The 57,671-nt window shown below is 73.3% G+C and carries 46 protein-coding genes and 3 tRNA genes (1 of these 49 running past the window's edge); 20 read left to right on the top strand and 29 right to left on the bottom strand.

Features of this window, described 5'->3' with window-relative positions:
• From BIV28_RS15930 to BIV28_RS15880, 11 genes are all read right to left on the bottom strand, one after another.
• Positions 1–218 carry the 5' end (the start) of a carbohydrate ABC transporter permease gene (locus tag BIV28_RS15930; protein ID WP_076263459.1) on the bottom strand. Its footprint begins 682 nt before the window's first position, so only the first 218 of its 900 coding nucleotides appear in the window; the start codon lies at positions 216–218; the stop codon falls past the left edge of the window.
• 139 nt (positions 219–357) lie between these two features.
• Entirely contained in the window at positions 358–1,677 is a 1,320-nt protein-coding gene (locus BIV28_RS15925) for an extracellular solute-binding protein (protein ID WP_076263457.1), read from the bottom strand.
• A 103-nt stretch (positions 1,678–1,780) separates the two neighbouring features.
• The gene (locus BIV28_RS15920; RefSeq protein WP_076263456.1) at positions 1,781–2,713 is read right to left on the bottom strand and encodes an N-acetylmuramic acid 6-phosphate etherase; all 933 of its coding nucleotides are present in this window, start codon (positions 2,711–2,713) and stop codon (positions 1,781–1,783) included.
• 109 nt (positions 2,714–2,822) lie between these two features.
• The gene (locus tag BIV28_RS15915) at positions 2,823–3,737 is read right to left on the bottom strand and encodes a MurR/RpiR family transcriptional regulator (protein WP_076263454.1); all 915 of its coding nucleotides are present in this window, start codon (positions 3,735–3,737) and stop codon (positions 2,823–2,825) included.
• A 4-nt stretch (positions 3,738–3,741) separates the two neighbouring features.
• Positions 3,742–5,484: a serine hydrolase domain-containing protein gene (locus tag BIV28_RS15910; protein WP_076263452.1), complete on the bottom strand. Its 1,743-nt coding sequence runs from the start codon at positions 5,482–5,484 to the stop codon at positions 3,742–3,744.
• 64 nt (positions 5,485–5,548) lie between these two features.
• On the bottom strand, positions 5,549–6,859 hold the full coding sequence (locus tag BIV28_RS15905; RefSeq protein WP_076263451.1) for an exo-beta-N-acetylmuramidase NamZ family protein: 1,311 nt from the start codon (positions 6,857–6,859) through the stop codon (positions 5,549–5,551).
• Positions 6,856–7,872 carry an endonuclease/exonuclease/phosphatase family protein gene (locus BIV28_RS15900; RefSeq protein WP_242653082.1) on the bottom strand — a complete coding sequence of 339 codons (1,017 nt, stop codon included), beginning with the start codon at positions 7,870–7,872 and terminating at the stop codon, positions 6,856–6,858. Before BIV28_RS15900 ends, BIV28_RS15905 begins: the two co-directional genes overlap by 4 nt.
• A 1-nt stretch (position 7,873) precedes the next feature.
• A complete protein-coding gene (locus BIV28_RS15895; RefSeq protein WP_083707416.1) occupies positions 7,874–9,697 on the bottom strand; it encodes a glycoside hydrolase family 3 protein in 1,824 nt (607 codons plus the stop codon).
• Between the two features lie 145 nt (positions 9,698–9,842).
• Positions 9,843–13,202 carry a glycoside hydrolase domain-containing protein gene (locus tag BIV28_RS15890; protein WP_083707415.1) on the bottom strand — a complete coding sequence of 1,120 codons (3,360 nt, stop codon included), beginning with the start codon at positions 13,200–13,202 and terminating at the stop codon, positions 9,843–9,845.
• A 160-nt stretch (positions 13,203–13,362) separates the two neighbouring features.
• Entirely contained in the window at positions 13,363–14,919 is a 1,557-nt protein-coding gene (locus BIV28_RS15885) for an ATP-dependent DNA ligase (RefSeq protein ID WP_076263448.1), read from the bottom strand.
• 77 nt (positions 14,920–14,996) lie between these two features.
• Positions 14,997–16,052, bottom strand: coding sequence for an alpha/beta hydrolase (locus BIV28_RS15880; protein ID WP_083707414.1), 1,056 nt, complete (start codon positions 16,050–16,052; stop codon positions 14,997–14,999).
• Positions 16,053–16,154: 102 nt separating this feature from the next.
• Here BIV28_RS15880 and BIV28_RS15875 point away from each other — a divergent pair, with 102 nt between their 5' ends.
• The 8 genes from BIV28_RS15875 (at position 16,155) to BIV28_RS15840 (ending at position 25,930) form a co-directional block, all read left to right on the top strand.
• Positions 16,155–16,970 carry an SDR family oxidoreductase gene (locus tag BIV28_RS15875; RefSeq protein WP_076263446.1) on the top strand — a complete coding sequence of 272 codons (816 nt, stop codon included), beginning with the start codon at positions 16,155–16,157 and terminating at the stop codon, positions 16,968–16,970.
• On the top strand, positions 16,967–17,734 hold the full coding sequence (fabG, locus tag BIV28_RS15870; RefSeq protein WP_076263445.1) for a 3-oxoacyl-ACP reductase FabG: 768 nt from the start codon (positions 16,967–16,969) through the stop codon (positions 17,732–17,734). The genes BIV28_RS15875 and fabG overlap by 4 nt, the downstream gene beginning before the upstream one ends.
• A gap of 3 nt (positions 17,735–17,737) precedes the next feature.
• Positions 17,738–18,820 (top strand): phosphotransferase family protein, encoded by a 1,083-nt coding sequence (locus BIV28_RS15865; RefSeq protein ID WP_083707413.1) that lies wholly within the window; start codon positions 17,738–17,740, stop codon positions 18,818–18,820.
• A 50-nt stretch (positions 18,821–18,870) separates the two neighbouring features.
• Entirely contained in the window at positions 18,871–20,088 is a 1,218-nt protein-coding gene (locus BIV28_RS15860; RefSeq protein WP_076263443.1) for an acyl-CoA dehydrogenase family protein, read from the top strand.
• Between the two features lie 48 nt (positions 20,089–20,136).
• Positions 20,137–21,306, top strand: a complete 1,170-nt coding sequence (locus tag BIV28_RS15855) for an acyl-CoA dehydrogenase family protein (RefSeq protein WP_076263441.1) — start codon at positions 20,137–20,139, stop codon at positions 21,304–21,306.
• 62 nt (positions 21,307–21,368) lie between these two features.
• Positions 21,369–21,752, top strand: coding sequence for a PNPOx family protein (locus tag BIV28_RS15850; protein WP_076263440.1), 384 nt, complete (start codon positions 21,369–21,371; stop codon positions 21,750–21,752).
• 177 nt (positions 21,753–21,929) lie between these two features.
• Positions 21,930–24,005, top strand: coding sequence for an ATP-binding protein (locus BIV28_RS15845; RefSeq protein WP_207556031.1), 2,076 nt, complete (start codon positions 21,930–21,932; stop codon positions 24,003–24,005).
• Positions 24,006–24,133: 128 nt separating this feature from the next.
• Positions 24,134–25,930 carry a sensor histidine kinase gene (locus BIV28_RS15840; protein WP_076263436.1) on the top strand — a complete coding sequence of 599 codons (1,797 nt, stop codon included), beginning with the start codon at positions 24,134–24,136 and terminating at the stop codon, positions 25,928–25,930.
• On the opposite strand, the gene BIV28_RS15835 is transcribed toward BIV28_RS15840, so the two are convergent.
• Positions 25,905–28,550 carry a non-ribosomal peptide synthetase gene (locus BIV28_RS15835; protein WP_076263434.1) on the bottom strand — a complete coding sequence of 882 codons (2,646 nt, stop codon included), beginning with the start codon at positions 28,548–28,550 and terminating at the stop codon, positions 25,905–25,907. The genes BIV28_RS15840 and BIV28_RS15835 overlap by 26 nt on opposite strands.
• A gap of 177 nt (positions 28,551–28,727) precedes the next feature.
• Between BIV28_RS15835 and BIV28_RS15830 the strand changes: the two genes are divergently transcribed.
• The 3 genes from BIV28_RS15830 to BIV28_RS15820 are packed head-to-tail and all read left to right on the top strand — an operon-like array spanning position 28,728 to position 32,464.
• On the top strand, positions 28,728–29,759 hold the full coding sequence (locus tag BIV28_RS15830) for an iron ABC transporter substrate-binding protein (protein ID WP_076263432.1): 1,032 nt from the start codon (positions 28,728–28,730) through the stop codon (positions 29,757–29,759).
• Positions 29,760–31,394, top strand: a complete 1,635-nt coding sequence (locus tag BIV28_RS15825) for an ABC transporter permease (RefSeq protein ID WP_076263430.1) — start codon at positions 29,760–29,762, stop codon at positions 31,392–31,394. It begins immediately after the preceding gene.
• A complete protein-coding gene (locus BIV28_RS15820; protein ID WP_076263428.1) occupies positions 31,391–32,464 on the top strand; it encodes an ABC transporter ATP-binding protein in 1,074 nt (357 codons plus the stop codon). The genes BIV28_RS15825 and BIV28_RS15820 overlap by 4 nt, the downstream gene beginning before the upstream one ends.
• Before the next feature lie 26 nt (positions 32,465–32,490).
• Here the strand turns inward: BIV28_RS15820 and BIV28_RS15815 are convergent, their stop codons facing one another.
• Positions 32,491–33,399 (bottom strand): SDR family oxidoreductase, encoded by a 909-nt coding sequence (locus BIV28_RS15815; RefSeq protein WP_076263426.1) that lies wholly within the window; start codon positions 33,397–33,399, stop codon positions 32,491–32,493.
• 97 nt (positions 33,400–33,496) lie between these two features.
• Between BIV28_RS15815 and BIV28_RS15810 the strand changes: the two genes are divergently transcribed.
• Entirely contained in the window at positions 33,497–34,057 is a 561-nt protein-coding gene (locus BIV28_RS15810) for a TetR/AcrR family transcriptional regulator (protein WP_076263424.1), read from the top strand.
• A 224-nt stretch (positions 34,058–34,281) separates the two neighbouring features.
• Positions 34,282–34,800, top strand: a complete 519-nt coding sequence (locus BIV28_RS15805; protein ID WP_076263422.1) for a hypothetical protein — start codon at positions 34,282–34,284, stop codon at positions 34,798–34,800.
• A 108-nt stretch (positions 34,801–34,908) separates the two neighbouring features.
• Here the strand turns inward: BIV28_RS15805 and BIV28_RS15800 are convergent, their stop codons facing one another.
• Complete coding sequence (locus BIV28_RS15800) at positions 34,909–36,435, bottom strand: MFS transporter (protein ID WP_083707432.1); 1,527 nt, start codon at positions 36,433–36,435, stop codon at positions 34,909–34,911.
• Between the two features lie 310 nt (positions 36,436–36,745).
• Between BIV28_RS15800 and BIV28_RS15795 the strand changes: the two genes are divergently transcribed.
• Positions 36,746–37,090, top strand: a complete 345-nt coding sequence (locus BIV28_RS15795) for a carboxymuconolactone decarboxylase (protein WP_076263419.1) — start codon at positions 36,746–36,748, stop codon at positions 37,088–37,090.
• 95 nt (positions 37,091–37,185) lie between these two features.
• On the opposite strand, the gene BIV28_RS15790 is transcribed toward BIV28_RS15795, so the two are convergent.
• A complete protein-coding gene (locus BIV28_RS15790; protein ID WP_076263417.1) occupies positions 37,186–37,560 on the bottom strand; it encodes a hypothetical protein in 375 nt (124 codons plus the stop codon).
• A gap of 137 nt (positions 37,561–37,697) precedes the next feature.
• Positions 37,698–37,774 (bottom strand) — tRNA-Phe (locus tag BIV28_RS15785).
• Positions 37,775–38,086: 312 nt separating this feature from the next.
• Between BIV28_RS15785 and BIV28_RS15780 the strand changes: the two genes are divergently transcribed.
• Positions 38,087–38,674, top strand: a complete 588-nt coding sequence (locus BIV28_RS15780) for a YceI family protein (RefSeq protein WP_076263415.1) — start codon at positions 38,087–38,089, stop codon at positions 38,672–38,674.
• A gap of 74 nt (positions 38,675–38,748) precedes the next feature.
• On the opposite strand, the gene BIV28_RS15775 is transcribed toward BIV28_RS15780, so the two are convergent.
• Positions 38,749–39,270, bottom strand: coding sequence for a hypothetical protein (locus BIV28_RS15775; protein ID WP_076263413.1), 522 nt, complete (start codon positions 39,268–39,270; stop codon positions 38,749–38,751).
• 31 nt (positions 39,271–39,301) lie between these two features.
• The gene (locus BIV28_RS15770; RefSeq protein ID WP_076263411.1) at positions 39,302–41,488 is read right to left on the bottom strand and encodes an MMPL family transporter; all 2,187 of its coding nucleotides are present in this window, start codon (positions 41,486–41,488) and stop codon (positions 39,302–39,304) included.
• A 190-nt stretch (positions 41,489–41,678) separates the two neighbouring features.
• Here BIV28_RS15770 and BIV28_RS15765 point away from each other — a divergent pair, with 190 nt between their 5' ends.
• The 4 genes from BIV28_RS15765 (at position 41,679) to BIV28_RS15750 (ending at position 47,987) form a co-directional block, all read left to right on the top strand.
• A complete protein-coding gene (locus BIV28_RS15765; protein ID WP_076263408.1) occupies positions 41,679–43,115 on the top strand; it encodes a GuaB1 family IMP dehydrogenase-related protein in 1,437 nt (478 codons plus the stop codon).
• 64 nt (positions 43,116–43,179) lie between these two features.
• Positions 43,180–44,085: a hypothetical protein gene (locus tag BIV28_RS15760; protein WP_207556030.1), complete on the top strand. Its 906-nt coding sequence runs from the start codon at positions 43,180–43,182 to the stop codon at positions 44,083–44,085.
• 123 nt (positions 44,086–44,208) lie between these two features.
• Positions 44,209–46,011 (top strand): hypothetical protein, encoded by a 1,803-nt coding sequence (locus tag BIV28_RS15755; RefSeq protein ID WP_076263404.1) that lies wholly within the window; start codon positions 44,209–44,211, stop codon positions 46,009–46,011.
• A gap of 116 nt (positions 46,012–46,127) precedes the next feature.
• Positions 46,128–47,987 (top strand): hypothetical protein, encoded by a 1,860-nt coding sequence (locus BIV28_RS15750; RefSeq protein WP_076263601.1) that lies wholly within the window; start codon positions 46,128–46,130, stop codon positions 47,985–47,987.
• Between the two features lie 21 nt (positions 47,988–48,008).
• Here BIV28_RS15750 and BIV28_RS15745 read toward each other — a convergent pair whose 3' ends face one another.
• The 3 genes from BIV28_RS15745 to BIV28_RS15735 are packed head-to-tail and all read right to left on the bottom strand — an operon-like array spanning position 48,009 to position 51,104.
• Positions 48,009–48,731 carry an HAD family hydrolase gene (locus tag BIV28_RS15745; protein ID WP_076263402.1) on the bottom strand — a complete coding sequence of 241 codons (723 nt, stop codon included), beginning with the start codon at positions 48,729–48,731 and terminating at the stop codon, positions 48,009–48,011.
• A complete protein-coding gene (locus tag BIV28_RS15740) occupies positions 48,721–49,989 on the bottom strand; it encodes a fatty acid desaturase family protein (RefSeq protein ID WP_076263400.1) in 1,269 nt (422 codons plus the stop codon). The genes BIV28_RS15745 and BIV28_RS15740 overlap by 11 nt, the downstream gene beginning before the upstream one ends.
• 17 nt (positions 49,990–50,006) lie before the next feature.
• On the bottom strand, positions 50,007–51,104 hold the full coding sequence (locus BIV28_RS15735; RefSeq protein ID WP_076263399.1) for a ferredoxin reductase: 1,098 nt from the start codon (positions 51,102–51,104) through the stop codon (positions 50,007–50,009).
• A 99-nt stretch (positions 51,105–51,203) separates the two neighbouring features.
• Here BIV28_RS15735 and BIV28_RS15730 point away from each other — a divergent pair, with 99 nt between their 5' ends.
• Complete coding sequence (locus BIV28_RS15730; protein WP_076263397.1) at positions 51,204–52,394, top strand: PucR family transcriptional regulator; 1,191 nt, start codon at positions 51,204–51,206, stop codon at positions 52,392–52,394.
• A gap of 17 nt (positions 52,395–52,411) precedes the next feature.
• Here BIV28_RS15730 and BIV28_RS15725 read toward each other — a convergent pair whose 3' ends face one another.
• The 8 genes from BIV28_RS15725 to BIV28_RS15690 all read right to left on the bottom strand — a co-directional run bounded on the left by BIV28_RS15725 (position 52,412) and on the right by BIV28_RS15690 (position 57,663).
• A complete protein-coding gene (locus BIV28_RS15725; RefSeq protein WP_076263396.1) occupies positions 52,412–53,386 on the bottom strand; it encodes a D-2-hydroxyacid dehydrogenase family protein in 975 nt (324 codons plus the stop codon).
• 72 nt (positions 53,387–53,458) lie between these two features.
• Positions 53,459–53,532: transfer RNA gene (locus BIV28_RS15720), tRNA-Asp, on the bottom strand.
• Positions 53,533–53,557: 25 nt separating this feature from the next.
• Positions 53,558–53,630, bottom strand: a tRNA-Glu gene (locus BIV28_RS15715).
• Between the two features lie 105 nt (positions 53,631–53,735).
• Positions 53,736–54,782, bottom strand: a complete 1,047-nt coding sequence (locus BIV28_RS15710) for a PHP domain-containing protein (protein ID WP_076263394.1) — start codon at positions 54,780–54,782, stop codon at positions 53,736–53,738.
• A gap of 118 nt (positions 54,783–54,900) precedes the next feature.
• Positions 54,901–55,812 carry a hypothetical protein gene (locus BIV28_RS15705; RefSeq protein WP_076263392.1) on the bottom strand — a complete coding sequence of 304 codons (912 nt, stop codon included), beginning with the start codon at positions 55,810–55,812 and terminating at the stop codon, positions 54,901–54,903.
• On the bottom strand, positions 55,809–56,327 hold the full coding sequence (locus BIV28_RS15700) for a SigE family RNA polymerase sigma factor (RefSeq protein ID WP_076263390.1): 519 nt from the start codon (positions 56,325–56,327) through the stop codon (positions 55,809–55,811). Before BIV28_RS15700 ends, BIV28_RS15705 begins: the two co-directional genes overlap by 4 nt.
• Positions 56,328–56,482: 155 nt before the next feature.
• A complete protein-coding gene (locus BIV28_RS15695; RefSeq protein ID WP_076263388.1) occupies positions 56,483–57,028 on the bottom strand; it encodes an NUDIX domain-containing protein in 546 nt (181 codons plus the stop codon).
• Complete coding sequence (locus tag BIV28_RS15690; RefSeq protein ID WP_076263600.1) at positions 57,025–57,663, bottom strand: methylated-DNA--[protein]-cysteine S-methyltransferase; 639 nt, start codon at positions 57,661–57,663, stop codon at positions 57,025–57,027. The genes BIV28_RS15695 and BIV28_RS15690 overlap by 4 nt, the downstream gene beginning before the upstream one ends.
• Positions 57,664–57,671: the final 8 nt, after the last annotated feature.

Raw genomic sequence — 57,671 nt, 5'->3', positions numbered from 1 at the left:
AAGAGCACGTTGTGCAGCAGGGCCCGGGGCAGGTCGGTCGTGAACGGGGCCCGCGTGAAGAGCGTGACGAAGTTGTCGACGCCGGCGAAGGCGCCGCGCGCCGTGCCCTCCCAGTCGAAGAAGGCGTAGGAGAACGCCGTCAGCATCGGGTAGAGCACGAAGACGGTGAACAGCGCGAGGGCGGGGGTGAGGAACAGCAGTCCGGTGCGACGCCTCATGAGGACCTCCTCGTGGGGGTCGGGACGGGGTGCGGCGGGTGGTGCGGGGCCAGACGGTGGAGGTACCGTCCGGCCGGCGGGTGGGGTGCCGGCCGGACGGTGGTGCGGGGCTGGTTCAGGTGGAGGCCGGGGTGGGCGCTCAGGCGCTCGGCTTGAACCAGGTCTTGACGCCGGAGTCGAGCTCGGAGCTGACGGCCGTGGCGTCCTTGGACCCGAGGAGCAGCTCCTGCAGGGCCTTGCCGAAGACGTCGGTGCCCGACGGCGAGCCGTAGCGGAAGTCGGTGAGCAGCAGGTAGGGCGAGCCGGTGTTCGTGTAGTTGTCGCTCATCTGCTTGAGCAGCGGGTCGGACGGGTTGACGCCCGGCACGGCCGAGATCTGCTTGATGTCGTCGGTGACCATCTGCCCGAAGTCCTTGGAGGTCATCCACTTGACGAGCTCGGTGGCCTCGTTCGGGTGCTTCGACCTGGCCGAGACGGCGAAGTTGCCATCGGCCCATCCTGCCGTCGTGGCCGCGGACCCGCTCGGCGAGCCGGGCGGCGGCGGCACCTGGAAGACGCCGATCTTGACGTTCGGGTTGGCCTTCTCGAGGACGCCGAGGTCGAAGGAGCCGCCCGGGATCATCGCGGCCTTCTCGGCCGAGAAGAGGGTCTGGGCGTCGGTGGCGGCGACGCCGGTGACGTTCTTGGGCATGTACTTGGCGAGGTCGCCGACGACCTTGACCGAAGCCACCCAGTCGGGGTCGGTGAAGGACTTCTTGCCGCTCAGGACCTCCTGCTGGAAGGCCTTGCCGCCGAAGCGGGGCGCCGCGAGCACCTCGTGGACGATCGGCAGCGTCCAGTCGTCCTTGGCGCCGACGGCGATCGGCGTGACACCGGCCGCGAGGAGCTTGTCGTTGGCGGCGACGAACTCCTGCCACGTGGTCGGGGCCTTGAGGCCGTTCTTGTCGAAGAGTCCCTGGTTGTAGAACATCTGCACCGTCTGGCGGGCGAGCGGGACGGAGTAGGTCTTGCCGTCCTCCTTGCCCTTGGCGCTCGCGACGACGTTCGCGTCCCAGCCGGTGAGGTCGACCTTGCCGTCCAGCGGCAGCAGCGACTTGCTGGCGACGGTCGTCTGCAGCTGGCCGTAGGAGCGGACCTGCGGCACGTCCGGGCCGTTCGAGCCGGCGAGCCCGGTGGCGAGGATCTTGTTGTACTCGGTGGCCTTGAACGCCTTGAAGTCGACGGTGACGCCCGGGTGGGCCTTCTCGTACGCCGCGAAGATCTTCTTGTAGGCGGCCTCGTCCTCGACGCGCCAGGACCACACGGTGAGCGTCACCTTGCCGTCGTCGCCACCCGAGCCCGAGCCGCTGGAGGAGGGCGAGCACGCCCCGACGAGGAGGGCGCCGGAGAGGGCGGCGAGCGCCAGGACGGTGCGGCGGCGGTGCCGCGACGGGCCGGTGCGGGGGAGGGCGGGGGTCATGGGTGCTCCTGTCGGGGTGTCCCTGCTGGTCGGGGTGCTGGGCGGGGTGGTGGGCGTCGGGTCTGCGGTCAACTGCGTCGTCACTGCTGGGGTCACGGGGTCGTCACTGCGTGGTCACGGGGTGGGGCGCCGGGCTGGTGAGGGAGACGAGGGCTCGGGCGACCGAGCCCTCGTGGTCCTCGAGGGCGTCGCGGGCCGTGGTGGCGTCGACGTGCGCGAGCATCGACAGCAGGGCCGGCTTGAGCTCGCCACCCGCGGCGTCGAGGGCGAGGCGGGCCGCGTCCGCGTCGGCGCCGGTGGCCTCCTGGAGGATGCGTACGACGCGTCCGCGCAGCTTGGCGTTGGTCGCCACGACGTCGACCATGAGGTTGGACCACGTGCGGCCGAGGCGGATCATCAGCGCCGTCGAGAACGAGTTGAGGACGAGCTTTTGGGCGGTGCCGGCCTTGAGGCGCGTCGAGCCGGTGAGCGCCTCGGGCCCGGTGCGGGCGGCGAGCACGTGGTCGGCGAGGGTCGCGAGCTCGGCGTGCGGGTTGGCGGTGACGAGCGCGGTGGTGGCCCCGAGCTCGCGGGCCCGCTCGAGCGCACCGCGGACGAAGGGCGTGCGGCCCGACGCGGTGAGCCCGATGGCGATGTCGCCGCGGCGCAGGACGTTCGCCTCCGCGCGGCCGAGCTCGGCGTCGTCCTCGACGTTCTCGACGGCCTGCAGCAGTGCGGCCGGGCCGCCGGCGTGGTGGGCCACGACGAGGCCCTCGGGAGCGTTGAAGGTGGGGCGCAGCTCCGCGGCGTCGAGGACGGCGAGGCGGCCGGAGGTGCCGGCGCCGAAGTAGTGGACCGACCCGCCGGCGCGCAGCGAGTCGACGGCGCGGTCGACGAGGAGGGCGAGCTCGGGAAGCACCGCGGCGACGGCACCGGGCACCGTGGCGTCCTCGGCGTTGAGGGCCCGCAGGACGCCGAGCGAGGAATCGGTGTCGATGGACGTCGTCCCCGGATGGCGCTCCTCGGTGGGGGCGTCCACGGTCACCTCGCTGCTCACGGTGGCGAGGTTAGTTTCCTACGCCATGAGCGTCAATGGTGTAAATGAGTAACATTCGGGTCACGGTGGGGCCGAGGCCCCACCTGCCCGACCGCCGCGCGGGCGCGCGTCAGTCGGGCAGGTGGTGGCCCGCGACGGCCTCGCGGGTCTCGGCCACGGCCTTGCGGGCCTTGCGCAGGTTGCGCTGGGCCACCGCGATGTAGAGGCAGTCGACGACCGTCAGGGCCGCGATGCGGCTCGCCGTCGCGCCCGAGCGCAGGCTCGTCTCGCGGGCGGCCGTGGCGAGGATGATGTCGGCGCCCTCCGCGAGCCGCGACACGGGGAAGTTGGTGATCGCGACCGTCGTCGCCCCGTTCGAGCGGGCGGCCGCGAGCGCCTCGATCGTCTCGGCCGTCGTGCCCGAGTGGGAGATGCCGACGGCGACGTCGCCCTTGCGCAGCAGCGTCGCGCTCGTCAGGGCGATGTGCGGGTCGTTCCAGGCGAAGGCGACAACGCCGATGCGGTGCAGCTTCTGCTGCAGGTCGGTGCCGACGATCGCCGACGCGCCGATGCCGTAGACGTCGACGCGGCCGGCCCGGGCGATGGCAGCGGCGGCCGCCGTCAGCGCGTCGCGGTCCAGGCCCTGGGCCGTCTCCTCGACGGCGCTCGCGTCGGTGAAGGCCACCTTGGCGATGATGTCGTCGACGGTGTCGCTCGCGCTGATGTCGGTGTCGCCACGCGAGAGGCTGCGCGGCTGGGCCGACTCCTCGGCGAGGGCCAGCCGCAGCTGCGGGTAGCCCGGCAGCCCGAGCCGCCGGCAGAAGCGCAGGACGGTCGTCTCGGACGTGCTCGCCGCGCTCGCGAGCTCGCTGATCGTCAGCCCCGCCGCCCGACGCGCGTCGGCGAGCACGATCTCGGCGACGCGGTCCTCGGCGGGTGACAGCGACGGGCGGATGCCCCGCAGGCGGATGAGCAGGGGGGCGCCGGCCGGCCGTCCGGGCTGGTGTGCGGCGCCGTCCCCGGCTCGGTCCTCGGTCCTCGGCATGGGCCTACGCTACGGTCTCGCGGCCGCGGAGCGCCCACCCGTCGGGGGTCAACGCGCCGGGCGTCTTCTCCCCGTCGAGCAGGATGCCGCCCGGGCCGGCGACCTCGATGTCGTCGACGGCGACGCCGCGCCCGAGGTAGCCGCCGTCGGTGACGTGCCGCCACCGCACGAGCTGGGTGCCCGACGGCAGGTCGGCCCGGGCCTGGACCCAGCGCCGGGTGCCCGAGCCGGACACGACGCCGTCGGCCGTCACCGTCGTGCCGCGGTCGCGCAGCTCGAAGGCGACCGGCGTCCAGGTGGCGCCGCCGTCGGTCGAGCGTTCGAGGTGGAGCAGGTCGGTCTCCTCGGTGTCGAGGAACAGGTCGAAGCCGAGGCGGGCCCCCGCCGCCGGGACGGGCAGCGGCTGGGTCGTCAGCGTCGAGGTCGTCGCGTTCTGGCCCCCGGTGAACCAGGCGGTGTCGCCGTGCTTCGGCCGGATGCCCATCGACGCCGCGAGCCCGTGCGCCCACTCGCGCCGGGCGCCGTTGACCGAGCCCCAGTTGCGGGACGGGTGGACCCGGTTGGTCAGGAGGATCGCGAACGAGCGGCTCGTGAAGTCGATGACGATCGAGGTGCCGGTGTAGCCGGTGTGGCCGGCGGTGCGCGGACCCGACAGGGCGTCCATGTACCACCGCTGGTTCAGCTCGAAGCCGAGGCCGTGGTCGTCGCCCGGGAAGTCGCCGTTGAAGTTCGTGATGAGCGACTCGACGCTCTTGCGCGACAGGATGCGGTGCCCTTCGTAGGTGCCGCCGTTGAGCAGGGCCTGCGAGAGCCGGGCGAGGTCGTCGACGGTCGAGAAGACCCCGGCGTGGCCCGCGACGCCGCCGAGCGACCACGCGTTCTCGTCGTGCACCGAGCCCCACACGAGGCCACGGGGCGGCGCCGACTGGTACTCGGTGGCGGCGGTGCGCTCCTTGTCGGCCGGGTTGTAGCCGGTGTCCTCCATGCCGAGCGGCGCGGTGATGCGGTCGTGGACGACCTGGTCGAGCGGGGCGCCGCGCAGCTTCTCGACCATGACGCCGAGGGTGATGAGGTTGAGGTCGCTGTAGAGGTAGGTGCTGCCCGGTGGGTTGGTCAGCGGCTGGTCCATGACGGCCTTGATCCGCGAGGCCTTGTCGGGGTACTTGCTCCACAGCGGCAGCCACGAGGTGAAGCCCGAGGTGTGGGTCAGCAGCTGGCGCACCGTGACCGACTGCTTGCCGTTCGCGGCGAACTCGGGCAGGTAGGTGGCCACCGGCTCCTCGAGCGCGACCTTGCCCTCCTCGACGAGCTGGACGACGGCGAGCGAGGTGAACAGCTTGGAGACCGACGCGAGGTCGAAGATCGTGTCGGTGCGCATCGGCACCCACTGCTCGCGCGGCAGCTCGGTGGTCGCGTTCGCGTAGCGCAGGGCCCAGCCCGACGCGTCGCGCTGGACGATCTTCCCCTCGTGGCCCATGATCCCGACCGCGCCGGCGAAGAGCGGGTGCCCCGACGCGTCCGGCTGCTCGTGGGCGTGGATCTGCGCGACGGACTCGGCGATGGGAGTCGGGTCGAGCCCGAGGCTCTGCGGCGTGGCGTCGGCCAGGACGGTGTTGGGCGGGGCGAAGCCGCGGTCGGGCTTGCTGAAGTCGTCGGCCGTGGCCGGGCTCGCGGTCACGAGCGTGCTCGCGAGGGCGACGGCGCCGATGGCGGCGACGGGTGCGGCGACGAGGGTGCGCAGGCGCATGTCACTCCTTGATTGTCCGGTGGTGGTCCGGTGGGCAGCAGGCGGGATGGTCGGGAGGCCTGCGTCAGGCCGCCGGACCGCCGTAGATGAGGTACTGGCGGCGTCGGGCGTCGAAGGCCGCCAGCTCCTCGCGCCACGCACCGACGACCTCGTCCGCCGAGGCGCCGGCGTCGACCTGCGTGCGCAGCCGCGGCGAGCCGGTCAGCTTGTCGACCCAGTACGGCCGCTGCGGGTCGTAGGAGTCGTAGCGCCAGGCGAAGTCGGGGTAGAGGGCCTTGAGCGCGACGAGCATCTCGACGGTCGTGCGGATCGGGTCGAAGTCCGACGCGTCGGTGACGTGCAGCTGGATGCCGCCGCAGACGGCGCCGGTGTGCTTGCTGAACGTCGGGGTGAAGTAGGCCTCGCGGACGCCGACGCCGGGCAGGCCACGGGCGGCGACGCGCTCGGCCCAGCGGTGGTCGACGAAGGGCGCCCCGAGCAGCTCGAACGGCCGCGTCGTGCCGCGCCCCTCCGAGAGGTTGGTGCCCTCGAAGAGGCACGTGCCCGGGTAGACGAGCGCGGTGTCGGGCGTCGGCATGTTCGGGCTCGGCATGACCCACGGCAGTCCCGTGGCGGCGAACGGCACGTCGCGCCGCCAGCCCTTGAGCTCGACGACGGTGAGGTCGCGCAGGCGGCCGCCGGCGTCGGCGGGCAGGAACTCGGCGTCGAAGAAGCGGGCCAGCTCGCCGACCGTCATGCCGTGCGCCTGGACGATCTCCTTGGCCCCGACGCCCGAGGTGTAGGCCGTCGTCATCATCGGGCCGCGGGCGGTGCCGCCGACCGGGTTCGGCCGGTCGAGCACGACGAACCGCGCCCCGACCGCGACGGCCGCGCGCATCGCCGTGTACATGGTCCAGATGTAGGTGTAGAACCTGGCGCCGACGTCCTGGATGTCGAAGACGACGGTCTCGACGCCGGCGGTGCGGAACATCGAGGTCAGCTTGGTGACCGTGGCGCCGTACGCGTCGTAGACGGTGATGCCGGTGCGCGGGTCGGTGTGGGTGCCCTCGGAGCTGCCGGCCTGGGCGGTGCCGCGGAAGCCGTGCTCCGGTCCGAAGACGCCGACGACGTCGACGGCACCGGACTCGTGCATCTCGTCGACGATGGTGCGCAGGTTGGTCAGGATGCCGGTCGGGTTGGTGATGACGCCGACCTTCTGGCCGCTCAGCACCGACCATCCCGACGCGGCGGCGCGGTCGGCGCCCGGGGTGACGGGATTGGCCGGGAAGTTGGTCGAGGACGGCTGTGCTGCAAGGGAGCCCGCGGCGGTCGCCGGCAGGGCGATGGCGCCGAGCGCTCCGGCGGTGAGCAGCTGGCGGCGGTTGAGACGGGTCATCGTGAGTTCTCCGATCCTTCTGGCAGGTGGGACGGCACGGGCAGGCGCACCGTGGCGACGACGGCGCGGTGGTCGCTGGCGGGCACCAGCTCGGGGTCGTGCTGGGTGGAGGCGTCGAGCACCTCGACGCCGGCGGAGACCGACACGACGTCGATGCGCTTGGTCGGGCCGATTGCGGGGTAGCTGAGGCCGGGCTCGCCGTCGCGGACCGGGGCCACGGCCCAGGCGTCGCGCAGGCGCGTCCAGAGCGGCGCGAGCTCAGGGGCTGACGCCTCGGCGTTGAGGTCGCCGAGGAGCACCTGGCTCGCTCCCGCGGGGTCCTCGTCGAGGATGCGCAGCGTGTCGGCCACCTGCAGGCGGCGCACCGACGGGTCGCCCCGGTAGTCGAGGTGGGTGACGTACACGTGCGTGCGCGCCCCGCCGGCCTGCACGACCGCCTCGAGGAAGCCCGGCGCCGGGGCGGGCACCGGGTTCGGGTCCTGCGTGGACAGGCGCGTCAGGTCGTGGTTCTCGACCGACACGAGCGGGAACCGGGACAGCAGGGCGACACCGAACTCGCGCCGCGGCTGCCCGGGAGCGGGCGGGTCGAGGCTGTAGATCGGGGCGAAGGCCGTGCGCATCCCGAGGCGTCGCCCGAGCTCGGCGACGGTGTCCTCCCAGCGCGACCGGTCGCCCCAGTGGACGTCGGCCTCCTCGATACCGACGACATCGGCGTCGAGCGCGCGGATCGCGGCGGCGGTGCGGTCGAGGTCGTAGACGTTGTCGGTACCGGCGCCGGCGTGGATGTTGTACGTGGCGACGCGTGCGGTGACCGGGGGCACCGCGGTGGTGGCGGTGGTGGTGGCGGTGGTGGCGGCCGCGTCGGACGACGGCCCGGCGTGGGCGGGCCCCGCCGCGAGGGCGGTGGCGGCGAGGGCCGCCACCGCCAGCGCGGTGCCGAGGGTCCGGTGGGTCCGGTGGGTCCGGAGGGTTCGACGCGGCCGGTGGGTCCTGACGGTCGGCAGGGTGCGCACGTCAGTAGGTGAGGCCGTGGCCGAACGGGTAGAGCGGCGTCGACGGGTCGCCCTTGACCGGGATGTCGACGGGCAGCTTCGCCGTCGGCGCGACCTCGCCGGTGATGACCCGAGCCGCCGCCTCGATGGCGACCGGGCTGTAGGAGTAGGTCGCGAGGTAGGTCTGGGCCTCGGTGACGTAGGCGATGTCGTAGGGGTCGCGCACCGCCACGACGACGACCGGGACACCCGAGGCGATGAGCTGGCGGACGAGCTTCTGCTGCCCCCCGCGGGTATCGGTGGTCGCGGCGTCCCAGGCCTTCATCGTCGTGACGACGACGAGGTCCTTGCCGGCCGCCGCGGCGACCGCCGAGGCCACCTTGGCGTCGGTCGGGGAGGTGCCGGTCTCGAGGGTCTGCACCGTGGCGCCCTTGTCGGCCAGGCCCGCGGCGAGGGTCGAGGTCGTGGAGACGCCGTAGCCCGTGACGAGCACCTTCTTGCCGGCCGCGGCCACTGGCAGGACCCCGGCGTCGTTCTTCACGAGCGTCGTGGTGCGGTCGGTGACCTCGTCGGCGGCGGCCAGGTGGGCGGGCGTGCCCACGACCCCGGCGACGCCCGCCGGGTCGGCGTAGGGCTGGGTGGCGACACCGCGGCGGTACTTCAGGCGCAGGACGCGGCGCACCTTGGCGTCGAGGTCGGACGGGTGGATGCGGTGGCTGCGCACGGCCGCGACGACGGCGGCGTACGCCTCGTCCATGGCGGGGCTCATGAGCAGCTGGTCGGCGCCCGCGAGCAGCGCCCGCACCGGCACCTCGGCGTCGCCGTACTTGTCGCGCACGCCCTGCATGCCGAGGGAGTCGGTGACGATGACGCCGTCGTAGCCGAGCTCGTCGCGCAGCACGCCGGTGAGGATCGGGTGGCTCAGCGTCGCCGGGTCGCCGGAGTCGTCGAGCGCCGGGAACGCGAGGTGGGCCGTCATGATCATGTCGATCCCCTCGCGGATCGCGGCCTTGAACGGCGGGGCGTCGATGCTCTCCCACTGGGCACGCGTGTGCGTGATGATCGGGAAGGCGACGTGGCTGTCGGTGGCGGTGTCACCGTGGCCGGGGAAGTGCTTCGCCGAGGACGAGATCCCGGCGTCGCGCTGGTAGCCGGCCACCTGCGCGGCGACGAGCTCGGCGGCGAGGTCGGGGTGCGAGGAGAACGACCGGGTGCCGATGACCGGGTTGAGCGCGTTGACGTTGACGTCGCAGACCGGCGCGAAATTCGTGTTGACGCCCATGGCCAGCAGCTCCTGGCCGGTGATCGCCGCGGCGGTGCGGGCGTCGGGGGCGCTGCGACCGGCCCCGAGGGCCATCGAGCCGGGGAACTGGGTGGCGGGCGGGCCGATGCGGGTGACGACGCCCTGCTCCTGGTCGATGGCGATCTGGAGCGGCACCTTCGCCTTGGTCGACTGCTCGAGCGCGGCCTTCTGCAGGCCGTTGGAGAGGCCGACGATCTGGTCGGGGTTCTGCACGCTGTCGGTCCACGCGAAGTAGATGACGCCGCCGAGGTGGTACTTGCGCACGACCTCGGCCGGGCTCGCGACGCCGTAGAGCGGCACGTTGCGCTGGTCGGGGGTCGTGGCGTCCTTGCCGTAGACGTTCTGGATGAACAGCTGGCCGACCTTCTCCTCGAGGGTCATCCGGCTCAGCGTCGAGGTGATCCAGCCCTCCTCGCCCGCCGTGGCGGCGGCAGCCGCCCCGGGGGCGGTGGCGGCGCGGGCCTGGCCGGCGACGGTGCCGGCCGCGGCGACCGCGAGGCCACCGGCGAGGACGGTACGGCGGGACAGCTCTGACATGGACATGGTGCCTCCGAAGGAATGTGAACAATTCACGCGTTCTGCTGTCAGGGCGGAACTTACCTACGGAGTGTGACGTCGGCAACAGATAGGGCGACGCCGTCCGGAAGCCTGTCCGGTCGACGCCGCCCTGTCCGGGTCCGGCCGTGGGTCAGTGCAGGTAGCCCTGCGCGTCGACGACGACGGTCACGGTGCCCGCCGAGTGGTTGACGATCGTCGCCATGCCGTCGGCGGCGAGGCGGGTCAGGACGAGGTTGGCGACGACCTGGCCCGTCGTGAAGTTCGCCGTCGACGTGCCGCCGTTCGCGGACGCGTCGGCGGTGAGGAAGCCCGGCTTCTGCGGCGAGGCGACGGTGAGGTTGAGCACCGCGACCGTGGCGCCGGCCGGAACGGGCGAGCCGGTCACGCCGGCCACCCGGACCTTGAGGGCGGCGTTGGCCGCCAGGGCGGTCTTCACGGGGTTGCTCGGCGTGCCGGTGCGGGTGTCGACGAGTCGCACCGGCGTCGTGGTCACCCACTGGTTCGAGGTGCCGGTCGCCGCGAGGTAGCCCTCGACGTCGGCGACGACCTGGACCGTGCCCGCCGAGTGGTTGACGATCGTCATCGTGCCGCTGCCGGTGAGTCGGGTGATGACGAGGTTGGCGACGGTCTGGCCCTTGACGAAGTTCGTCGTCGACGTGCCGCCGCCGGCCGTGGCGTCGACGCTGAGGAACCCTGCGGCCCTCGGCGACGTGACCGTGAGGTTGAGCCCCGCCGCGACGGCCCCGGCGGGCACGGGGGACCCGCTGACGCCGGCCACCCGCACCGTCAGCGCCGCGTTCGGCGCGAGCGCCGTCTTCACGGGGTTGCTCGTCGTGCCGATGCGGGTGTCGAGCAGGCGCGTCGGCGCGGGGGAGACCCACTGGCGCAGGGTGCCCGCGGCGCTGAGGTAGCCCTCGACGTCGGCGACGACCTGGACGGTGCCGGTGGAGTGGTTGACGATCGTCATCGTGCCGCTGCCGGTGAGTCGGGTGATGACGAGGTTGGCGACGGTCTGGCCGCGGACGAAGTTCGTCGTCGACGAGCCCCCCGAGCTCGTGGCGTCGACGCTGAGGAAGCCCGCCGCGCTCGGCGAGGTGACCGTGAGGTTGACCGCCGCCGCGGGCGCCCCCGCGGGCACGGGCGAGCCGGTCACGCCGGCCACCCGCACCGTCAGCGCCGCGTTCGGCGCGAGCGCCGTCTTCACGGGGTTGCTCGTCGTGCCGACGCGGGTGTCGAGCAGCCGCGCCGGGGCGACGGGGACGAGGTGGCCGTGCGGCAGGGGCGTCACGGCCGGCGTGCGCGTCGAAGCCGGGCCGGTGCCGACCGCGTTCGTCGCCGTGACCGTGAACGTGTACGCGGTGCCGTTGGTCAGACCCGGCACGACGGCGGACCGTGCCGACCCGTTCGTCGTGACCTTCGCGCCGCCCGGGGACGCCGTGACCGTGTAGCCCGTGACCGGGTTGCCGTTGTCGGTGGCGGCGGCCCACCGGACCGTCGCCTGCCCGTCGCCCGGCACGGCCGAGACCGAGCCCGGCGCGGCAGGCGCCGTGGCCACGAGCTGGAAGGTCATGGCGTCGACGGCGACGGTCGCGGTGGTGGGGCTGGGGGTCGGGCTCGTGTCGTTGTCGCCGAGGTGCACGCTGACCGAGCGGCCGGACACCGCGGAGTACGTGCCGAGCGCCAGCGTCCCGCCGGCGGCGGGCTGGGCGAGGGTCTGCGTCCGGGAGCCGTTGGCGTCGGTGACGGTGTAGGTGGCGCGAGCCGGCGAGGTCGCTGCCGGGACCGAGGCGCTGACGGAGTAGAAGCCCTGGGGCAGCACCGGCGACCAGGTGGCCCCGTTCGACTCCTGCGACCCGTTGGCGTACGTGTAGTACGCCCGGCTCCGGACGCCCTTGGGTGCCATCGAGTGCCAGTAGTCCATCCTCCCGGTGAAGACGAAGGACGTGCTGCCGGGCCCGTAGACGCGTGTGCCGTAGTCGACCGGGACCGGGGTGCCGATGACGTGGCCGCCGACCCAGTTCGCGTCGATGTCGAGCTTGACCCCACCCCAGGTCTCGGTGGTGAGCTGGTACTGGTGGATCCGCTGGCCGGACGCCCAGTAGGAGTCCTTGAACGCCGGGTAGGCGGCGGAGTCCGAGAGCGTCTGCAGCCCGTTCCATCGGGCGAACCACACGTCGTCCGGCGGGGTGAAGCCGCTCGTGCCGTAGGCGTCCGACAGGTCGACCATGACGGAGGACGTGCTGCCGTAGACGCCGGACCTGTAGCCGAGGCGGTGCAGCTCGGTGGTCCAGGCGGTGAGGAACGTCAGGACGGTCTGGCGGCAGGACGCGGCCGTCGTCGGGTCGCTGGAGCCGTACGCCTCCATGTCGTAGTAGACGGGCGTCCCTGCGCCGAGCCCGAAGGCCTGGGCGCGGGCGACGGCGTCGTCGGCGGCCGTGGTGCCCTGTGCGGCCGCCTTGGTCGGGTCGATCTTCGCCAACCCCGGCTGGTTGACGCACGGGGCCTGCAGGTCGACGTAGATCGGCATGAGGCCCCAGCCCATCCCCGCCACCTGGCTCACCCACGACGCCGAGAGGTTGCCGTCGCCGCAGGCGCGCATCGACCCGCCGATGTAGATGCCCATGGCCCGGTAGGGCGAGGAGGCGTACCACTTCTGCATCGTCGTCAGCGCGGGCGCGGCGCACGTGTCGAAGCCCATGCCCCGGAAGCCGTTCGAGACTCCCGTGCCGGCCGTGGTCGCCATGGTCGCCGTGGTCGCCGCGGTCGCGCTCGTCGTCGCGGTGGCGGTTGCGCTGGTGGGGGCGAGTGACCGGCGAGCGTCAGCCCGGCTGACGGCAGGGGAGCCGGTCCCAGCCGTGGTCCCGGCCGTCGTACCGGTCGTGCCGGTGGTCCCGGTCGTGCTCGTCGCGCGCGCCGTGGACAGGACGTCGTCGACGGTGGCCTCGTCGCCGGCCCAGGCGGCATCGACGGTGACGCCGGGCGTCGCGAACCGCACGAGCTTGGTGCGCCCCTCGGGGTTGCGGGCCGTGTGGGCGGGCAGCGAACCGACGCGCGTCTGGCGGGACGAGGTCGAGCGGGTGTCCCCGGCCGTCGTCGGGTGCAGCCAGAGGGTGTCGGAGCGGCCGACGAGGTGGGCCGGGCAGTCCTGCTGCGCGGCCGGCTGCCCGACGTACACCGCCTTGACGTCGAGCCGGACGCACCGGGTGGGGTCGGCGTCGAGGTCGACGACCTGCCAGCCGGCGGGGACCGTCAGGTGCACCCCGCGGTAGGAGACCTCCCGCTGCGCCGTGGCCGGCGTCGCGACCGACGCGGCGGCCGGCGTGCTGGCCGACGTGGCGGCCGACGTGGTGGGTGGGGCTGCGGGCGCTGTGGCTGCCTGACCGGCTGCGTCGGCCACACCGCTCGGGGCCAGGACGAGCGCGGCCGCGAGGCCGGTCGAGAGGAGGACGGACGTCGTCGGCCGCAGGCGGCCCACCCCTGGAGAACGCATGAAGCCGGACCCTTCGCCGCCACGGGGCCGCGCGGCCTGCCGCGTGCACCCGTGGATCTGTCGTGGACGCAGGGGGCCCCGACCACCTGCGCCACCGAGGCTACCTGCGCAACCTGCGCAAAAGATCACAAAGAGGGGCGTACTGCATGGACCTGCAGCCTCACCACCCGGCGAGCGAGCGCACTGTCTGCACGGTGTCGACCTCCTCGACGCGCTTGTCGTCGCGGTAGCGCAGCACCCGGGCGAACCGCAGCGCCATCCCGCCGGGGTAGCGGCTCGAGCGCTGGACGCCGTCGAAGGCGATCTCGACGACCTGCTCGGGCCGCAGGTGCACGACCCACTCGCTCGCGTCGGGGTCCTCGACGGCGAGCTCGCGGAACCGCTGCGTCTGCCACGCGAGCATCTCGTCGGTCATCCCCTTGAAGGTCTTGCCGAGCATGACGAGCTCGCCGGTGTCGGCGTCGCGGGCCCCGAGGTGGATGTTGGACAGCCAGCCACGGCGTCGGCCGCTGCCCCACTCGACGGCGAGGACGACGAGGTCGAGGGTGTGCCGCGGCTTGACCTTGACCCAGCCCGGCCCGCGACGGCCGGCCGCGTAGGGCAGCTCGGGGTCCTTGACGACGACGCCCTCGTGCCCCGCGGCGACGAGGTCGGTGAAGAAGCCCGACGCGGCGCCGGCGTCGTCGGTCGCGAGGCGTGGCACGAGCCACGCCGGTGGCACGGTGGCAGCGAGCGCCGACCAGCGCTCGCGGGCCGGCTCGTCGAGCAGGTCTCGGCCGTCGAGGTGCAGCAGGTCGAAGAAGTACGGCGTCAGCGGCACCTCGGCGCGCAGCCGCTCGACGTCGGCGGTGCTCGCGGTGCGCGCCCCGGTGACCTGGAACGGCTGGGGTCGCCCGCCCTCGCCGAGCGCGATGACCTCGCCGTCGAGCACCGCGGTGTCGACGTCGAGGCCCGACAGCGCCTCGGTGATCTCGGGCATCCGGTCGGTGACCTCCTCGAGCGTGCGGGTGAAGAGGCGCACGGTGCCCGGCGTGGAGCGGTGGTCGACGTGGGCCTGCAGCCGGATGCCGTCGAGCTTGGTCTCGACGACGACCTCGCCGCCGAGGGTCTCGAGGGCCGCCGGGACGTCGGGGGCCGACCCGGCGAGCATCGGCCGCAACGGCCGCCCCACCTCGAGCGTGATCGCCTCGAGGGCCCCCACCCCGCCGTCGAGGGCCGCCCGCGCGACGGGCCCGGTGAACCCGGCGAGCATGACCGCCCGGCGCACCGCGGCGTCGGGCACGGCGGCGGCCTTCGCGACGGCCTGCAGCATGACGCCGTCGCCCGCGCCCTGACGCGTCTCGCCGGTGATGAGCCCGCGCAGCCAGCGCTGCTCGTCGGCGGTGGCGCGGGCGAAGAGCTCGGTGACGGCGGCCGATCGGCTCGCGGCGGAGCCGGACCCGCCGAGGCCGGCCATGGCGGTGGCGGCGGCGTGAACGTCGGCGACCGTGAGCGTCGGCTCGTCGGCGGGGTCGGGCAGCGACCGCAACCCACGCCAGCTGACGCCGATGCGGCGCTGCGGGAGCACCCCCGACAGGTGCGCGGCCACCACCTCGACGGTGTCGGGGCCGTCGAGCGCGGCGCGGGACAGGCAGGCGGCGAGGGCCTCGACCTTGGCGGTGCGCGACGACGTGGCCGCGACGGCGTGCGAGGTGTCGACGACGTCGGACAGGAGCATGCCCCGATCCTGCCCCGCGCCGCCGACACCGGCCAGCGGCGCGCGGGCACCCGCGTCGGGCGGGGGGGGGTGGCGCGTCAGGCGGTGACGCGGCGCAGGAAGGCGACGGCCCGCTCCAGGGCCAGGCGCCCGGCGTCCCCGTCGAGGTCGAACTGGTACTCGTGGGCCAGGCGCGGCTCGTGGTCCTCGGGGAAGAAGAGCGTCTCGACGTCGAGGCCGAGCCGCTCGAGCGTCGCGACGAGGCCGAGCGAGTGGGGCAGGAGCGGGTCGGCGTTGCCGGCCGACACGAACGCCGGCGGGAACCCCGGGCCGACGTGCTGCGGCACCGACCCGAGCATGAACGACGGGTCGGCGCTCGCGTCGCGCCGCCCGGAGTAGGCCCACAGCGCGGTCCGCACCAGCCACGAGCCGAGCGGCGTCGACCCGCGGGCGAGGTCGAAGTCGAAGGCGCCGCAGAAGAGGAGCAGCCCGCGGAGGTGGTCGGCCGGCAGGGCGGTCCGGAGGCCGACGGCCTCGGCGTAGTCCGCGTCGGTCGCCAGGCAGGCGACCTGCGCCGCCACGTGCGAGCCGGCCGAGTCGCCGGCGAGTACGACCCGCGACGCGTCGACCCCGAGGCGGTCGGCCTCGCGTAGCACGTGGTCGAGCGCCGCGGCCGTCTGTCGCACCGGCGTCGGGTAGCGGGCCTCCGGGGCGATCGAGTAGTCGACGCCGACGACCGTGAAGCCTTGTGCGGCAAGCACCCTCAGGTAGCCCGCGATGAGGTCCTTGCTGCCGGAGACGAACGCCCCGCCGTGCACCCACACGACGGTCGGCAGGGGGCCGGACGCGTCGGCCGGGCGGTAGACGTCGAGCCGGGCGTCGGGCTCGCCGGCCAGGTAGGGCTCGTCCCGCAGCTCGGTCAGACCGGTCGGGGCGTGCGCCGCGAGCGCCGCGTCGGCCCGGCGCGCGCCCGCGTCGAAGAGGGCCCGGATGACGAGCACCGACGGCCAGGGGGAGACCCGGCTCGCGACCGCCACCGCCGCGCCCGCCGCGACGACGGTCCCGACGACGGTTCCGGCGACGGTCCCGGCGACGAGCCCGAACCGGCGCGCCCTGCGCCTCCTGCCTGCCCTGAGCCCCGAGCGTCCACCCATGGCCCGAACCTACCCGCGACGTCCGGGCGCGCAGGACACTTGACGCGGACCCCGTCGAGTGGCCAAGGTAAGCAAGCGCTTAGTTCGTCGCGAGGAGCCGTCATGCCCGACACCGCAGTCGTCACCGGGGCCGCCCGGGGGATCGGCCGTGCCATCGCGCAGCGCCTCGTCGACGAGGGCTGGCACGTCGTCATCTCCGACCGCGACGCCGACGCCCTCGAGCAGGTGGCCCGCGAGGTCGCCGCCTGCCCCCTCGTCGCCGACGTGTCGACCGATGCCGGCAACCGCGCCCTCGTCGAGGGCGCGTTCGGCCACCTCGGCCGCATCGACCTCTTCGTCGCCAACGCGGGCATCGGCACCGGCCTGGGGCTCGAGGCCTCCGACGCCGTCTGGGCCCGCGCGCTCGACGTCAACGTCCTCGCCCACGTGCGGGCGGCGCGCGAGCTCGTGCCACGGTGGCTCGAGGCCGGGGTGCCGGGCCGGTTCGTCGTGACCGCCTCGGCCGCCGGGCTGCTGACGATGCTCGGCGATGCCCCCTACTCGGTGACCAAGCACGCCGCCGTCGCGTTCGCCGAGTGGCTCGACGCCACCTACCGGCACCGCGGTGTCACGGTGCACGCCATCTGCCCCCAGGGCGTCGACACGCGGATGCTCGCCGACGCCGGGGCGCTGCGCGAGCTGCTGACCCGCGAGCGCGTCGTGACGCCCGAGCAGGTGGCCGACGCGCTCTGGGAGGCGATGGCGTCGGGCAGCTTCCTCGTGCTGCCGCACCCCGAGGTCGCCGAGTACCACGTGCAGCGCGTGAGCCACCCCGACGCGTGGCTCGCCGGCATGAACCGGCTCCAGCAGAAGCTCGAGCAGGCGACAGACCCGTCCGACCCGAACGCCCAGCCCACCCCGAAGCAGGAGAACGCATGACCGAGCAGCCCACCACCACGCGCACCGCCATCGTCACGGGCGCCGCCCGCGGCATCGGTGCCGCCGTCGCCAGGCGGCTCGCCGCCGACGGATTCGCCGTCGCGGTCCTCGACCTCGACGAGTCCGCTTGTGCCGCAGTGGTGTCCGAGATCGCGGCGGCCGGCGGGCGAGGCCTGGCGGTCGGCGTCGACGTGTCCGACGAGGCCGGGGTCGCCGCGGCCGTCGAGCGCGTCGCCACCGAGCTCGGTGCGCCCATGGTGCTCGTCAACAACGCCGGCATCATCCGCGACAACATGCTCTTCAAGATGACCGCCGACGACTGGGACGCCGTCATGAACGTCCACCTGCGCGGGTCCTTCCTCATGACGCGCGCCGCGCAGAAGCACATGATCGACGCCAAGTGGGGCCGCATCGTCAACCTCAGCTCGACCTCGGCCCTCGGCAACCGCGGCCAGGCCAACTACTCGGCCGCCAAGGCCGGCCTGCAGGGCTTCACCAAGACCCTCGCCATCGAGCTCGGCAAGTTCGGTGTCACCGCCAACGCCATCGCGCCGGGCTTCATCGCCACCGACATGACGCGCCAGACGGCCGAGCGCATGGGCATCACCTTCGAGCAGTTCCTCGAGGGCGCCGCCAAGGAGATCCCCGTCGCCCGCGTCGGCCAGCCCGAGGACATCGCCGCCACGGCCTCGTTCCTCGTCAGCGAGGGCGCCGGGTTCGTCTCCGGCCAGGTCGTCTACGTGGCCGGCGGCCCGAAGGACTGACGCGTGACCGACGCCGCCCGCGGCCCGCACGAACGCGGCGACGATGCCGCCGCGGACACCTCGCACCCCACCGACCCGCCGGGCCTGCCGCTCGAGGCGCTGCGGTCGTTCCTCGACCGGGAGGCGCCGGGCCTGCTCAGTGGGCCGCTCACGGGACGCGTCGTCGCGGGCGGCAAGTCCAACCTCACCTACGTCGTCGGCGACGGCGTCCGCACCGTAGTGGTGCGCCGTCCGCCGCTCGGCCACGTGCTCGCGACGGCGCACGACATGGTGCGCGAGCACCGGGTCATCACCGCGCTGCGCGACACCCCGGTGCCGGTGCCGGACACCTACGCCGTATGTGCCACCGACGACGTCCTGGGGGCGCCGTTCTACGTCATGGAGCACGTCGGCGGCACGCCCTACCGGTCGGCCGCACAGCTGGACGTCCTTGGCGCGCAACGCACCCGGGCCGTCGCCGAGCGGATGATCGACACGCTCGTCGACCTGCACGGTGTCGACCCGGACGCCGTCGGGCTCGGCGACTTCGGCCGGCCCGAGGGCTTCCTCGAGCGTCAGGTGCGCCGGTGGAAGCAGCAGCTCGACGCCTCCCGCAGCCGCGAGCTGCCCGGCATCGACGACCTGCACGCCCGGCTCGCCGCGTCGGTGCCCCACTCCGGTGCGCCGGCCGTCGTGCACGGCGACTTCCGGCTCGACAACCTCCTCGTCGACGACCGCGACGGTGTCACGGCCGTGCTCGACTGGGAGATGGCCACGCTCGGCGACCCTCTCACCGACGTCGCACTCCTCGAGGCCTACCAGAGCCTGCCGGAGATCGTCGGCGGCAACGCGGTCAGCGACGTCTCTCGCGCGCCCGGGTTCCCTTCCGGCGCAGAGCTGCTCGCCCGCTACGGCGAGCGCAGCGGCCGCGACCTGTCGAGTCTCTCGTTCCACCTCGGGCTCGCCTACTTCAAGCTCGCCGTGATCCTCGAGGGGATCCACTACCGCTACTCGAAGGGCCAGACCGTCGGCGAGGGCTTCTCGCGCATCGGCGAGGCCACCGCACCGCTCGTGGCAGCCGGGCTGCGGGCGCTCGACCGGGCCTGAACGGGCCGCACCGCAACCGAACCGGCCCCCGCCGCCGCCAGGAGGACCCGATGGACTTCGCCCACGACGACCGGACCGAGCAGCTGCTCGCCGACCTCCGCACGTTCCTCGCCGACCGCGTCGTGCCGGCGCTGCCGGAGTTCGACGCGCAGGTGGCCGGGGGCGACAACCGCTGGGCCTGGAGCCGGGTACCCGTGCTCGGTGAGCTGCGCGACGAGGCGCGCGAGCGGGGGCTGTGGAACCTCTTCCTGCCGGGTGAGCACGGCGCCGGGCTGACCAACCTCCAGTACGCGCCGCTCGCCGAGCTCACCGGCCGCTGCATCCGGCTCGCCCCGGCGGTGCTCAACTGCGCGGCCCCCGACACCGGGAACATGGAGGTGCTCGCCCAGTTCGGCACGGACGCCCAGAAGGCGCAGTGGCTCGAGCCCCTCCTGCGCGGCGAGATCCGCTCGGCGTTCGCCATGACCGAGCCCGACGTCGCGAGCAGCGACGCGACGAACATCGAGCTGTCGATCCGGCGCGACGGCGACGAGTACGTCGTCAACGGCCGCAAGTGGTGGATCACCGGCGCGATGAACCCCGACTGCCGCATCTTCATCGTCATGGGCAAGACCGACCCCGAGGCAGAGCGGCACCGGCAGCAGTCGATGGTCCTCGTGCCGCGAGACACCCACGGGCTCGAGGTCGTGCGCGGCATGGAGGTCTTCGGCTACGACGACCACGACCACGGCGGTCACGCCGAGCTGCGCTTCACCGACGTGCGCGTCCCGGCCACGAACCTCATCGCGGGTGAGGGGGACGGCTTCGCCATCGCCCAGGCCCGGCTCGGCCCCGGGCGCATCCACCACTGCATGCGCTCGATCGGCCTCGCGGAGGTCGCCGTCGAGGCCATGTGCCGACGGGTCTCGGAGCGGGTCGCCTTCGGCCGCCCGCTCGCCGAGCAGGGCGTCGTCCGCGACTGGATCGCCGAGTCGCGCGTGCGCATCGAGCAGCTGCGCCTCCTGGTGCTCAAGACGGCCTGGCTCATGGACACCGTCGGCAACAAGGGCGCCCACACCGAGATCCAGGCCATCAAGATCGCCACCCCGAAGACGGTCGAGTGGATCCTCGACAAGGCGATCCAGGCACACGGCGCGGCCGGCCTGAGCCAGGACACCGAGCTGGCCGCCGCCTTCGCCGGCATCCGCACGCTGCGCTTCGCCGACGGCCCCGACGAGGTGCACAAGAACGCGCTCGCCAAGGCCGAGCTGCGCCGCCACGCCCACTGAGCCACCCGCGCGCCCGGCAGGGCGGCGGATCGACAGGAAGGACGCGCCATGGACTTCGACCTCACCGGCGAGGAGCGCGAGATCCGCGACTGGGTCCGCACCTTCGTGCGCAAGGAGATCCTCCCGCTCGAGCCCGAGGTGCTCGAGCGCGAGCGCCGCCACGAGCGCGGCCTGCCCGCCGACACGCTGAAGGCCTTGCAGGACAAGGCGCGAGCCGCCGGGTTCTTCGGGATCCAGACGCCCGAGGAGTACGGCGGGATGGGCCTCGGCGCCGTCGTGGCGGCGCTCGTCGAGATCGAGCTCGGACGCTCGTTCGTGCCCTTCCGGTTCGCCGGTGAGGCCGACAACATCCTCTTCAGCGCCACCCGGGAGCAGCAGGACCGCTACCTGCGCCCGACCATCGAGGGCACGCGTCGGTCGTGCTTCGCCATCACCGAACCGGGTGCCGGCTCCGACGCGCGGGCCATCCGGACCAGTGCGCGCCGCGAGGGCGACGAGTGGGTCATCTCGGGGGAGAAGACCTTCATCACGGGCGGGCACGAGGCCGACTTCGTCATGGTGTTCGCCGTGACGGACAAGCAGAAGGGCGCCGACGGCGGCGTCACGTGCTTCCTCGTCGACCGGGACCGCGGCTGGGATAGCCGCCCCATCGACACCATGGGCGAGTGGGGTCCGGCCGCCCTCGTCTTCGACGACGTCCGCGTGCCGCACTCGGCGATCCTCGGCGAGGAGGGGAAGGGCTTCGAGCTGGCGATGCGCTGGATCGGCAAGGGACGCTACATGCTGCCCGCCCGCGCCCTCGGGTCCTGCGAGCGGCTCGTCGAGATGGGCATGGAGCACGCGCGCAACCGCGTCACCTTCGGCGAGCCCATCGCGAACCGCCAGGCGATCCAGTGGATGGTGGCCGACTCGGCCGTCGAGATCGAGGCCCTTCGCTGGCTCGTGCTGACGGCCGCCTGGCAGGTCGACCGTGGCCTCGACTCGCGGCAGTCGCAGTCGATGGCCAAGCTCTTCGGCGGCGTCAAGGCCAACGAGATCGTCGACCGCATCCTGCAGATGCACGGCGGCATGGGCTACACCCGCGAGCTGCCGGTCGAGCGCTGGTACCGCGAGCTGCGGCTGCTGCGGATCTACGAGGGCACCGACGAGATCCAGCGGCGCACCATCGCCCGCAACCTGCTGCGCGGGCACTCGTCGGTGCGCGGTCACCTCGGCTGACGCGTCGTGATCCGGCGGGGGCCTCGCCCCCGCCGCGGCGACGAAAGGCGCATGCTGGACGGGTGCCCGAGCCACCTGCCGGAGTCAGGACGTTCAACCGCTTCGCCGTGCGCGCCGCGGGGCACCGGCTCTTCCCCCTGTGGGCGGTGCTGCGGCACCGTGGTCGCCGCAGCGGCACCGAGTTCGCGGTACCGGTCGCCGTCCTCACGACGCCGGACGCGTTCGTCATCGCGCTGCCGTGGGGCCGCGGCACCGACTGGGTGCGCAACACCCGCGCCGCCGGCGGTTGCAGCATCCGCTGGAAGGGCCGCGAGTGGGCCTGCACCGACCCGACGTTCGTCGGCAAGGACGTCGCCCTCGCGGCCGCCGGACCGGTGCTGCGCAGGGTGCTGACGCGCCAGGACCCCGCAGGCGGGTTCCTGCACCTGACGCGTCGTCCGGCCTGATCCGGTGGCCACCGACGGGGGTACCGGGCGACACGCGGCACGCTCCGTCCGTTTTGCCCCGGTATCGCAGCCTCGTGCGCAAGGATGGGGCGTGGCCCGCGAGACGAACCGACACCTCCGCGTACCACCGTCCTCCGGTCGTGCCCCCGCCGAGCGCTCGGGCGGTGCGACGCGGTGGTGACCACGTTCCTGTCGAGCCGTCGCGCCTGGGGCGCGACGGCCCTGGCGGTCCTGCTCGGCGTCGTCGTGCTCGGCGCCACGGCCGTCAAGTTCGCCCCGCCGGGCTCGAGCGTCGCGGTGTGGTGGCCCGCCGCCGGGCTCGCCGTCGCCTTCCTGCTCGTCAGCGGGCCCGATCGGCGCCGCGCCGCAGTGTTCGTGGCGGGCGTCCTCGTCGCGAGCGGCCTGGCCAACTACTACGGCGGCCGGCCCCCGCTCGTGGCAGCGGCCTTCGGCGTGGCCAACGCCCTCGAGGCCTTCGTGGTCCACCGCCTCATGACGCGCGGTGGCCGCAGGCCGCGGCTCGCCTCGATGGACGACCTCTTCCGGCTCCTCGCGGCCGCCCTCGCCGGCGCGCTCACGTTCGGGGTCCTCGCCGGCCTCGTCGTCACGGTGGGGCTGCACAGCACGTTCTTCCCCACGGCCTACGCGGTCACCGCCTCGCACGCCGCGGCGGTCCTCGTCATCGGCCCGCTCGGCATCGCCGTCGTGACGCCCCGGGTCCGGGCCTTCGGCCTCGAGGACGTCGCCCAGATGGTCCTCGTCGTCGGGGTCACGCTGTGGGTGTTCCGGCAGGGCCAGGGGCTGCCGCTCGCGTTCCTGCCGCTGCCCACCCTCGCCTGGGCCGCCACGCGGCAGGGCCTGCGGGCCGTGGCCGCGCAGCTCATCACGGTCGGCGTCCTCGCGGTGTACGGCACGAGCACCGGGGGCGGCCCGTTCGCCTTCGCCGGCACCCGTGCCGACGTCAGGCCCGAGACGGTCGGCGCGCTCACCCAGGCCTTCCTCGTGACGGCGGCCATCACGACGCTCTCGCTCGCCGTCGCCTCGACGCAGCGGCGCCGGGCCATCGCCGAGCTGCGCACCGAGGGCCAGTTCACCGCGGTCGTCCTCGACACCGCGGCCACGGCGATCGTCGTCGTCGACACCGAGGGCCGCATCGGCCGGCTCAACCGCACCGCGGCGTCGTGGATCGGCCGGCACGAGGACGAGCTCGTCGGGCTCGAGGCGGCCCAGACCTTCCCGATCGCCGAGGGCCGCGACGCTCTGGTGCGCCGGTTCGCCGGCCTGCGCGACCACGACTTCCCCGAGACCGACGAGCAGGAGTGGGTCACCCCCGAGGGTCGCCGCCGCAACATCGTCTGGTCCAACCGGTGGCTCACCGACGAGCTCGGTCGCCGCAGCCACCTCGTCAAGACCGGCGTCGACGTCACGGAGTCGCGGGCCGCGCTCGAGCGCGAGCGCCGCGTCGTCGAGGAGCTGACCGCCCTCGACCAGACGAAGAACGACTTCGTGTCCTCGGTCAGCCACGAGCTGCGCACCCCGCTCGCGAGCGTCCTCGGCTACACCGAGATGCTCGAGGACGGCGCCGCCGGCGAGCTGACGAGCCGCCAGGGCGAGCTCGTGGCGCGCATCGACCGCAACGGCCGCCGCCTGCTCGAGCTCATCGAGGACCTCCTCGTCAACTCGCGCATCGAGTCCGGGCAGCTCGACCTCGACCTGCGTCGCTGCGACCTCGCCGACGTCGTCGCGCACGCGTGGGACGGCCTGCGGCCGCTGAGCGAACGCCGCGACCTCGACCTGTCGATCGACGTCGACCGCAAGCCGGTGTGGGTGCGGGGCGACCCGGCCGCGCTCGAGCGGGTCACGATGAACCTGCTGTCCAACGCCGTGAAGTTCACGCCCGACGGCGGGTCCGTCGAGGTGTCGCTCGAGGTCGGCAACGGCCACGCCGCGCCCGCCCGCACCGCGTCCGACGGGGTCGACGGCTCGGCCGCGCCCGACGGCCGGTGCGCCCGGCTCGTCGTGCGCGACTCCGGCATCGGCATCCCGTCGGCCGACCTCGAGAAGGTGTTCCGGCGGTTCTACCGGTCCAAGACGGCCACCGACCAGGCGATCCAGGGAACCGGCCTCGGCCTGTCCATCGTCCGCGCGATCGTCGAGGGCCACGGGGGCACCATCGAGGTCGTGTCGGCACCGGGCGCCGGCGCGACGTTCACGGTGACCCTGCCGGCGCTGCCCGTGGGAGCGGCGTCGTGACGCGCGACGGCCCACCCGGGAGGCACCTCGCCGAGGTGCCGACACGGGAGCCAGCAGGAACAGCAGCGGCAACGGGGCCGCTGGACAGGGAAGCGCGGGGAGCGCTCAGGGGGAGCAGCGTGGAACGGGTGCAGGACCAGACGTGGGAGGTCAAGGCCCTCCGTCATCTCAGCGAGCTGATGAACAGGGTCAGCGCGCAGGACGACCTCGGCAGCCTCTTCGAGATGGTCGTCGAGGGTGCCGCCGACGTCGTCGGCTTCACGGTGGCGGCGATCAGCCTCGTCGACGACGCGTCGGGCGACCTCGTCGTCGTGGCCGTCGCCGGCGACGACAGCGCGAAGGCCCAGCTCATGGGCCGGCACACCCCGCGGCCGGCGATCGACCGCGAGTTCGCGGTGGCCGAGCGCTGGGGGAGCCTGCGGTTCGTCCCGGCCGACCGGCTGCCGGCCGAGTCGCAGGACGGTTGGGTGTCGACCGAGTGGCGCCCCGACGCCGACGACCCGGACGCATGGGACCCGGAGGACACCCTGTTCGCGCCCCTGCTCGACGGTGTGGGCGACCTCCTCGGCCACCTGTCGGTCGACCTGCCGCTGAGCGGCCGGCGCCCCGACGAGACCCAGCGCGCCGTGCTCGAGCTGTTCGCCAACCAGACCTCCATCGCCATCCAGGCGGCCCGCCAGCGCCACGCCCTGACCGAGCGCGTGCGCCTGGGCGAAGCGGTGAGCTCGGTGGCCCGCATCGCCCAGGACGACCTCGAGCCGGCCCAGGTGGTCGACGTCGCCGCGCCCCGGATCGCGGCCGGCCTCGCCTCCGAGACGCTCTGGCTGCGCATCTTCGGGGTCCAGGGCGACGACGAGCGGGAGAGCGTGTCGGCCCGCAGCGGTGAGGCCGTCGTGGCCCCCTCGCTCATCGACCTCGCCCACCGGCTCAGCGCCCGGCTCTGGGCCGAGGGCGTGGTGGCCGTGGCCCGCCCGGGCCGGTGCGAGCCGGCCCGCGAGTGGTCGGCGGCCGACGTCGCGCTCGCCTCGGAGTTCCTCGCGGCGGCCGCTGCCGGCTCGCTGCTGCTCGCGCCGATCGGCTCGGGCTCGGTCTGCTACGGCTACCTCGCTGCCGTGCGCAGCGCCGGCGACGCGTCGTGGACCGACGCCGAGACCCAGGCCGCGCTCGAGATGGCCCGCGACCTCGGGCGGGCCGTGCGCAACGCCCGGCTCTACGCGGCCGAGCGGCGCGTCGCCGACGAGCTGCGCGAGGCCGACCGCAGCCGCACGCAGCTGTTCTCGACCGTCTCGCACGAGCTGAAGAACCCGCTCGCCTCGATCGTCGGCCACGTCGAGCTGCTCCGCAGCGACCCCGACAACCTCGCCTGGTCGCTCGGGGTCATCGGGCGCAACACCGAACGGCTCCAGCTGCTCGTCGACGACCTGCTCACCCTGTCGCGGGTCAGCGACCCCGACCGGGCCATGCCCTTCACCGACGTCGACCTCGGCGAGCTGACCCGTGACGTCGTCGACATGTTCCGGCCGCGGGCCGACGGGCAGGAGGTCGGGCTCACCTTCGACGGGCCGGCCGGCGTGCCGTCGGTGCGGGGCAGCGCCGACGACCTCGAGCGCGTCGTGCAGAACCTCGTGAGCAACGCCGTGAAGTTCACGCCGGCGGGCGGCGCGGTCAGCGTCTCGCTCGAGCGGCGCGGCGAGGGTCTGGCGCTGACGTGCGTCGACGACGGCATCGGCATCTCGGTCGACGACCAGGAGCGGCTCTTCACCGAGTTCTTCCGCGGCACCAACCCCGAGGGTCTCAAGGTGCCGGGCACGGGCCTGGGCCTGTCGATCGCGCACCGGGTGGTGGAGCGCCACGGCGGCCGGCTCGAGGTGGAGTCCGAGCTCGGCCGCGGCACGAGCGTCACCCTGCTGCTGCCCGTGGCCTGACCTCGGGGCGGGGGCGCCGGACGGCGGCGACCGCGCGCCGCCACGCCGCGGTGACCGGACGCGTCCACACCCACCAGTAGGCCAGCCCGAGCGCCATCGAGCCGACGAACGCCGGCACCGGGTGGCCCCAGAGCAGCTCGAGGGCCTGCCAGTGCACGACGTACACGTAGAGCGAGGCCGAGGCGAGCACCTGCACGACGGGCACGAGCCGGGCCGGCACGCGGGTCACCGGGCGCCACAGCAGCAGGAGGACGAAGGCGGCGGTCAGGCCGTCGCGGGCGGGGTTGAACGAGAACGTCCCGATCATCGCGACCGCGACGAGGGTGGCGAGGCGCCGCTGCGCCGGGGTCGCGGCCCGCGCGAGGGCCCAGCCGAGCAGGAACAGGTGCAGCACGACGAGGGCCGAGCCGTGCATCCGCGGCACGGGCAGGGGCAGCACCGGCAGGCGGAAGAGGACGAACGTCGCGGCGGCCAGCGCGAGCGGCAGCCCGAACGGGTGGCGCCGGTCGAGCGCGGCCACCCGCTGCGACGCGGTGAGCCCGGCGACCGCGACGAGGGCCACGACCATGGCCTCGACGAACCAGAACCGCCACGGCGGCCCGAGCCGTTCCTGCCCGAAAACCCAGTTGGCGAGGAACAGGTTGCGCGTCTCGTAGTCGCCGACGAGCACGTGGGCGGTCACGATGACGACGAGCGCCGGCACGGCGATGCGGACCGCGGCGCCGAGCACGCGGCGGACCCGGCGGCGGCGGTCGGGGCCGGCCAGCTGGAAGCGGGCCAGCTGGTAGCCGGCGACGACGAGCAGCGCGTTGGCAGTGCCCTGCAAGGCGAAGAGGTCGGCGTGCGTGCCGACGATGAGGACGATGGCGAGGGCGCGGAGCCAGACCCCCGTCTCGACGGTGCGCCACCTGACTCGCTCCGCGGTGGCGCGGGTCGCCTTGTGCCACAGGCGGGTCGACGCGTGTGAGGAGGAGGCGGCGTCGGGGTGGGCGGCTCGGGTCGACGTCTCGGTCGTCGTGTCGCGCATCAGCTCGAGGTCGGCGACCGGCGTCACGTGCCAGCTCCCGGGCAGGTGGCCGAGCAGCTGCTCGAGGCGGATCGACACCTCGACGTAGGAGAGCGAGTCACCGCCGAGCGACACGAAGGTCGCGTCGTCGGCGACCTCCCGCTGCAGCAGCCCGGCGTACAGGTCGGCGACGGCCCGCTCGGGCGCGTCGGCCGAGGTGGAGGGGGTGGCCTCGGCCCGGGCCGGGCAGTCGTCGCACGCGAGGGCGAGCACCGTCGGGTAGTCCGGCTTGCCCGACGCGAGCACCGGCTGGTCGGTCACGGGCACCACACGAAGCGCCTCGCGCGGGACGCCGCATGCGCGGATCGCCTTGCGCCGCAGAGTCTCCCGTGCAGGTGCAGCCATGGCGCCAGAGGCGGCCACGGCGACGAGGCCGTCGCGGCCGGCGCACCGCACGTCGTGGCCCTCCTCGCGCAGCCGGCCCTCGAGGGCGTCGAGGTCGACGCGGTGGCCGAGCACCTTGACGAACCGCGCGCGGCGGCCCGTGACGCGCACCAGGCCCTCCGGTGTCACCTCGCCGAGGTCGCCGGTGCGCAGCGCGTCGACGGTGCGGCCCAGCGCGAGGTCGGCCGGCCCGTGGGCGTAGCCGAGCATGACGTTGGGCCCGCGGAAGACGATCTCGCCGTCCTCCACCTCGACCGACGCGCCGGGGACCGGCAGGCCCACGGTGTCGGGGTGGTCGACGGCGAGGTCGGCAGGCAGGTAGGTCATCCGGGCCGTGGCCTCGCACTGGCCGTACATGACGACGAGGTCGAAGCCGTGCTCCTGCCCGAGCTCGGCGAACCGACGGACGCGGGCGGGGTCCATGCGACCGCCGGCCTGGGTGACGTACCGGAGCGTCGGCAGGTCGCGCCCGGCGAAGCCGCTTCGCTCGAGCAGCTCGAAGGTGTGGGGCACGCCCGGGAAGGTCGTGGCGCCGACCTCGCGGAACCGCGTCCAGAAGCACTCGTCGACGACCGACCGGTCGGTGAGCAGCACGGCCGCGCCGCGGGCGAGGTGGGTCGTGAGGACGGACAGGCCGTAGCAGTAGGTCAGCGGCAGGGTCAGGGCCGCGCAGTCGTCAGGCCGCACGCCGAGCGCGGCGTCGATCTGGGCGGTGTTGGCGTCGAGGTTGTCGTACGAGAGCCGCACGAGCTTGGCCGAGCCGGTCGAGCCGCTCGTGCTGAGCAGCAGTGCGAGGTCGGGGTGCAGGTCGTGCGCCGACTCGTCGCGGAGCACCTCGAGACCACCGGACGCGTCGAGGACCACGTCGGGGTCGTAGGCGGCGGCCAGGCGCTGGGCCGCCTCGCCCGGGGTCGTGAGGAGCACGACGTGCCCGGCCTGGAGCGCCGCGAGGTGCGCCACGACGGCCTCGAGCGTGCTGCGGCCCTCGACGAGGACGAGCCGGCGCGGGCCGGCGAGCCGCTCCGCGAGGTCCTCGACGCGTCGGGCGAGCTCGGCATAGCCGACCGGGCCGGCGTCGGTGTGCAGGGCCGTGCGCGTCCCGTGCTCGTGCAGGCGCGACACCCACGGCAGCTCGGCTGCCGGGCGGAGGGGGAGGGCGGTCGCGGTCACGCGGCACAGTCAATAAGGTTAGGCATACCTAAGGCAAATGCAGGGGGTCGATTCGGACCCGAGGGAAGGGTCGGCTAACCTGCATTACGTCAGGCAAACCTGTCCTAATTCGTCCTGGCTCTCCCGCAGGTCCACCCGTACGCCCCGTGCCCCCAGACGCAGAACCAGGAGCCCTTCGTGACGCGCCGCCGTACCGTTCTCCTCGCCGCCACCGCGGCCGCTGCCACCGTCGCGCTGTCGGCGTGCGGCAGCAGCCTCGAGGCCACCGGCGACCTCGACTCCGCCAAGCTGACGATCTACAGCGCGCAGCACAAGAACCTCACCGAGGAGTGGGGCAAGGAGTTCCAGGACAAGACCGGCATCCAGGTGCAGGTGCGCTACGGCAACGACTCCTCGATGGGCTCCCAGATCGTCCAGGAGGGCGCGAGCTCGCCCGCCGACGTCTTCCTCACCGAGAACTCCCCAGCCATGACGACCGTCCAGAAGGCCGGCCTGCTCGCCCCCGTCGAGGCCGCGACGCTCGGCCAGGTCGGGCCGCAGTACGTGCCGTCGTCGAAGGACTGGGTCGGCATCGCCGCTCGCTCGACCGTGCTCGTCTACAACCCGAGCAAGATCTCCGAGTCGCAGCTGCCGGCCTCGCTCATGGACCTCACCAAGCCCGAGTTCAACGGAAAGTGGGGCGCGGCCGCCGGCGGCGCCGACTTCCAGGCCATCGTGTCGGCGGTTCTCGCGACGCAGGGTGAGGCCAAGACCTCCGAGTGGCTCGCCGGCCTCAAGTCGGGCGCGAAGATCTACCAGAACAACATCGCGACGATGAAGGCCGTCAACTCCGGCCAGTCGGCCATGGGCGTCATCTACCACTACTACTGGTACCGCGACCAGGCCCTCGACAAGGAGAGCAGCGGCAACACCAAGCTGCACTACTTCAAGAACGAGGACCCCGGCGCCTTCGTCAGCCTCTCCGGCGGCGGCGTCCTCAAGAGCAGCAAGCACGCGGCCGACGCCCAGAAGTTCCTCGCGTTCGTCACGAGCAAGGAGGGCCAGAAGGTCCTCGGCACGACCGACGCCAAGGAGTACGCCGTCGGCACGGGGGTCGCCTCCGACCCCGCGCTGCCGCCGCTCGACTCCCTCCAGGCACCGAAGATCGACCCGTTCACGCTCAACGGCCCGAAGGTCATCGAGCTGATGACGAAGGCGGGGCTCCTCTAGGTGACCGCGACCCCGACGAGCCCGCTGCCGGCCGCCAACGGCCCGGCCGCGGCACCCGCCGCCCCGAAGCCCCCCACCACGCGGGGGCGTCGGGGCACCGGCGCGTCCCGTGGGGCGTCGGCGCGGGCCTCGCTCCCGCTGCGCGCGGCGGCGCTCGTCGTCGCGCTGCTGTGCGCGCTGCCGCTCGTCGTCGTCGTGGTCAAGGCGTTCGAGTCCGGCGCGGGGGAGGCGTTCGCGCTCGTGTGGCGCCCCCGCGTCGGAGAGCTGCTCGGCAACACCGTCGCGCTCGTCACGCTCACCGGCATCGCGTCGACGGTGCTCGGCGTCGGCGCCGCGTGGCTCGTCGAGCGCACGTCGCTGCCGGGTGCCTCGTTCTGGCGCATCGCCTTCGTCGCACCGCTCGCGGTGCCGGCGTTCGTCAACAGCTTCGCGTGGTCGGCCCTCGTGCCCGGGCTCGAGGGCCTGGCCGGGGCTGTCATCGTCACGACGCTGTCGTACTTCCCGTTCGTCTTCCTACCGGTCGCCGCGCTGCTGCGTTCGGGCGACCGGGGTCTCGAGGAGGCCGCCCGGGCGCTCGGCCTCGGCCCGTGGCGCACCTTCCTGCGGGTCGGCCTGGCCCAGATGCGCCCGGCCCTGCTCGGCGGCGTCCTGCTCGTCGCGCTGCACCTGCTCGCCGAGTACGGCGCGCTCGAGATGCTGCGTTTCCCGACCTTCACCACGGCGATCCTCGACCAGTTCGAGGTGGCCTTCGACAGCCGCTCGGGCAGCGTGCTCGCCGTCGTCCTCATCGCGCTCGCCGTCACCGTCCTCACCGTCGAGCTGCTCGCCCGCGGCCGCACCCGCCACGCCCGCGTCGGGTCGGGCACCGCACGCCGGGCGGCCCCCGCGTCGCTCGGCCGGTGGACGCCGCTCGCGCTGGCGTTCGCCGCCGCGCTGACGCTCCTCGCCGTCGGCGTCCCGGCGTGGAGCCTGGGGAAGTGGCTGCTGCGCTCCGACGAGGCGATGGAGCCGGCCAACCTCGGACCGACGCTGTGGTCGACGCTCGCGCTCGCCCTCACCGCCGCCGTGGTCACCACGGTCGCCACGGTGCCGGCGGCGTGGCTCATCGCCCGGCACCGCACGTGGTTCGCCGTCGCGGTCGAGCGCGTCACCTACCTCGCGGCGTCGCTGCCCGGCGTCGTCGTCGCGCTCGCCCTCATCACCCTGACGATCGGCTTCGCCCGCCCGCTCTACCAGACCACGACGGTGCTCGTGCTCGCCTACGTCGTGCTGTTCATCCCGCGGGCCATGGTGGCCACCCGCGCGGCCATCGCGGCCGTGCCGCCCGAGCTGGGCGACGCCGCCCGGGCGCTCGGCGACAACCCGGTCCGGGCGTTCGTGCGCGTCCAGCTGCCGCTCATGCTCCGCGGCACGATGGCCGGCTTCGCCCTCGTGTTCATCGCCGTCAGCACCGAGCTCACGGCCACCCTTCTTCTCGCACCCACCGGCACGCAGACGCTCGCCACGGCATTCTGGGATGCGAGCGCGTCGCTCGACTACGCCGCCGCCGCGCCCTACGCCGCCGCGCTCGTGCTCCTGTCGGCGCCCCTGACCTACCTGTTGCTCCACGGCAAGAACGAGGAACCCCAGACGTGAAGACGCTCCAGCTCTCGGGCATCACCGCCTCGCACGCGGGCACGCCGGTGCTCCACGGCATCGATCTCACGGTGCCCTCCGGCACGACGACCGCCGTCCTCGGCCCCTCGGGCTGCGGCAAGACGACCCTGCTGCGCGTCGTCGCGGGCTTCCTGCGCCCGGACGCCGGCCAGGTGCGCCTCGGCGACGACGTCGTGGCCGGCCCCGGCGCCTGGGTGGCGCCCGAGCGGCGCGGCTTCGGCTACGTCGCCCAGGAGGGCAACCTCTTCCCGCACCTCGACGTCGCCGCCAACATCGCCTACGGGCTGCCACGCCGCGAGCGCCGGGCCAGGGCGCGCGTGGCCGAGCTGCTCGAGCTCGTCGGGCTGCCCGGCGACTTCGCCTCGCGTCGCCCCGACCAGCTCTCCGGCGGCCAGCAGCAGCGCGTCGCGCTCGCCCGGGCCCTGGCCCGGCGCCCCCGCATCGTCCTGCTCGACGAGCCGTTCTCGGCGCTCGACCCCGAGCTGCGCGTCGCCACGCGTGACGCCGTCGCCACCGCCCTCGCGCACGAGCAGGCCACGGTCGTGCTCGTGACCCACGACCAGGCCGAGGCACTGTCGTTCGCCGACCAGGTCGCGATCATGCACGAGGGTCGGTTCACCCAGGTGGGCGCGCCCGCCGAGGTCTACCGGGCCCCGTCCGACCGCCGCTCGGCCGTGTCGCTCGGTGAGGCGTGCTTCCTCGCCGGACAGCTGCGCGACGGCGCCGTGACGTGCGCGCTCGGGACGCTCCCGGTCGCCTCCGCCCGCGGCACCGGGGCCTGCGAAGTGCTGATCCGGCCCGAGCAGCTGCGCCTCGACGAGACCGGCGCCGCCGGGCCCGGTGGGGCGCTCGCCGAGGTCACCCGGTGCGCCTTCTACGGCCACGACGCACTGGTCGAGCTGCGCCTCGACGACGCGTCCGGCGCGTCCACGCTCCTGTCGGCCCGCACGTTCGGTGGCCGCACGCCGAGCGTCGGCTCGCGTGTCCGGGTCAGCGTCGAGGGCGAGCCGCACCTCATCCGCGTCGACGGCGACCTCGTCGGGGCCTGAGCCCGACGCGTCGGTCGTCGGCCCGCTCAGGCGCGGGCGACCGCGAGGCCGCGCGTGTAGTGGCCGGCGTCGAGGTCCTCGAGCAGCGTCGGACCGGTCGGCTCCCAGCCGAGCCGGCTGCGGGTCTGCTCGCTCGAGGCCGGCAGGTCGAGAGCGAAGAAGCGCCCGATCCAGCCGAAGTGCTCCATCGCTGCCGCGGGGTCGACCGAGACCGTCGGCACACCGAGGCCCCGCCCGAGGGCCTCGGCGATGTCGCGAGCGGTGACGCCCTCCTCGGCGACGGCGTGGACCACCGAGGGACCTGACGCGTCCTCGAGCGCCAGGCGCACGAGGCGGGCCGCGTCGGAACGGTGCACGGCCGGCCAGCGGTTCGACCCGTCGCCGACGTAGGCGGCCACGCCCGTCTCGGCCGCGACCTGGGCGAGGCGCGCGGTGAAGCCGTGGTCGCCGGAGCCGTGGACGGTGGGGGAGAAGCGCAGGGCCACGGGCCGGAGACCGCGGCCGGCGAAGGAGATCGCGAGCTCTTCGCTGCCGCCGCGGGGCAGGTCGGCCCCGCCCGGCGCGGCGTCGGCCTCGGTGAGCACCCGGCCCGGGCTCAGGGCGACGCCGGAGGCGAGCAGCAGGGCGCGACCCGAGCCGGCGAGCACGTCGCCGAGGGCCGCGACGACGGCGCGCTCGGTCCGCCCGGAGGCCTCGTAGTCGGTGAAGTCGTGCTTGAAGCCGAGGTGGACGACGGCGTCGGCCTGGTCGGCGCCGCTGCGGATCGAGGCGAGGTCGTCGAGGTCGCCGCGCACGACCCGGACGCCGCGCTGCTCGAGGGCGGATGCCGAGGCGTCGCTGCGGGCGAGGCCGTCGACCTCGTGACCCGCCTCGAGCAGCTCGCCGACGACGGCCGAGCCGATCCAGCCCGAGGCTCCGGTGACGAAGACGCGCATGGGGGTTCTCCTTGGGGTTCGGTGGACGACGTGATGTCAGTCGCTGACATCGACGGTAACACCACATGTCAGTGACTGTCATCAGTAGACTCCGGCCATGGGTCGATGGGAGCCGGATGCGCGCGGGCGCCTCACCCGTGCCGCGCTCGAGCTCTACGCCGAGGTCGGTTACGAGCAGACGACGGTCGCCGACCTCGCGGCGCGCGCCGGTGTCACCGAGCGCACCTTCTTCCGCCACTTCGCCGACAAGCGCGAGGTGCTCTTCGACGGCTCCGACCGACTGCTCGGCGCGATCCTCGACGCCGTCGCGGCCGCCGACCCGGCGGTCGGACCCGTCGACGCGGCCGTCGCCGGCATGCTCGCGGCGGCCCCGGTGCTCGAGGAGCGCGGCGACTTCGCGCGCCGGCGGGCGGCGGTCGTCGCGGCCAACACCAGCCTCCAGGAGCGTGAGCTGCTGAAGCTGGCATCCATGGGTTCGGCTGTGGCGCAAGCACTTCGGGACCGAGGCGTGCCGGAGCCTGCCGCCGGTCTCGCAGCCGAGCTGGCGGTCACGGTCTTCCGCGCCGGCTTCGAGCGCTGGGTCCTCGACGCGACGCGCGGCCTCGCCCGGCACCTGCGCGACGTCGTCGCCGACCTGCGTGCCCTCACTGCCGGCTGAGTCCACCTCCGCCCGGTCGGTCCCCCACCTTGGGAAGTGGCTGGGGGAGGAAGGCCTCGATCCGCCCCAAACCGGTCTGCACCTGCGAACTACCTGCCAGTCCAAGCGATCTCGTCCGCCCGATGCACGTGCAGACCTACGGTGGCAGGCAGCCTGCGACTCGGAGGCCCTGTGCAGGCCCGAGGGGTCGGCCTCGCGCCGACCCGTGTGCGGAAGGACCGTCCATGATCGGACACGGGCTCACCAGACGTCACGTCACGGCAACCCTGGTCGCGCTGGGGCTCGCGGGCGCCTCGAGCGTCCTCGGTGCCGGCTCGGCGAGAGCGGCCAGCGACTACAGCGGAGCCGCCTACCAGGTCGAGCTCTCGCTCAACTGCACGAAGCCGGGCGCGCCCTGCCAGAACATCTTCGGGCTGGGAGGCATCTGGGGCTGGATCGCCCTCATGCCGGGCGACGCCACGAAGACGTGGGGGACCGGCAACGCCCAGATCGCCGAGTGTGGGCACGCGGGCGCCGGCGGTGGTGGCGCCGGCGCCGGCCACGAGTCCTACGACCCGAGCTGGCAGGTCTTCGAGTCGGCCACGCCGCCCTCGCCGACGACGCCGAAGGACCCGAACAACCGCTACATCCTCATCGCCGGCTCGCCGGACGGCCAGGTGGCCCCGTTCATCGTGCCGGCCACGTACGGCCACTACTCCGTGAGCTTCATGGGCGCGTTCGGGCAGGAGCAGGTCGCCCCCTGAGGGGGCCACGGCACGCCTGGGGCCGCAGTCCGGGTGGGTGGCGGGCCGCAAGCCGGCGACCGACCCGGCCTGCGGCCCCCGGTCGCGGCCACGAGTGCCGGCCGCCCCTCAGCCGAGCAGGGTTCCCTCAGCCGAGCTGGACGCCTTCGGATCGGGCAGGCGGAGCATCCGGAACGAGGTGACCAGCCCGAACAGCGCGGCGAGGATCGGCACGAGCATCGCCACCTGCAGCGCTCGTGGCCTCGCCTCGGTGTTGATCCGGATGATCTCGGCCTGGATCTCCGGTGGCTGGCCGGCGATCTGCTGCTGGAGGGCGGTGTTGCTCATGACCTCGGCGTCCTCCTCGAGAGTCGCGGCGACCTGCTGCTGGTGCTCCGGTGGCAGGACGGTGCTCGACTCCGCCAGGTTCGTGAACGTGAACGACAGGGTCGCGAGCATGATCGCGCCGGCGAACGCGAGCCCGAACGACAGGCCGAAGGACCCGCCCGCCGAGTTCACGCCGGCCGCCTCGCTGACACGCTCCTCGGTGATCGGCGCGAGGGTGTAGTTGTTCAGCTGGGAGACGAGCAGCCCGAGCCCCGACCCGGCGACCAGGAGGGGGAGTGTCAGCGCCCACCCCGATGTCGCACGCGGCACGATCGGCACCACCGCCAGCATCCCCAGCAGGAGCAGCACGAAGCCGACGCGGATGATCCCGGCCGGGCGCCGGTCGGCGGCACGCTTGCCGGCCAGCATGGCGACGGCGAACATGCTCAGCGACAACGGGGCGATCGACAACCCCGACTCCAGGGCGTTGTACTCGAGCACCATCTGCAGGTAGATCGGGAGCGCGATCATCGTGCCGCCCAAGGAGATCTGCTGCATCATCTGACCCGAGATGCCGAGCCGGAAGGGCTTCGAGCGGAAGAGGTCCGGGTCGAGCAGGGCCGCCTTGCCCCGGCTCTTGCGCCGCCGCAGCCAGAAGGCGAGGCCCGCGAGAGCGGCGCCGCCGAGCAGCAGCAGGGCCAGCACGAACTCGCCGCCCTCCTGCCAGACGAGGATCCCCAGCACGAGACCGCCCATCCCGACGACCGACATCGCCGAGCCGACGAGGTCGATCCTGCGCTCCCCGGTGTACGGCACGTCCTTGACCAGTCCGATCCCGGAGAGCACGACCGCGATGATCACCGCCTCGAGCAGGAAGCCGACGCGCCAGGACAGGAAGGTCGTGATGAACCCGCCGAGCAGCGGTCCGACGGCGGCCGCGATGGCGGCCGCGGCGCCGACCAGGGCGTACACGCGCTTCTGCGCGGCTCCCTCGAAGTTGCCGTGGATCAGCGACTGCATCGCCGGCAGGAGCAGCGAGGCACCGACGCCGCCGACGAGGGCCCAGAACACGATGATCGCCGTCAGGCCCTGCGCGAGCGTCATGGCGACGGCGCCGACGGCGTACCCGAGCAGGCCGAGGACGTAGGCCCGCTTGCGCCCGAAGAGGTCCCCGACCTTGCTGCCGATGAGGATGAACGCCGCCGACACCAGCGCCTCGAGCGCGATGGCCGACTGCACCCCGCTCACGGTCGTGTCGAGGTCGCGCACCACCGCGGAGATCGACACGTTCATCAGGGAGGTGTCGACGACGAGCACGAACATCGCCATCGCGAGCAGGACCGCGAGCCTGCCGTTGAAGGGCGTCTCCGCCGGTGTGCCACTGCCTGCCTGCGTCGCTTCCGCGTCCACCCGCCTCACCGCCCACACGTCGCGAGGGGCGGCCCGGATCGTGGACGCCGTGGTGCGGCCGTCCGTGCCGACCTCCTTCCCATCATGGCCGACCGGTATCGCCGGCCGTGGGCGTATCGCCGCACCCGCCCGTGACGGTCATCCGGGCGGGGTGATGCGAGGGGGGCGCCGACGCGGCTGTCATGGGTGCTGGACCCTTCCACCGGGTCCCCGAACGAAAGGCAGAACCATGACGGAATCCGCCGCGGAGGCACCGGTCCTCGACCTTCTGGCTCGGATGACGGCCGACTCGGTCGACACCTCCAGCCTCGACCCCGGGACGTTGATGCTCGTGCGCATCGCGGCGTTGGTCGCCGTCGACGCGCCCCCGTTCTCGTACCTGACGAACCTTGCTGCTGCAGGTGACGCAGGGCTCGACGTCGAGGACGTCCGCGGCGTCCTGGCGGCCATCGCGCCGATCGTCGGGACGGCCCGCGTCGTCGCGGCCACGGGTCGGATCGTGGACGCGCTCGGCCTCGCGCTCGAGGTCGCGGAGCAGGACGCGGAGATCGCGGAGGAGGGCGGCGGGCGCTGAGGGCTGGATGGTCCAGGCCCACCGGAGACGACGAAACCGCAGGCCGGCGTGGTGCCGACCTGCGGTTTCGGGTGGTGGCCAGGCCCGCGACGGGCTCAGGCCTTGCAGCGGTTCCCGTCGTTGCGGACGATCGAGTAGTAGAGGTTGCCCTCGTACACCCAGCCGTTGGTGCCGGTGCCCTGGTGGCGCACGTGCCACCAGATGTTGCCCGCCGTGTTCTTCGTCCAGCAGTGGAGCTGCACGCTCGAGGCCGTGCCGCTCTGGGTGTAGCGCGTGGCGCACTCGGCGTGCGGGCCGGCCTTGACGGGCGCGCCCTGGTTGAGGCTGTTGTAACCGCTGGAGAGGTCCTGCCACGCAGTCGAGCAGTCGACTGCCTGCGCAGACGGGGCCGCGACGACGGCGAGGCCGCCAGCGAGGGTGGCGGCGGCGCCGAGAGCCTGGAGACGGTGGGCGCGGGACCTGAGCTTCATTGCTTCTCCTTGTGGGTGAGGTGCCTGCGGGAGAAGTGGACCGAGCGGCGCTAACAAGCCGCTAAGTCACGCCGGACGGCTCGCACCCGGGAACGACGAAGCCGCAGGTCAGAGGGCTCTGATCCTGCGGCTTCGGGTGGTGGCCAGGGGCGGGGTCGAACCGCCGACCTTCCGATTTTCAGTCGGACGCTCGTACCAACTGAGCTACCTGGCCGGATCTGTGCAAACAGATACCCGGATCGCTCCGGGCGTCGCCAACTATAGCGCACGACGCGGGGCGGTCCCGACCCGGTCGGGCCGGGTCGGACCCGGTCGGACCCGGTCCGGCCCGGTCCGGCCCGGTCCGGCCCGGTCCGGTCGGTTTGGCGTTCCGGGCCGTGGTGCGTCATCGTCGGTAGCGGGTACGACACCCGACACGTGCCCGACGGGGCGGGCACGGCGCACGGCAGCCGGTCCGTGCAGCTTTCAACGAGTTGAGTCGTGAGACACTGCCGCGACTCACCCTTCACGCCTGCAGGAGACAACCATGGAGAACGGTTCCGCGCTGAACGGGGACTGGGACTTCGACCCCGCCCACACGCGCATCGGGTTCTCGGCACGCCATGCCATGGTCACCACGGTGCGGGGGTCCTTCAACGACGTGACGGGCCGCTTCTACGCCGACCTCGACGACATGTCGAAGTCCTACGCCGAGGTCGTCCTCAAGACGGCGAGCGTCGACACCCGCAGCCAGCAGCGTGACGACCACCTGCGCAGCCCCGACTTCTTCGACATCGAGAAGTGGCCCGAGATCCGCTTCGAGAGCACGCAGATCGAGGAGGTCGAGGAGCGGGCCTATATGGTCTCGGGCAACCTCACCATCCGCGACATCACCAAGCCGGTGACGATCCCGCTCGAGCTGATGGGCGTCGAGACCGACGCGGCCGGTGCGCTGCGTGCCGGCTTCGAGGGCTCGCGCCGGATCAACCGTCGCGACTTCGGCCTCGAGTGGAACATGCCGCTCGACTCCGGCGGCATGCTCGTCTCCGAGAAGATCTCCCTCGAGTTCGAGATCTCCGCGATCAAGCGGGTCGGCGACCAGCCTGCCGTGGACGCCGAGAGCGCCGAGAGCTGACCCCGTGTCGAGGTGACGCGTCGCGCCAGATCGCGACGAACCACCTCGAGCGACGCTGTGCCCGAAGGGTCCCGCTAGGCAGCGGGGCCCTTCGTGCGTACGTCGGCCACGTGCGACATCGCCTCGCGCAGCTCGTCGAGCCAGTCGCTCTCGTGCTGGCCGACGAGCTTGACGCACCAGGCGAGCGCCTCGGCGCGTGACCGGGCCACCCCGGCGTCGACGAGCGTGTCGAGGACGAGCCGCTCCGGCTGGCGCAGCCGGGTCATCGTCGGGGCGGCGACGTGCGTCCACAGCTCGGTGCGGTCACCGACGCTGACGGCCCACGAGACCTTGCGCTCGAACCGGTGCTCGGCCTCGCGTGCGATCTCGATGCGGCGGCCGCGGGTGTCCTCGCGGAAGGCCTTGGCGCGCCCCGCGCGGGCCTCGGCCCGCTCGGCGTCGCTCGAGCCGTCGGGCAGGTCGACGTCGTCGATGGTGAGCCGCACCGTGATCTCCTCGCGGTCGACCGTGACCTCCGGCGCCTCGCGGCGCCACTCCTCGGGCAGGCGGCCGGCGAACCAGCCGCGCACCCGCTCCTGTGCCTCATTCGTAATCATGTAATCAGGATTACTCGATTGCAGCTGAAGGTCAACGGCCTACGCCCGCGGCAGAAACGGGCTCCCCGGAGTCGCCGGTCCCGCCCGCGTCGGCGGACGCCGTGGCCTCGGCGGCGTCCGCCTCGGCCGCGAGCCGGGCGTCGTCGCGGGACAGTCGGCTCGGCCACCACATCCGGGCGCCGATGTCGAGGTTGAGGGCCGTGACGAGCACCGACCGCACGATGAGGGTGTCGAGCAGCACCCCGAGCGCCACGGCGAACCCGATCTCCGCGAAGGCGACGATCGGCATCGTCGCGAGCACCGCGAACGTCCCGGCCAGCACGAGCCCCGCCGACGTGATGACGCCGCCGGTGGCCGCCAGGCCGACGAGGGCGCCGCGCCGCATCCCCACGCGGCTCGACTCCTCGTGGACGCGGGTCATGAGGAAGATGTTGTAGTCGATCCCGAGAGCGACGAGGAAGACGAAGACGAACAGCGGGAACGACGCGTCCGCGCCGGCGAAGCCGAAGACGTGCCGGAAGAAGAGCGCCGACAGGCCCATCGCGGCGCCGAAGGACAGCACCACCGTGCCGATGAGCACGAGCGGCGCGGTGAGGGCGCGCAGCAGCAGCACGAGGATGAGCAGCACGACGCCGAGGACCACCGGGATGATCCGCAGGTTGTCGTCGGAGGAGGCCGACAGCGTGTCGACGCGTGTCGCGGTGTCGCCGCCGGCGACGGCGTCGGCGCCCGGCACCGTGGCGATGGCGTCGCGGACCCGCTGCACGGCCTCACCGGCCGCGTCGGAGTCGGGTGCGGCGTCGAGCGTGGCCTGGATGAGCGCGCGGTCACCGCGAACCACCGGGTCACCGACACTGCCGACGCCGTCGACCGCCGCTACGGCTGCCTTGACCGACGCCGCCTCGGGGGCGTTAGCGAGCACGAGCACCGGCGAGCCGGCCCCCGCCGGGAAGTGCCGGGCGAGGATCTCCTCGCCCACGACCGACTGCGGCGTCGTGTAGTACGAGTCCTTGTTCGACAGGCCGACCGCGTTGAGCTGCAGCACGCCGAGCGAGGCGATGACGAGCAGCAGGGTCGTGACGACCCACGTCCGACGCGGCGCCCTCGCGATCCGGGCGCCGATCCGGGCCCAGACGCCGTCGCGGGTGTGGTCGACCGAGCCGAAGGTCGGGCGCACGGGCCAGAACACCCACCGGCCGAGGACGACGAGCAGGGCCGGCAGCAGCGTCAGCATGACGAGCAGCGCCACCCCGACGCCGATGGCGGCGACCGGCCCCAGACCCTTGGTCGAGCTCATCGAGGCGAACAGCAGGCACAGCATGCCGGCGATGACCGTGGCACCGGAGGCGATGATGGCCGGCCCGGCGCGGTGCAGCGCGGCCGCCATCGCCTCGTGGCGGTCCTCGTGCCTCCGCAGCTCCTCGCGGTAGCGCGCCACGAGCAGCAGCGCGTAGTCGGTGCCGGCGCCGAAGACGATGACGGTGAGGATGCCCGAGCTCTGCGCGTTGACCGTGAGGGTGCCGCTGTCGGCGAGGAAGTAGATGACGCCCTGCGCCACGAAGAGGGCGGTGCCGGCGGACAGGACGGGCACGAGCCACAGCACCGGGCTGCGGTAGGTGACGAGCAGGATGATGATGACGACGGCCATCGCGCTGTAGAGCAGCTTGCCGTCGAGACCGGAGAAGGCCTCCGAGGAGTCGGCCGCGTAGCCCACCGGCCCGGTCACGTGCATCGACAGGCCCGCGGGGGTGTCCGCCGCCGCGACGGTGCGCATCTGGTCGACCGTCGTGCCGAGGGCGTTCCAGCCGTCCGGCCCCGCGTCGACGGGGACGATGACCTGCAGCGCCTTGCCGTCCTTCGACGGGATCGGGCCGACCGCGTCCTTCTTCACCGCGTCGAGGGCGTTGAACTGCTGCACCTGGCGGGCCACGGCGGCGGCGTCGGCGGGCGTCACGCCGCCGGGCCGCTCGTACACGACGACGGCGGGGAACTCGTTCGGGCTCTGGAAGGCCGACAGCTCGTTGACGACCCGGGTCGACTGGGCGTCCTCGGGCAGCCACGAGGCCGCCTCGTTGTTGAGGACGCCCTGCAGCTTGCCCGCCGGACCCGCGAGCAGCCCGACGACGACGAGCCAGAAGGCGACGACGAGCCACTTGGTGACGCGGGAGGAGGGTAGGCGAGCGAGGCGCCCGACCTGTCCGGTTGTGCTGTCGTTCATGACGATTCCCCTTCTCTGGAGACGGTCGCGGCGGCGTCGACGCCCTTGTCCACGCTAGGAGCCTCGCGCCGTCGGCGACAGGGAACCGGGCGAGATTGGTGGCCGGCTCAGGGATAGCTCCGGGAGGACCCTGAGAGGCGCCGTGGACGCCGGGCCGGGGACGGAGCACCAGCGCCTACAGTGGTCTCTCGTGCAGTTCCTCAACGGCCTCCAGCCCCAGCTCGACCTCACCTACGACGACGTGTTCATGGTGCCGAGCCGCTCGTCGGTGACGAGCCGCCTCGACGTCGACCTGAGCAGCGTCGACGGTACGGGCACGACCATCCCGCTCGTCGTCGCCAACATGACGGCCATCGCCGGCCGTCGGATGGCCGAGACGGTGGCCCGGCGCGGCGGCATCACCGTCATTCCCCAGGACATCCCGACCGAGGTCGTCCGCGAGGTCATCGGGTGGGTCAAGCAGCGCCACCTCGTGCACGACACGCCCATCACGCTCGAGCGGCACATGACCGCCGGCGAGGCGCTCGTGCTGCTGAACAAGCGGGCCCACGGCGCGGCCGTCGTCGTCGACGGCCCCAAGCCCGTCGGCATCGTCACCGAGAAGGACCTCACCGGCGTCGACCGCTACACGCAGGTCCAGGACGTCATGGGCGAGGACATGGTCGTGCTGCCCGAGTCGATCGGGCCCCAGGACGCCTTCGAGCGCCTCGCCGAGGCGCGTCGCAAGGTCGCGCCCGTCGTGTCCGACTCCGGCGAGCTCGTCGGCATCCTCACCCGCGGTGGCGCGCTGCGCGCCGGCCTCTACAGCCCGGCCGTCGACGCGTCCGGCCGGCTGCGCGTCGCGGCCGCGGTCGGCATCAACGGGGACGTCGCCGCGAAGGCGGCCGAGGTGCTCGACGCCAGTGCCGACGTCCTCGTCATCGACACCGCGCACGGCCACCAGGACAAGATGCTCGACGCGCTGCGTGCCGTCCGTGCCCTCGACCCCTCGGTCCCGGTCGTCGCGGGCAACGTCGTGTCGGCCGCCGGCACCCGCGAGCTCGTCGATGCGGGCGCCGACATCGTCAAGGTCGGCGTCGGCCCGGGAGCCATGTGCACGACGCGGATGATGACGGCCGTGGGTCGCCCGCAGTTCTCCGCGGTGCTCGAGTGCGCCACGGCCGCAAGGGAGCTCGGCAAGCACGTGTGGGCCGACGGCGGCGTCCGTCACCCGCGCGACGTCGCGCTCGCCCTGGCGGCCGGCGCGTCGAACGTCATGATCGGCTCGTGGTTCGCCGGCACGCTGGAGTCGCCCGGCGACCTCTACACCGACAACGACGGCCGCATGTACAAGGAGTCCTTCGGCATGGCCAGCTCGCGGGCGGTGCGCAACCGCACGGCCGCCGACAGCGCCTACGACCGGGCCCGCAAGTCGCTCTTCGAGGAGGGCATCAGCAGCGCCCGGATGTACGTCGACCCGGCCCGCCCGTCGGTCGAGGACGTCATCGACCAGATCATCGCCGGCCTGCGCAGCAGCTGCACCTACGCCGGCGCGCGGACGCTCGAGGAGTTCCACGAGCGCGCCGTCGTCGGGCTGCAGAGCACCGCCGGCTTCGCCGAGGGCCGCCCGCTGCACACGTCCTGGTGACCGGCCCGGGCGGGAACGGAACGCTCGTGCCGGCCCTCTCACCGCCGTGACGACGACCGGCTCCGTGCCCGACGACCTCCCCACCCCGCTGCGGATCCTCGCGCAGGCCCGCGCCGACGTGCTCGAGCGAGCGCAGGTCGACGCCCGGCTCGTCATCGCCTCCCGCGACCTCGAGGACGACACGGCCCGGCTGCGCCAGCTGAGGGAGGCCTTCGCCCGGGAGCGGCGCGACGTCGAGCGGCTGGGGCAGGTGACGCCGACGCGTCTGTGGTCCTCGCTCCGCGGACGCCGCGAGGAGGACCTCGCCCGGGAGAGCGACGAGGCCGACGCCGCCTCGGCCGCTCTCGAGGAGTGCGCCGCCGACGTCGAGCGGCAGCGCGAGGAGCTGGCCCGGCTCCGCGGCCGCTCGGCGGCACTGGCCGACGCCGAGACGCGCCTCGAGCTCGCGCTCGAGGTCGTCGCCCGCGGCGCCGACGGCCTCGACGCGTCCCACCCCGGCGCCGCCGGGGCGGCCGTCCGCGAGCTCGCGGCGCGCCGTGAGGTGCGCGAGGTCGAGGAGGCCCACGCGGCCGGCAAGGCCGCGCATGCCGCGCTCGTCGGCGCGTACGGCGTCGTCCAGTCGGCCGACGCGTGGTCGGGCTGGGACACCTTCGGCGGTGGCGGCATGCTCAGCTCTGCCATCAAGCACGACCGCCTCGACAAGGCGCGCGCCAAGCTGCAGCTCGCGAGCGAGGCGCTCGAGCGGTTCACCAGCGAGCTGGACGACCTCCACCTGCCCGGCGTGAAGCTGGCCCGGTTCGACGGGCTGACCCGCGGCGTCGACATCCTCTTCGACAACATCTTCACCGACCTCGCGGTGCGCAGCGAGGTCAAGCGCTGCCGTGCCGACGTCGAGGACGCCATCGGACGCGTCGAGGACGTCCTGTCCAGCCTCGAAGAGCGCCACCGCGCGCTGACCGGCCAGGCCTGACCGGCTCGCGCGCACGTGTGGGTGTGTCCGCCCGGCATCGCCCGAAACCCTTGTGAGCGTGTCGTCTCGGCCCTAGCATCGGGCCGCCGCGTCTGAGGCGGCTGACGAGACAGGGGTTGTCGCATGCGGGGTCGTCGTGTCGTGGGGCTGATGCTCGCGCTGCTCTCAACCGTGCTGGTGACGGGGGTCGCCCCGGCAGCCTCGGCGCTGCCCGTGGCGTCCGACCCGGCGCCGGTGTGGAGTGCGCCCGTCGTGGCCGTCCCGGACCGGGGCCAGCCGAGCGACGTCTCGTGCCCGACGTCGACGTGGTGCATGGCCGTCGACCTGTCCGGTCGGGTCGCGACCTTCAACGGGTCGTCGTGGAGCGCGCCGAAGCTCGTCTTCCCCCGGCTCGACGGCGTCAACCAGGCCATCACCGCCGTCTCGTGCCCGACCACCACGTTCTGCCTCGCCGTCTCCGACAGCGGCTACGGGGTGTACCGGTCGGGGAGCTGGACCGTCACGAGGTCGTGGCAGGCGCCGTTCCGGGCCGTCGACTGCTACAGCGCCACCCGGTGCGGACTCGTCCGGGGCAACACCAACGAGGGCCGCGGACTGACGACGTGGAACGGCTCGACGCTCGCGACGCCGGTCCTCGCGCCATGGGCCTCGCGCGTCGACGCGATCGCCTGCCCGTCGGCCACGGTGTGCCATGCGATCGGGCTCGAGCCGAAGGGCGGCGCCATCGCGCTGCGCACCTCCGGGTCCGGCTGGGTCGCGTCCTACCTCGGGCTCGCCCCGGTCTCACCGGGCTTCGACCTCTCGTGCCCGTCCGCGTCGTTCTGCCTGGCCACGAGCGGGCACAGCCATCGCACGTGGCGCTGGAACGGCGCCTCGTGGCGAGGCGCCGGTGACACCTTCGACGGCAGCTACCTTGAGGCCTTCTCGGTGTCGTGCACGTCCTCGACGTCGTGCACCGCCGTCGGGGACGGTCGCGTGGGCCGCTGGAACGGCTCGAGGTGGGCCCTCCGCAACCTCTTCCCGATCTACGGCGCCAGCTACGCCGTCGACTGCGCGACGGCCTCGACGTGCGTCGTCGTCGACAACCGTGGGCGGTTCTGGCGCGGCGGCGGGTCGACGTGGACCGCCGCCGCCACCTTCGACCCGACCTCCCAGTGGGTCGCCGACCTGTCCTGCCCGACCACGACGTTCTGCATGGCAACCGACTACCTCGGCAACGCCGTCCGGTGGAACGGCGCCGCCTGGGGCGGGATGTCGCGCCTCGGCACCTTCCCCTCGTCCGTCTCGTGCGTGGCGGCGACGTGGTGCATGACCGTCGACCAGCAGCAGGGTACGTCACGGTTGTGGACCGGCTCGTGGCAGGCACCCGTCACGTTCGACACCGTCAACCCCTGGACCGACGTGACCTGCGCGTCGACCACGGCGTGCTTCGTCTTCCAGGGCCTGGACGTGCGGCGCTGGAACGGCCGCTCCTGGTCGGCGCCGGCCAGGCTCTTCACCGATGCCGTGAGCCAGGCCGCTTGCGCCGGGCCGCGCTTCTGCATCGCCATGACCTGGACCGGCCGGTTCCGCACGTGGAACGGGACCGCCTGGTCGTCGCTGCGGAGCTCGGGCGTCACCAACCCGTCGCGCCTCACCTGCCCGACCGGCTCCTTCTGCATGGTCGAGTCCGACTCTGACCTGTACTCCACGTTCGACGGCTCGTCGTGGGCGGTGCGACGGACGGTGCCGGAGTACTTCGACACCCTGTCCTGCTCGGCCCCCACGCGGTGCGTCGGCACCTCCTACCAGGGCAACGTGCGCACGTGGAACGGGTCGTCGTGGTCGCTCGCCCCGACGACGCTGCCCTTCCAGGCGCTCCAGCTCGTCTGTCTGCCCGGTCGGTGCATGGCGGTGGGCTACGAGAGCTCGAGCTGGACGCCCTGACCCCGCCGTTCCCGTTGCAGGAACGTGCAACCGGCGCTCGTGGCCTTGCCCGGGCCGCGGCCGGGCCCTAGCATCGGCGCGCCGCGGCTGGCGCGGAGACGAGACAGGGGTTCGTGATGCGTGGTCGTCGTGTCGTGGGACAGGTGCTGGCCGCGGTCGTGGCGCTGCTCGCCGCCGTGACCGTGCCGGGGCAGGCCGCGGCCGCGCCCGAAGGCCGACGGGCTCCCGCAGCGGTCGCGGCCGCTGCCCAGCCCACCGCCGCACCCTCGGCGGTGGCCGCGGCTCCGGTGTGGGGCCCGCCGGTCGCCGCGATCCCGGACCGCGGCCAGCCGAGCGACGTGTCGTGCCCGACGTCGACGTGGTGCATGGCCGTCGACCTCTCGGGCAGGGTCATGACGTTCAACGGGACGACGTGGAGCGCGCCCAAGGTCGTCTTCCCGCGCGTTGCCGACCGCAACCCCGACGTCCGCGCGGTGTCGTGCCCCACGACGTCCTTCTGCCTCGCCGTCTCCGCCCACGGCTACGGCGTCTACCGGTCAGGCACCTGGACGGTCGTGAGCTCGCCGTACGCGCCCTTCAAGGCCGTCGACTGCTACAGCGCCACCCGGTGCGGGATCATGCGCGGCGAGCCGTACTCGGGCCGCAGCACGACGATGTGGAACGGCTCGACGCTCTCGGCGCCCGTCACCACGCCCTGGGCCGCGCGCGTCGACGCGATAGCCTGCCCGTCGGCGACCGTGTGCCACGCGATCGGGCTCGAGTCCAAGGGCGGTGCCATCGCGCTGCGCACCTCCGGCTCGGGCTGGGTCGCGTCCTACCTCGGCAAGGCGTGGTGGAGCACGACGACCGACATCTCATGCGCGTCGGCCTCGTTCTGCCTCATCACGAGCGGGAGCGCCTACCGCACGTGGCGCTGGAACGGCTCGGCGTGGGCCGGCTCCTCGGAGACGCAGGACAACCTGCTCCTCGACGTCGAGAACGTCTCGTGCACGTCCTCCACCTCGTGCACCGCCGTCGGCGACGAACGGTCGGGGCGCTGGGACGGCAGGTCCTGGACGACGCGCGACCTCTACCCGATCTACGGGGCGTCCTACTCCATGGACTGCGCCACCTCCACCACGTGCGTCGTCGTCGACGACCGGGGGCGCTGGTGGCGCGGGGGCTCCACGTGGACCGCGGCCCGCAGCTTCGACCCGACGTCCCAGTGGGTCAACGACGTCTCGTGCCCCAGTGCCACGTTCTGCCTCGCCACCGATCGGCTCGGCAACGCCGTGCGGTGGAACGGCGCCGCGTGGACCGGCATGACGCGGCTCGGCACTCAGCCGTCGGAGGTGGAGTGCCTGTCCACCACGTGGTGCATGGTCCTCGACTCGCAGCAGGGCACCTACCGCCTCTGGACCGGCTCCTGGGGGCCGGCTGTCACCTTCGACCTCGTCAACTGGTGGCCGCACCTGACCTGCGGTTCGACGACGACGTGCTTCGTGTTCGGCCTCGGCGACGCCCGGCGTTGGAACGGCCGCACCTGGGGGGCCGAGGCGCGGCTGTTCAGCACCGACGTCACTGCGGCGGACTGCGCCGGCTCCGGCTTCTGCATGGCGATGGACGCCAACGGCGTCATGCGCACGTGGAACGGGACCGCCTGGTCGGCCGCGCGCAGCACCGGCGTCACGTTCCCGAGCGACCTCAGCTGCACCTCGAGGACGTTCTGCCTCGCCGAGTCGGAGGGTGGCCTCTACTCGACGTGGAACGGCTCGTCGTGGACGGTGCGTCGCACGCTTCCGTCGGTGGTCGGGCGGATCAGCTGCACGAGCAGCACCCGCTGCATCGGCACCGGCTCCGACGGGTCGGCCTGGCTGTGGTCCGGCGCCTCGTGGGCGAAGGCGCCGTCCGGTCCCGGGATCGAGACCCTGGCCCTGGACTGCCGCTCGACGTGGTGCATGGCGGTCGGCTACACGCAGTCGAGCCGGACGTCCTGACGGCGGGCCGCACCCGAGGGGTCAGTGGCGCTTGCGGCCGACCTCGACGACGCGCCAGCCGCGCTCGTGCGCGATCTCGCGCAGCTCACGGTCGGGGTTGACCGCGACCGCCTCGCCGACCCGCTCCATCATCGGCAGGTCACTGACGGAGTCGCTGTAGGCCGCGCACCGCGACAGGTCGTAGCCGCGCTCGGCGGCCAGCTTCTCGATCTCGACGACCTTGCCTGCGCCGTAGCAGAACTCGCCGGAAAGGTGGCCGGTGTACCGGCCCTCGCCGTCGAGCTCGCTGCGCGTGGCGACGGCGCCCTCGAGGCCGAGGGCCGCCGCGATGCGGCTGACCAGCTCGATGGGGGAGGCCGACACGACGATGCGGTCCTGCCCGAGCGCCTTGCAGTCGGACAGCAGCGTCATCGACGCCGGGATGGCCTTGCGCACGATGCCCGGCACGATGGCGTCGGTGAGGTGGATGATGTCGGACTGCCGGATGCCGGCGACCGCGCGCAGGATCCGCTCGCGCAGCGCCTCCGACCCGGCGTCGGTGGATCCCTTGCGGTGGAAGGAGATCGCGTTGACGGTGTCCTTGACGAGGTCGCGCCACGGCACGTGGCCACCGCGGAAGGCGGCGATCGCGAGCGGGTAGTTGGCCGACCCGCGGATCAGGGTGCGGTCGAGGTCGAAGAACGCCGCGACCGGCCCGCCGCCCCCGAGGGGCAACGAGCCGGCGGTCGACGCGTCAGCCGACATGGGCCGCGATCGGCAGGGTCACGCGGCGCGGGGGCACCGGCGCGTTGACGGCCTTGGTCGACTGCTTGGGCAGGCGGCGCGGCCGGTTGGGCAGCGCGAGGCGGAAGACCTTGGCCCAGGCCTGGTACACCTGCTTCGGCAGCGGGCCGGTCGTGTACGGCAGGCCGTAGCGCTCGCAGATCTCGCGCAGCTCGACGGCGACCTCGGCGTAGCGGTTGCTCGGCAGGTCGGGGAAGCAGTGGTGCTCGATCTGGTGGGACAGGTTGCCGGTCATGAGGTGCATGAGCTTGGAACCCGAGATGTTGGCCGAGCCGAGCATCTGGCGGATGTACCAGTCGCCGCGGGTCTCGCCCTCGATCTCCTCCTCGGAGAAGGTGTCGACGCCGTCGGGGAAGTGGCCGCAGAAGATGACCGAGTGGGCCCACACGTTGCGGATCGCGTTGGCGGTGAAGGTGCCGATGAGGGCCTGCTTGCTCGAGCCGAACGGCGCGGCGGCGGCCGGCGTGGCCACGTAGTCCTTGGTGAACTGGCGGGCCACCTTGCGCCCGACCGCCTTGAGGTCCTGCTTGAGAGCCTCCTTGGACTTCTCGCCCTCCTTGACCGCCTCGAGCTCGAGGTCGTAGATGGCGATGCCCCACTCGAAGAAGGGGGCCAGCACCAGGTTGATCGCCGGGTTGAAGACGTTGACCGGGCGCCAGGGCTGATCCTCGTCCATGCGCAGCACGGAGTAGCCGACGTCCTTGTCCTTGCCCAGCACGTTGGTCCACGTGTGGTGCAGGTCGTTGTGGGTGTGCTTCCAGGCGGCGGCCGGCGTGACGAAGTCCCACTCCCACGTCGTCGAGTGGATGTCGGGGTCGCGCATCCAGTCCCACTGGCCGTGCAGGACGTTGTGGCCGATCTCCATGTTCTCGAGGATCTTGGCCACCGAGAGCATCGCGGTGCCCGCGACGAACGCGGACTTCTTCTTCGAGAAGAGCAGGGTGGCGCGGCCGGCGACCTCGAGGGTGCGCTGCACGCGGATGACGCGGCGGATGTAGGCCGCGTCCTTGGCGCCGCGGGAGGCGATGATGCGGTCGCGGAGCGCGTCGAGCTCCTGGCCGAGGCGCTCGACGTCGGCGTCGGACAGGTGTGCGGCGGCGCTGGGGCGCTTCGCCGGGCCACCGGCGGCAGCGAGGACCGGCTTCCTGGGCCGGATCGCGGCGTCGTCCGCGGACGCGCCGGTGGGCGTCGTCGTGGGTCGGTTCACGGTGGTGGTCATTGCGATTGGATCCCTTCTCAGATGTCCAGGTGGACGGGCCCGGCGGCCGCGTTGACGCAGGTCTGGATGAGCTCGCCCTCGTCGCCGTGCACCTCTCCGGTGCGCAGGTCGCGGACCTTGCCGGCCACGAGCGGCGTCAGGCAGCTGCGGCAGATGCCCATGCGGCACCCGCTCGGCATGACGACGCCGCAGCCCTCCCCGGCGTCGAGGAGCGGCACGTCGCCGCCGGCCTCGACCTCCTTGTCGGACTTCTCGAAGACAACGACTCCACCCTCGCCTCCGGTTCCCGGCAGCAGGACCGGGGCGAAGCGCTCGATGGTGAGGTCGGCCCCGGTGTCGTCGGTGCCGTCGACGCCCTCGCGCTCCCAGAGCGCCTCGGCGTCGTCGAGCAGCTCGGCGGGTCCGCAGGCGAAGGCCTTGCGGGTGCGCCAGTCGGGGCAGAGGGCCTCGAGGTCGGTGGTGGAGGACAGGTCGAGGCGGCGCCCGGCGTCCTCGGCCGAGGTGCCGTGCTCGCGGGTGAACCAGTGCTTGACGGTCAGGCCGGGGAACTGGTCGGCGAGCTCGAGCAGCTCGTCGTGGAAGAGGGCGTCCTCGCGCGTGCGGGCGCAGTGGACGAGCACGACGTCGGCGTCGGGGCGGCGCGGCACGAGCGTGCGGATCATCGACATGACGGGCGTCAGGCCGCTGCCGGCGGTGAGCATGAGCAGCGGACGCGGGTGGCCCGGCAGCACGAAGTCGCCCTGCGGGACGTCGAGGAAGAGGACGTCGCCGACGCGGGTGTTGCGGGCCAGGGCGGTGGAGACCGTGCCGATCGCCGTGACGGTGATGGCCGGGTCGTGGCCGGCGGCCGCCGACAGCGAGTAGCTGCGCCACTGGCGGACGCCGTCGATCTCGACCCCGATGCGGGCCCACTGGCCGGCCTCGTGGGCGTTCCAGCCGCGGCCGGGGCGGAAGTGGATCGTCGTGGAGTCGGCGGTCTCGCGCTCGACCCGCGTGACGACGCCGCGCAGCTGCCGCGCGGACGAGAGCGGGTTGACGAGGGCGAAGAAGTCCTCGGGGTCGAGGGGGGTGGTCAGGACGGACGCCATGCGCCGAAGTGCTCGCAGCTGGCTCATACCTCTATGGTCCCCGCAGAAGGGTCCCGGGATCTTGGGGCGCGGCGTACTCTTTGGGGCAGGAATCTGTTGCCTCGCGACAAAAAGCAGGAGGCCGAAGTGGCGCACGCCACGTCCGACCCGCCGTGGTTGTCTCTGCCCGCCGAAATCAGCCGTATCCTGCGCCCCGTCGTCCCCGACATCGTCGAGGCCATCATCGAGGGCATCCCGCAGGACGTCCCGGTCTACGCCATGCCGATGGAAGGGCGCTTCGGCCAGGGCGTGCGCCAGGGCGTCCAGGTGGCGCTGCACCGCTTCCTCGACCTGCCCGGCACGCGGCTGCCGGCCCTGAGCGAGGACGGCAAGTGGGTCTACGAGAACCTCGGCCGCGGCGAGGTGCGCTCGGGGCGCACCCTCGAGGCGCTGCTCGCCGCCTACCGCTATGGCGCTCGCGTGACCTTCCGGGCCATCTCGCGCACCGTCGACGTGTCGCAGATGCCACCCGATGCCCTCCTGTCGCTCGGCGAGTCGCTCTTCGCCTACATCGACGAGCTGTCGGCGGCGAGCGCGCAGGGCTACGCCCAGGAGCAGTCCGAACGGGCCGGGGAGCAGCAGCGCCTGCGCGCCGAGCTGCTCGAGTCGATCCTGCGCGGCGACTCGAGCGACGGCGGCGTCGCCCGGCTCGCCGCGGCGGTCGGCTGGACCCTGCCCGAGCGTGTCGTCGTCGGCCTCGTCCCCTCGCCCCACGTGGAGGGCCTGCGCGCCGCCATCGGCCGCGACGGCCTCGTCGCCGAGCGCGGGGCCGACGTCGTGGTCGTCTACCCGTTCGGCAACCGACGCGTCCGGCGCCGCGACCTCGACCGGGCCCTGCGCGGGCGGCGCGCCGTCGTCGGCCCGGCGCGGGCCTGGCAGGCGGCGGGGGAGTCGCTGCACCTCGCGGCCTCGGCGGGCGCGCACGGCCTCGGTCCCTCCGCCGACGAGCCGCACGCCGGCACCGACCCGCTCTGGGTCGAGGACCGGCTCGCCGAGCTCGTCGTGCGGTCCGAGCCCCTTGCCATCGACGACCTCGCCCTCGTGCGGCTGGCCCCGCTCGACGGGCTGCGGCCGGCCGTGCGGGGCCGCCTGGCCGAGACCCTCCTGGCATGGCTGCGCCACCAGGGCCAGCGGGCCCCGATGGCCGACGAGCTCTTCGTGCACCCGCAGACCGTCGGCTACCGCGTCGCCCAGCTCAAGCAGCTCTTCGGCGAGGCGCTCGAGGACCCCGAGGTGCGCTTCGAGCTCGAGCTCGTCCTGCGCGCCGGCCACCGCTGAGCCCGGCCGGTGGGGCGTCAGGGCCCGGTGAGGACGCGGACGGGGCTGCCGTCGAGCCAGGCCGTGACGGCCTCGACGACGCCGGCGAAGAACGTGGCGTAGGTGTCCTCGGTGACGTACCCGACGTGCGGCGTCAGCAGCGTGCGCGGTGCCGTGCGCAGCGGGTGGTCGATCGGCAGCGGCTCGACGTCGAACACGTCGAGCCCGGCGCCGCCCAGGTGCCCGGAGGCCAACGCGTCGAGCAGGGCCGTCTCGTCGACGATCGGGCCGCGCGAGGTGTTGACGAGCAGGGCGCCCGGACGCATGAGGCCCAGCTCGCGCGCCCCGATGAGTCCGCGCGTGCCGCCGTCGCCCTCGACGAGTGGCAGGTGCACCGAGACGACGTCGGAGCGTCGGAGCACGTCGTCGAGCGAGGCTGCGGTGGCGCCCGACGCCGCAGCGCGCTCGGGCGTCAGGTGGGGGCTCCAGGCGAGGACGTCCATGCCGAAGGCGCGGGCCACGGCAGCCACGCGGGTGCCGAGGCGGCCGAGCCCGAGGACGCCCATCGTGTGCCCGTCGAGGTCGCGCCCCACGGTCGTCTGCCAGCCGCCGTCGCGGACCGCCCCGGCCTCGGTGACGAGGTGGCGGCACAGGCCGAGGACGAGGGCCCAGGTGAGCTCGGCGGGGGCCCCGGCGCGGCTCTCGGTGCCGCACACGGTGATCCCGGACGCCGTCGCAGCGGCGACGTCGATGCTCGGGTTGCGACGACCCGTCGTCACGACGAGCCGCAGCCGCGGCAGGCGCGTCAGGACGCTCCCGGGCAGCGGCGTCCGCTCGCGCATGACGACGACGGCGTCATAGGGCGCCAGGCGGCCCACCAGGGCGTCGGGCTCGGCGAGGTGGTCGCGGAAGACGTCGACCCGGCACGGACGCGTGGGGTGGGCCGTGACGGGCGCCCAGTCCGCGCTGGAGCGGGCCACGCCCTGGTAGTCGTCGAGGACCGCGATGCGCACCCGACCAACCCTAGGGCCGGGTGCCGGGAACGCGAGAGGCGCCACTCGTGTGAGTGGCGCCTCTCGTAGGGGCGACCCCGACCGGGCTCGAACCGGCGACCTCCGCCGTGACAGGGCGGCGCGCTAACCAACTGCGCTACGGGGCCTTGCTTATTCAGTTGTGGTCTTGCGTATCCCCAACGGGATTCGAACCCGTGCTGCCGCCGTGAAAGGGCGGAGTCCTAGGCCGCTAGACGATGGGGACTGGCCCGAACCATCCGCTTGGGACGTCGAGAACTATAGGGGAGTTCTGCGCACCCACCAAATCGGCCCTCGAACCCTCTGGGACAGGTCGTTCCGGCACCCTCGATCACCCCTTGGCCCACGCGAGGACGTCCTCGACGGGCCACGTCGTGACGATGCGTTCGGCCGGGATCCCGAGGCGCTCGGCGCGCTCGCAGCCGAGCGACTTCATGTCGAGCTGGCCGGGTGCGTGGGCGTCGGAGTCGATGGTGAACAGGCACCCGAGGTCGCGGGCCAGCTCGATGAGCTCGTCCGGCGGGTCGCACCGCTCGGGCCGTGAGTTGATCTCCACGGCGACGTCGTTCTCGAGGCAGGCGCGGAACACCTTCTCGGCGTCGAACTGCGACGGCGGGCGCTTGCCCCGCCCGCCCGTGACGAGCTGCCCGGTGCAGTGCGCGAGGACGTTGGTGTGCGGGTCGCGCACGGCCGCGACCATCCGCGGCGTCATCTCGAAGGACGGCTGGCGCAGCTTGCTGTGGATCGAGGCGGTGACGACGTCGAGCCGGTCGAGCAGGTCGTCGTCCTGGTCGAGGGAGCCGTCGAGGTGGATGTCGACCTCGATGCCCTTGAGCAGGGTGAAGCTGTCGCCGACGCTGCGGTTGATCGCCTCGACGCGCTTCAGCTGGTCGGTGAGGCGCTCGCGGGACAGGCCGTTGGCCACGGTGAGGCGCGGCGAGTGGTCGGTCAGGGCCATCCACTCCTGGCCCAGCTCGACGGCCGCGAGGACCATCTCCTCGATCGGGCTGCCGCCGTCGCTCCAGTTCGAGTGGGCGTGGAGGTCGCCGCGCAGGGCCGCGTAGAGCTCGGCCCCGCCGCGGGTCAGCGGCTCGCCGTGCTTCTCCTCCGCGGAGACGAGGTAGGCCGGCACGACGCCCCGCACGGCCTGACCGATGATGGCGGCGCTGGAGTCGCCGATTCCCTTGATCTGCTTGAGGGTTCCGGCCTCGGAGCGCTCGCGCAGCTCGTCGTCGGAGATGAGCGTGATGGCCTCGATGGTGCGCCGGAACGCGTCGATGCGATAGCTGCTCTCGCGGCCGCGCTCGAGGAGGAAGCAGATGCGCCGCAGCGCCTCGATCGGGCTCATCGGCGCCGTCGGCGGGGTCGGCTGCTGCATGCCGGCCAGCCTAGCCGCGCGTGTGGGACCCGGCCGGGACCACGCGGGAGGGTTCGCGGCCCCGGCCGGGTCCGTCCCGCGTCCGACCCCCGTCAGGACGCAGGACCCCCGAGTGTGGTCAGTGCTGCAGCGTCGGCAGCGTACCGCCGTCGGGGAGCTTGCCCGGCACGGAGGCCGTCGTGGCGACCACCCGGACGACGTCGCCGTAGCGCTGCTCGAGCGTCCCCGGTGCGCTGCGCTCGTCGGCCGACACGACGACGCGGTCGCCGCGGGCGTCGATCCCGACACCGTGCACGAGGACGCCCTGCGCCTTGAGGACGGGGGCGTCGTCGCGGACCTGCTGGGCCACCTGGACCTTCTCGTCCCACGTGTGCGTCGCTGCCACGAAGCGCACCGAACCGGCCGGCATCGCGCCGGTCACGAACGACTCGAGCGACGGGTCGTGGCGCGTGACGGCGACGACGACGGAGGAGCCGGTGGGGTCGTCGGCGTAGGCGCCGGAGAACACGTCGGGCCAGCGCGTCGTCACGGTGGTCGACACCGCGTCGAAGGCCCGCGTGGCCGGGGTGTGCAGCGTGCCGAAGAACTCCGAGGTGTCGCGGGCGGGGGGCACCTGGGTGCCCTGCAGCGACGGACCGCTCCCAGAGCCGAGCGACCCCGTCGCGTCCGGCGCGATGCCCGGGGCCCCGGCGTCGGTTCCCTTGTCGCTCATGCGTTCCGGGGCGCCCGCGGCCGAGCCCGCAGACGTCGACGAGGCGTTCTGCCCACCGGACAGGGCCCACCCGGCACCGACGACGCCGACGAGGACGACGGCGGCCGCGGAGCCGAGGACCGCGTTCCGGCGCCGGGCGGTGCGGGCCCGTCCGCGCATCAGGGCACGCTGGGCGAAGAGGTCGTCGCGAGGTGGTTCGAGATCGTTCGTCATGGCCAGCGCCTTTCGCAGCTGCAGCTCGCCGGGCTCCGGCGTCGGGGCTGCGGGCGGGCCGGGCTCGGGGTCGGGGCCGGTGCGGCGCGTCGGGTCGTCACTCATGTCACGGCTCCTGCCCCCGAGAGCGGTGGTTCGGCGAGCCGGTCGCGCAGGGCCGCGAGGGCCCGCGAGATCTGGCTCTTGATGGTGCCCTCGGCCACGCCGGTGCACTCGGCGATCTGGGGGACGGTGAGGTCCTCCCAGAACCGGAGCACCAGGACGGCCCGCTGCTTCTCGGGCAGGCCCTTGAGCAGGTCGGTCAGCGTCATCGCGAGCTCGCGGTCGTGGTCGGCGCCGGACGGGTGCGACGGCAGGGGCTCGGGGGCCTCGTCGGTGAGCACCTCGCGCCGGCGCTTGCGCTGGTCGTTGAGGTAGAGGTTCATCATGGTGCGTCTCGTGTAGGCGGTCTGCGCGCCCTCGGCGATCCGTGGCCACGCGACGTAGACGCGGGCGAGCGCCTCCTGGACGAGCTCGTCGCCGTCGGCCCAGCTGCCGGTGAGCAGGTAGGCGCGTCGGCGCAGCATCGTCTGCCGCTCCTCGACAAAGGCGCGGAAGGCCGCCTCGTCCCTGCGTCTCATGGGCTCCCGCCGGGTTGGCTCGTCAGGTGGTCGTCAGGTGGTCGTCGGGTCGTGCGTCGGGTGATGCGTCGGGTCCGTCTCGGGTGTCGTACACCCCAAGGACACACCGGCCCGGCGAAGCGTTGCACGACAGCGGAGGGAATTCGACCGGTGCGTCACGAGACGCGGCCCAGGTGGGCCAGGGCGAACATCAGGGCGGCGACGGTCTCGCCGTCGGTGATGCCGCCGTCGCGGACGAGGTCGAGCACCTGCGCCACGGGCACCCGCCGTACCGCCGTGATCCCCTCCTCGGCGTCGGGGGTCCCGGGGGCGCCGGCAGCGGGCTCGAGGCCCGTGGCGAGGAAGACGACCTCGGGCGCCCGGCACACGCCGTTGAGCGCGTTCATGACACCGACCTGACGCCACTCGCGGGCCACCAGGCCGGTCTCCTCGGCGAGCTCGCGGCGGGCCGCCTCGAGCGGGTCCTCGCCGTCGGAGCCGCCGGCCGGCACCTCGACGGACTCCCCGACCGTGTGCCGGTCGACGGTGACGAGGACGACCTCGTCGGCGTCGGTCAGGGCGACGACGAAGACGGCCGGCTGGCGCACCTCGACCACCCCGAAGACGCCGTCGCCGCCGTCCGGGCGCACGACGGCGTCCTCGTGGACGCGGATCCACGGGTTCTCGTAGGCGACGCGCGTCGCGCGCACCGGCCAGCTCACGCCGCGCGCTCGAGGTGCAGGAGGGTCTCCTTGGCGGGCAGGCCGCCGAGGTAGCCGCCGAGGCTGCCGTCGGAGCGCACGACGCGGTGGCACGGCACGACGATCGGCAGCGGGTTGGTGGCGCACGCCGACCCGACGGCGCGGACCGCGCGAGGGCTGCCCGCGGCCACCGCCACCTCGGCGTAGCTCTCGGTCGAGCCGTAGGGGATGGCCGTCAGGTGGCGCAGCACGTCGAGGCGGAAGCCGTGCGCGAGGCGCAGGTCGACCGGCACGTCGAAGACGCGTCGCGTGCCGGCGAAGTACTCGTCGAGCTGGCGGGCTGCGTCGTCGAACCGCTTGCCGTCCTTGAGGATCCGCGACCCGACGCGCTCACCGAGGGCGTCCAGGACACGGTCGTGGTCCTCGACGGCGTAGGCGACGCGCACGAGGCCGACGTCGGTGGCGGCGAGGAGCAGCGCGCCCAGGGGGGAGTCGACGACGCGGTAGGTGGCGTCGAGGACGGACGCTGCGGAGGCGTGCTCGAGGAGGGCGGCGTGGAGCGCCTCGAGGCGGGCGGTGTCGTCGGGGGCCGGACGCGTCAGCCCGGCGAGCGTCGGGTCGGGCGTGCCGGAGGGGGCGGGCGGCATCGGGGTCATCGGGGTCA

The sequence above is a fragment of the Intrasporangium flavum genome (genome assembly GCF_001956915.1).
Lineage (GTDB): Bacteria > Actinomycetota > Actinomycetes > Actinomycetales > Dermatophilaceae > Monashia > Monashia flava.
This window is presented reverse-complemented; position numbering and strand designations above follow the sequence as displayed.

What these genes read in the sequence shown, in the direction of transcription:
- BIV28_RS15925 (WP_076263457.1), bottom strand. Translation starts at nt 1,677, where the DNA reads ATGACCCCCGCCCTCCCCCGCACCGGCCCGTCGCGGCACCGCCGCCGC.
- BIV28_RS15915 (WP_076263454.1), bottom strand. Translation starts at nt 3,737, where the DNA reads ATGCCGAGGACCGAGGACCGAGCCGGGGACGGCGCCGCACACCAGCCC.
- BIV28_RS15910 (WP_076263452.1), bottom strand. Translation starts at nt 5,484, where the DNA reads ATGCGCCTGCGCACCCTCGTCGCCGCACCCGTCGCCGCCATCGGCGCC.
- BIV28_RS15905 (WP_076263451.1), bottom strand. Translation starts at nt 6,859, where the DNA reads ATGACCCGTCTCAACCGCCGCCAGCTGCTCACCGCCGGAGCGCTCGGC.
- BIV28_RS15895 (WP_083707416.1), bottom strand. Translation starts at nt 9,697, where the DNA reads ATGTCCATGTCAGAGCTGTCCCGCCGTACCGTCCTCGCCGGTGGCCTC.
- BIV28_RS15890 (WP_083707415.1), bottom strand. Translation starts at nt 13,202, where the DNA reads ATGCGTTCTCCAGGGGTGGGCCGCCTGCGGCCGACGACGTCCGTCCTC.
- BIV28_RS15885 (WP_076263448.1), bottom strand. Translation starts at nt 14,919, where the DNA reads ATGCTCCTGTCCGACGTCGTCGACACCTCGCACGCCGTCGCGGCCACG.
- BIV28_RS15880 (WP_083707414.1), bottom strand. Translation starts at nt 16,052, where the DNA reads ATGGGTGGACGCTCGGGGCTCAGGGCAGGCAGGAGGCGCAGGGCGCGC.
- BIV28_RS15875 (WP_076263446.1), top strand. Translation starts at nt 16,155, where the DNA reads ATGCCCGACACCGCAGTCGTCACCGGGGCCGCCCGGGGGATCGGCCGT.
- fabG (WP_076263445.1), top strand. Translation starts at nt 16,967, where the DNA reads ATGACCGAGCAGCCCACCACCACGCGCACCGCCATCGTCACGGGCGCC.
- BIV28_RS15860 (WP_076263443.1), top strand. Translation starts at nt 18,871, where the DNA reads ATGGACTTCGCCCACGACGACCGGACCGAGCAGCTGCTCGCCGACCTC.
- BIV28_RS15855 (WP_076263441.1), top strand. Translation starts at nt 20,137, where the DNA reads ATGGACTTCGACCTCACCGGCGAGGAGCGCGAGATCCGCGACTGGGTC.
- BIV28_RS15815 (WP_076263426.1), bottom strand. Translation starts at nt 33,399, where the DNA reads ATGCGCGTCTTCGTCACCGGAGCCTCGGGCTGGATCGGCTCGGCCGTC.
- BIV28_RS15810 (WP_076263424.1), top strand. Translation starts at nt 33,497, where the DNA reads ATGGGTCGATGGGAGCCGGATGCGCGCGGGCGCCTCACCCGTGCCGCG.
- BIV28_RS15805 (WP_076263422.1), top strand. Translation starts at nt 34,282, where the DNA reads ATGATCGGACACGGGCTCACCAGACGTCACGTCACGGCAACCCTGGTC.
- BIV28_RS15800 (WP_083707432.1), bottom strand. Translation starts at nt 36,435, where the DNA reads ATGGCGATGTTCGTGCTCGTCGTCGACACCTCCCTGATGAACGTGTCG.
- BIV28_RS15795 (WP_076263419.1), top strand. Translation starts at nt 36,746, where the DNA reads ATGACGGAATCCGCCGCGGAGGCACCGGTCCTCGACCTTCTGGCTCGG.
- BIV28_RS15790 (WP_076263417.1), bottom strand. Translation starts at nt 37,560, where the DNA reads ATGAAGCTCAGGTCCCGCGCCCACCGTCTCCAGGCTCTCGGCGCCGCC.
- BIV28_RS15780 (WP_076263415.1), top strand. Translation starts at nt 38,087, where the DNA reads ATGGAGAACGGTTCCGCGCTGAACGGGGACTGGGACTTCGACCCCGCC.
- BIV28_RS15775 (WP_076263413.1), bottom strand. Translation starts at nt 39,270, where the DNA reads ATGATTACGAATGAGGCACAGGAGCGGGTGCGCGGCTGGTTCGCCGGC.
- BIV28_RS15770 (WP_076263411.1), bottom strand. Translation starts at nt 41,488, where the DNA reads ATGAACGACAGCACAACCGGACAGGTCGGGCGCCTCGCTCGCCTACCC.
- BIV28_RS15755 (WP_076263404.1), top strand. Translation starts at nt 44,209, where the DNA reads ATGCGGGGTCGTCGTGTCGTGGGGCTGATGCTCGCGCTGCTCTCAACC.
- BIV28_RS15750 (WP_076263601.1), top strand. Translation starts at nt 46,128, where the DNA reads ATGCGTGGTCGTCGTGTCGTGGGACAGGTGCTGGCCGCGGTCGTGGCG.
- BIV28_RS15745 (WP_076263402.1), bottom strand. Translation starts at nt 48,731, where the DNA reads ATGTCGGCTGACGCGTCGACCGCCGGCTCGTTGCCCCTCGGGGGCGGC.
- BIV28_RS15740 (WP_076263400.1), bottom strand. Translation starts at nt 49,989, where the DNA reads ATGACCACCACCGTGAACCGACCCACGACGACGCCCACCGGCGCGTCC.
- BIV28_RS15735 (WP_076263399.1), bottom strand. Translation starts at nt 51,104, where the DNA reads ATGAGCCAGCTGCGAGCACTTCGGCGCATGGCGTCCGTCCTGACCACC.
- BIV28_RS15710 (WP_076263394.1), bottom strand. Translation starts at nt 54,782, where the DNA reads ATGCAGCAGCCGACCCCGCCGACGGCGCCGATGAGCCCGATCGAGGCG.
- BIV28_RS15705 (WP_076263392.1), bottom strand. Translation starts at nt 55,812, where the DNA reads ATGAGTGACGACCCGACGCGCCGCACCGGCCCCGACCCCGAGCCCGGC.
- BIV28_RS15700 (WP_076263390.1), bottom strand. Translation starts at nt 56,327, where the DNA reads ATGAGACGCAGGGACGAGGCGGCCTTCCGCGCCTTTGTCGAGGAGCGG.
- BIV28_RS15690 (WP_076263600.1), bottom strand. Translation starts at nt 57,663, where the DNA reads ATGACCCCGATGCCGCCCGCCCCCTCCGGCACGCCCGACCCGACGCTC.